This is a genomic window from Kitasatospora sp. NPDC127121 (assembly GCF_042677305.1).
Taxonomy (GTDB): domain Bacteria; phylum Actinomycetota; class Actinomycetes; order Streptomycetales; family Streptomycetaceae; genus Kitasatospora.
The window spans coordinates 1-44,853 of sequence record NZ_JBHXTQ010000074.1 but is presented as its reverse complement, the minus strand read 5'-3'; the positions used below and the strand labels follow the sequence as shown (position 1 = coordinate 44,853).

Annotated in this window: 42 protein-coding genes and 6 tRNA genes; 35 read left to right on the top strand and 13 right to left on the bottom strand. The window is 72.1% G+C overall.

Annotated elements, in window-relative coordinates; genetic code table 11:
• Window positions 1–103: 103 nt before the first annotated feature.
• From ACFVHI_RS29115 to ACFVHI_RS29100, 4 genes are all read right to left on the bottom strand, one after another.
• Window positions 104–175 (bottom strand) — tRNA-Val (locus ACFVHI_RS29115).
• 41 nt (window positions 176–216) lie between these two features.
• Window positions 217–288, bottom strand: a tRNA-Val gene (locus tag ACFVHI_RS29110).
• A 38-nt stretch (window positions 289–326) separates the two neighbouring features.
• Window positions 327–397: transfer RNA gene (locus tag ACFVHI_RS29105), tRNA-Cys, on the bottom strand.
• Window positions 398–437: 40 nt separating this feature from the next.
• Window positions 438–510: transfer RNA gene (locus ACFVHI_RS29100), tRNA-Gly, on the bottom strand.
• Window positions 511–831: 321 nt separating this feature from the next.
• Here ACFVHI_RS29100 and ACFVHI_RS29095 point away from each other — a divergent pair.
• The 3 genes from ACFVHI_RS29095 to ACFVHI_RS29085 are packed head-to-tail and all read left to right on the top strand — an operon-like array spanning window position 832 to window position 3,660.
• Complete coding sequence (locus ACFVHI_RS29095) at window positions 832–1,893, top strand: chorismate-binding protein (RefSeq protein ID WP_380344322.1); 1,062 nt, start codon at window positions 832–834, stop codon at window positions 1,891–1,893.
• Entirely contained in the window at window positions 1,890–2,762 is an 873-nt protein-coding gene (locus ACFVHI_RS29090; protein ID WP_079135467.1) for an aminotransferase class IV, read from the top strand. Before ACFVHI_RS29095 ends, ACFVHI_RS29090 begins: the two co-directional genes overlap by 4 nt.
• Before the next feature lie 55 nt (window positions 2,763–2,817).
• Complete coding sequence (locus ACFVHI_RS29085) at window positions 2,818–3,660, top strand: GNAT family N-acetyltransferase (RefSeq protein WP_380344318.1); 843 nt, start codon at window positions 2,818–2,820, stop codon at window positions 3,658–3,660.
• A gap of 12 nt (window positions 3,661–3,672) precedes the next feature.
• Here ACFVHI_RS29085 and ACFVHI_RS29080 read toward each other — a convergent pair whose 3' ends face one another.
• Window positions 3,673–4,173 (bottom strand): DsbA family protein, encoded by a 501-nt coding sequence (locus ACFVHI_RS29080; protein ID WP_063346824.1) that lies wholly within the window; start codon window positions 4,171–4,173, stop codon window positions 3,673–3,675.
• Between the two features lie 110 nt (window positions 4,174–4,283).
• Here ACFVHI_RS29080 and ACFVHI_RS29075 point away from each other — a divergent pair, with 110 nt between their 5' ends.
• On the top strand, window positions 4,284–4,748 hold the full coding sequence (locus ACFVHI_RS29075; RefSeq protein WP_380344315.1) for a hypothetical protein: 465 nt from the start codon (window positions 4,284–4,286) through the stop codon (window positions 4,746–4,748).
• Window positions 4,749–4,804: 56 nt separating this feature from the next.
• Here the strand turns inward: ACFVHI_RS29075 and ACFVHI_RS29070 are convergent, their stop codons facing one another.
• Window positions 4,805–5,374 carry a CGNR zinc finger domain-containing protein gene (locus ACFVHI_RS29070; protein ID WP_063346822.1) on the bottom strand — a complete coding sequence of 190 codons (570 nt, stop codon included), beginning with the start codon at window positions 5,372–5,374 and terminating at the stop codon, window positions 4,805–4,807.
• A gap of 402 nt (window positions 5,375–5,776) precedes the next feature.
• Window positions 5,777–6,190 (bottom strand): SsgA family sporulation/cell division regulator, encoded by a 414-nt coding sequence (locus ACFVHI_RS29065; protein WP_030056266.1) that lies wholly within the window; start codon window positions 6,188–6,190, stop codon window positions 5,777–5,779.
• Window positions 6,191–6,385: 195 nt separating this feature from the next.
• On the opposite strand from ACFVHI_RS29065, the gene ACFVHI_RS29060 reads away from it, so the two are divergent.
• The 3 genes from ACFVHI_RS29060 (at window position 6,386) to ACFVHI_RS29050 (ending at window position 7,255) form a co-directional block, all read left to right on the top strand.
• Complete coding sequence (locus ACFVHI_RS29060) at window positions 6,386–6,823, top strand: TIGR02611 family protein (RefSeq protein ID WP_380344310.1); 438 nt, start codon at window positions 6,386–6,388, stop codon at window positions 6,821–6,823.
• A gap of 78 nt (window positions 6,824–6,901) precedes the next feature.
• Window positions 6,902–6,973, top strand: a tRNA-Val gene (locus ACFVHI_RS29055).
• Between the two features lie 210 nt (window positions 6,974–7,183).
• Window positions 7,184–7,255, top strand: a tRNA-Val gene (locus ACFVHI_RS29050).
• Between the two features lie 88 nt (window positions 7,256–7,343).
• Here the strand turns inward: ACFVHI_RS29050 and ACFVHI_RS29045 are convergent.
• Window positions 7,344–8,111 carry an exonuclease domain-containing protein gene (locus ACFVHI_RS29045; protein ID WP_063346820.1) on the bottom strand — a complete coding sequence of 256 codons (768 nt, stop codon included), beginning with the start codon at window positions 8,109–8,111 and terminating at the stop codon, window positions 7,344–7,346.
• A gap of 151 nt (window positions 8,112–8,262) precedes the next feature.
• Between ACFVHI_RS29045 and ACFVHI_RS29040 the strand changes: the two genes are divergently transcribed.
• The 4 genes from ACFVHI_RS29040 to ACFVHI_RS29025 all read left to right on the top strand — a co-directional run bounded on the left by ACFVHI_RS29040 (window position 8,263) and on the right by ACFVHI_RS29025 (window position 12,766).
• Complete coding sequence (locus ACFVHI_RS29040) at window positions 8,263–8,817, top strand: DUF4365 domain-containing protein (protein WP_063346819.1); 555 nt, start codon at window positions 8,263–8,265, stop codon at window positions 8,815–8,817.
• A gap of 43 nt (window positions 8,818–8,860) precedes the next feature.
• The gene (locus ACFVHI_RS29035) at window positions 8,861–10,060 is read left to right on the top strand and encodes a hypothetical protein (protein ID WP_380344305.1); all 1,200 of its coding nucleotides are present in this window, start codon (window positions 8,861–8,863) and stop codon (window positions 10,058–10,060) included.
• Window positions 10,061–10,147: 87 nt separating this feature from the next.
• Complete coding sequence (gene thrS, locus ACFVHI_RS29030; RefSeq protein ID WP_380344302.1) at window positions 10,148–12,127, top strand: threonine--tRNA ligase; 1,980 nt, start codon at window positions 10,148–10,150, stop codon at window positions 12,125–12,127.
• A 78-nt stretch (window positions 12,128–12,205) separates the two neighbouring features.
• Entirely contained in the window at window positions 12,206–12,766 is a 561-nt protein-coding gene (locus ACFVHI_RS29025; RefSeq protein WP_063346816.1) for an HIT domain-containing protein, read from the top strand.
• A gap of 69 nt (window positions 12,767–12,835) precedes the next feature.
• Here ACFVHI_RS29025 and ACFVHI_RS29020 read toward each other — a convergent pair whose 3' ends face one another.
• The gene (locus tag ACFVHI_RS29020; RefSeq protein ID WP_380344299.1) at window positions 12,836–14,476 is read right to left on the bottom strand and encodes a hypothetical protein; all 1,641 of its coding nucleotides are present in this window, start codon (window positions 14,474–14,476) and stop codon (window positions 12,836–12,838) included.
• 207 nt (window positions 14,477–14,683) lie between these two features.
• Between ACFVHI_RS29020 and ACFVHI_RS29015 the strand changes: the two genes are divergently transcribed.
• A complete protein-coding gene (locus ACFVHI_RS29015; protein WP_380344297.1) occupies window positions 14,684–15,109 on the top strand; it encodes a thiol-disulfide oxidoreductase DCC family protein in 426 nt (141 codons plus the stop codon).
• Here ACFVHI_RS29015 and ACFVHI_RS29010 read toward each other — a convergent pair.
• Window positions 15,097–17,145, bottom strand: coding sequence for an elongation factor G-like protein EF-G2 (locus ACFVHI_RS29010; protein WP_063346815.1), 2,049 nt, complete (start codon window positions 17,143–17,145; stop codon window positions 15,097–15,099). The genes ACFVHI_RS29015 and ACFVHI_RS29010 overlap by 13 nt on opposite strands.
• A gap of 255 nt (window positions 17,146–17,400) precedes the next feature.
• Here ACFVHI_RS29010 and pgsA point away from each other — a divergent pair, with 255 nt between their 5' ends.
• The 16 genes from pgsA (at window position 17,401) to ACFVHI_RS28930 (ending at window position 33,227) form a co-directional block, all read left to right on the top strand.
• Complete coding sequence (gene pgsA, locus ACFVHI_RS29005; RefSeq protein ID WP_063346814.1) at window positions 17,401–18,048, top strand: phosphatidylinositol phosphate synthase; 648 nt, start codon at window positions 17,401–17,403, stop codon at window positions 18,046–18,048.
• 16 nt (window positions 18,049–18,064) lie between these two features.
• Window positions 18,065–19,051 carry a phosphatidylinositol mannoside acyltransferase gene (locus ACFVHI_RS29000; protein WP_380344292.1) on the top strand — a complete coding sequence of 329 codons (987 nt, stop codon included), beginning with the start codon at window positions 18,065–18,067 and terminating at the stop codon, window positions 19,049–19,051.
• 40 nt (window positions 19,052–19,091) lie between these two features.
• Window positions 19,092–20,276 carry a glycosyltransferase family 4 protein gene (locus tag ACFVHI_RS28995; RefSeq protein WP_063346813.1) on the top strand — a complete coding sequence of 395 codons (1,185 nt, stop codon included), beginning with the start codon at window positions 19,092–19,094 and terminating at the stop codon, window positions 20,274–20,276.
• 96 nt (window positions 20,277–20,372) lie between these two features.
• Window positions 20,373–20,738 carry a 5-carboxymethyl-2-hydroxymuconate Delta-isomerase gene (locus tag ACFVHI_RS28990; protein WP_380344290.1) on the top strand — a complete coding sequence of 122 codons (366 nt, stop codon included), beginning with the start codon at window positions 20,373–20,375 and terminating at the stop codon, window positions 20,736–20,738.
• A 74-nt stretch (window positions 20,739–20,812) separates the two neighbouring features.
• Window positions 20,813–21,313 carry a hypothetical protein gene (locus ACFVHI_RS28985; protein ID WP_063350972.1) on the top strand — a complete coding sequence of 167 codons (501 nt, stop codon included), beginning with the start codon at window positions 20,813–20,815 and terminating at the stop codon, window positions 21,311–21,313.
• A gap of 128 nt (window positions 21,314–21,441) precedes the next feature.
• Complete coding sequence (gene pdxS / locus ACFVHI_RS28980) at window positions 21,442–22,353, top strand: pyridoxal 5'-phosphate synthase lyase subunit PdxS (protein ID WP_063346811.1); 912 nt, start codon at window positions 21,442–21,444, stop codon at window positions 22,351–22,353.
• Between the two features lie 90 nt (window positions 22,354–22,443).
• Window positions 22,444–23,061, top strand: a complete 618-nt coding sequence (gene pdxT / locus ACFVHI_RS28975) for a pyridoxal 5'-phosphate synthase glutaminase subunit PdxT (protein ID WP_063350971.1) — start codon at window positions 22,444–22,446, stop codon at window positions 23,059–23,061.
• Window positions 23,062–23,141: 80 nt separating this feature from the next.
• Entirely contained in the window at window positions 23,142–23,900 is a 759-nt protein-coding gene (locus tag ACFVHI_RS28970) for a YebC/PmpR family DNA-binding transcriptional regulator (protein WP_063346810.1), read from the top strand.
• A 165-nt stretch (window positions 23,901–24,065) separates the two neighbouring features.
• On the top strand, window positions 24,066–24,608 hold the full coding sequence (ruvC, locus tag ACFVHI_RS28965) for a crossover junction endodeoxyribonuclease RuvC (protein ID WP_380344285.1): 543 nt from the start codon (window positions 24,066–24,068) through the stop codon (window positions 24,606–24,608).
• Complete coding sequence (ruvA, locus tag ACFVHI_RS28960) at window positions 24,605–25,216, top strand: Holliday junction branch migration protein RuvA (RefSeq protein ID WP_063346808.1); 612 nt, start codon at window positions 24,605–24,607, stop codon at window positions 25,214–25,216. The genes ruvC and ruvA overlap by 4 nt, the downstream gene beginning before the upstream one ends.
• Window positions 25,217–25,262: 46 nt before the next feature.
• A complete protein-coding gene (ruvB, locus tag ACFVHI_RS28955; protein WP_380344282.1) occupies window positions 25,263–26,339 on the top strand; it encodes a Holliday junction branch migration DNA helicase RuvB in 1,077 nt (358 codons plus the stop codon).
• Between the two features lie 259 nt (window positions 26,340–26,598).
• The gene (gene yajC, locus ACFVHI_RS28950; protein WP_063346806.1) at window positions 26,599–27,006 is read left to right on the top strand and encodes a preprotein translocase subunit YajC; all 408 of its coding nucleotides are present in this window, start codon (window positions 26,599–26,601) and stop codon (window positions 27,004–27,006) included.
• A 146-nt stretch (window positions 27,007–27,152) separates the two neighbouring features.
• Window positions 27,153–28,943: a protein translocase subunit SecD gene (gene secD, locus ACFVHI_RS28945; protein ID WP_063346805.1), complete on the top strand. Its 1,791-nt coding sequence runs from the start codon at window positions 27,153–27,155 to the stop codon at window positions 28,941–28,943.
• 4 nt (window positions 28,944–28,947) lie between these two features.
• Complete coding sequence (secF, locus tag ACFVHI_RS28940; protein ID WP_380344278.1) at window positions 28,948–30,045, top strand: protein translocase subunit SecF; 1,098 nt, start codon at window positions 28,948–28,950, stop codon at window positions 30,043–30,045.
• A 25-nt stretch (window positions 30,046–30,070) separates the two neighbouring features.
• Window positions 30,071–30,622, top strand: a complete 552-nt coding sequence (locus ACFVHI_RS28935; protein ID WP_063346803.1) for an adenine phosphoribosyltransferase — start codon at window positions 30,071–30,073, stop codon at window positions 30,620–30,622.
• A 190-nt stretch (window positions 30,623–30,812) separates the two neighbouring features.
• On the top strand, window positions 30,813–33,227 hold the full coding sequence (locus ACFVHI_RS28930) for a RelA/SpoT family protein (RefSeq protein ID WP_380344325.1): 2,415 nt from the start codon (window positions 30,813–30,815) through the stop codon (window positions 33,225–33,227).
• Between the two features lie 70 nt (window positions 33,228–33,297).
• Here the strand turns inward: ACFVHI_RS28930 and ACFVHI_RS28925 are convergent, their stop codons facing one another.
• Both ACFVHI_RS28925 and ACFVHI_RS28920 read right to left on the bottom strand, forming a co-directional pair.
• Window positions 33,298–34,527 (bottom strand): DUF349 domain-containing protein, encoded by a 1,230-nt coding sequence (locus tag ACFVHI_RS28925; RefSeq protein ID WP_380344275.1) that lies wholly within the window; start codon window positions 34,525–34,527, stop codon window positions 33,298–33,300.
• A gap of 265 nt (window positions 34,528–34,792) precedes the next feature.
• Entirely contained in the window at window positions 34,793–35,635 is an 843-nt protein-coding gene (locus ACFVHI_RS28920; protein WP_380344272.1) for a peptidylprolyl isomerase, read from the bottom strand.
• A gap of 274 nt (window positions 35,636–35,909) precedes the next feature.
• Here ACFVHI_RS28920 and ACFVHI_RS28915 point away from each other — a divergent pair, with 274 nt between their 5' ends.
• From ACFVHI_RS28915 to ACFVHI_RS28900, 4 genes are all read left to right on the top strand, one after another.
• On the top strand, window positions 35,910–36,617 hold the full coding sequence (locus tag ACFVHI_RS28915) for an MBL fold metallo-hydrolase (protein WP_063346799.1): 708 nt from the start codon (window positions 35,910–35,912) through the stop codon (window positions 36,615–36,617).
• A gap of 11 nt (window positions 36,618–36,628) precedes the next feature.
• On the top strand, window positions 36,629–37,891 hold the full coding sequence (gene hisS, locus ACFVHI_RS28910) for a histidine--tRNA ligase (RefSeq protein ID WP_063346798.1): 1,263 nt from the start codon (window positions 36,629–36,631) through the stop codon (window positions 37,889–37,891).
• Window positions 37,888–39,669: an aspartate--tRNA ligase gene (aspS, locus tag ACFVHI_RS28905; protein WP_063346797.1), complete on the top strand. Its 1,782-nt coding sequence runs from the start codon at window positions 37,888–37,890 to the stop codon at window positions 39,667–39,669. The genes hisS and aspS overlap by 4 nt, the downstream gene beginning before the upstream one ends.
• Before the next feature lie 92 nt (window positions 39,670–39,761).
• Complete coding sequence (locus ACFVHI_RS28900) at window positions 39,762–40,271, top strand: GNAT family N-acetyltransferase (RefSeq protein ID WP_063346796.1); 510 nt, start codon at window positions 39,762–39,764, stop codon at window positions 40,269–40,271.
• Window positions 40,272–40,275: 4 nt separating this feature from the next.
• Here the strand turns inward: ACFVHI_RS28900 and ACFVHI_RS28895 are convergent, their stop codons facing one another.
• On the bottom strand, window positions 40,276–41,250 hold the full coding sequence (locus tag ACFVHI_RS28895; RefSeq protein WP_380344267.1) for a LysR family transcriptional regulator: 975 nt from the start codon (window positions 41,248–41,250) through the stop codon (window positions 40,276–40,278).
• A 209-nt stretch (window positions 41,251–41,459) separates the two neighbouring features.
• Here ACFVHI_RS28895 and ppk2 point away from each other — a divergent pair, with 209 nt between their 5' ends.
• The 3 genes from ppk2 to rpsD all read left to right on the top strand — a co-directional run bounded on the left by ppk2 (window position 41,460) and on the right by rpsD (window position 44,640).
• Window positions 41,460–42,293, top strand: a complete 834-nt coding sequence (gene ppk2, locus ACFVHI_RS28890; protein WP_063346794.1) for a polyphosphate kinase 2 — start codon at window positions 41,460–41,462, stop codon at window positions 42,291–42,293.
• A 58-nt stretch (window positions 42,294–42,351) separates the two neighbouring features.
• Complete coding sequence (locus tag ACFVHI_RS28885) at window positions 42,352–43,701, top strand: replication-associated recombination protein A (RefSeq protein ID WP_380344264.1); 1,350 nt, start codon at window positions 42,352–42,354, stop codon at window positions 43,699–43,701.
• Between the two features lie 324 nt (window positions 43,702–44,025).
• Window positions 44,026–44,640, top strand: coding sequence for a 30S ribosomal protein S4 (rpsD, locus tag ACFVHI_RS28880; RefSeq protein ID WP_063346792.1), 615 nt, complete (start codon window positions 44,026–44,028; stop codon window positions 44,638–44,640).
• The last annotated feature ends 213 nt before the right edge of the window (window positions 44,641–44,853 follow it).

The window sequence follows — 44,853 nt, the reverse complement described above, 5'->3', positions numbered from 1 at the left end:
TGGGATTGAACCAGTGACCCCTACCGTGTCAAGGTAGTGCTCTCCCGCTGAGCTAATCGCGCCTGGTGTGGCGGTCCTGCAGCAGACCCCGAAGGGCCCGACGTGCGCGATACTGGGATTGAACCAGTGACCCCTACCGTGTCAAGGTAGTGCTCTCCCGCTGAGCTAATCGCGCCTGGTGTGGCGGTCCTGCAGCAGACCCCGAAGGATCCGACGTGCGCGATACTGGGATTGAACCAGTGACCCCTACCGTGTCAAGGTAGTGCTCTCCCGCTGAGCTAATCGCGCGGGGAGGTCTTCCGGCCGGAACCGGTCGAACCTCTCGGAGGTGGAGACGGGATTTGAACCCGTGTACACGGCTTTGCAGGCCGTTGCCTCGCCTCTCGGCCACTCCACCAGGCAACACACGAAGAACGATCTTACACTGTTCTCCATCGAGCGGACGACGAGATTCGAACTCGCGACCCTCACCTTGGCAAGGTGATGCTCTACCAACTGAGCCACGTCCGCCTGTCTCCCGGGACCTTCACCGCTTTTCTTCGGCTGCGCTCCCTGGCGACGTGTTGAACTCTAGCGGATTCCTGGGCCAGCTAAAAATCCGTTCCCGCAGCGTGCCGATGGGATGCCCGCCGAGCGCCTCCCCGCCGACCCCTCGACCCGGCCACCGGCCGCCACCTGCGGCGCTTCCGGACGATCATCCGCAGGCCACCCGGCGCACACCCGCGCGACGCCGGGCGCTGCTCACGCCCCCGCGCCACACCCCCGCGCCGGGCCCGCACCCCCGACCTACACTTCAGGCACCGCCGCCCAGGACCACCGCGCAGGAGAACCGTGTCCGGCCCCACCGAACCCAGCACCCCGCTCGCCCGCTTCGGCGGCCGCCTGGCCACCGGCCTGCGCGACGTCACCTCGGACCCGGCGGCCCTGGACTCCACCGGCTACTGGGCCGTCGCCTACGACTTCGAGGGTCGGCTGACCTGCGCCCGCTTCGACGACGTCCGCCCCGCCCCCGCGCCGCCCTCGGGCGCCGGCTGGCGCGGACCGGAGGCCGGCGACTGGCACAGCTCCCTGGACCGCTCCGCCTACACCGCGGGCGTACGCCGCATCCGCGAGCACATAGCCGCCGGCGAGGTCTACCAGGCGAACCTCTGCCGCGTGCTGTCCGCACCGCTGCCCGACCCGGCCCGCAGCGACGTCGACGCCCTCACCGGCCTCCTCGCCCACGGCAACCCCGCCCCCTACGCCGGCACCATCCGCCTGCCCGGGCACGGCGTCGAGATCGCCACCGCCTCACCCGAGCTGTACCTGCGCCGCACCGGCCGCACCGTCTCCTCCGGCCCGATCAAGGGCACCGGCCGCACCGAGGACGACCTCCTCGACAAGGACCACGCCGAGAACGTGATGATCGTCGACCTGGTCCGCAACGACCTCGGGCAGGTCTGCGCGACCGGCAGCGTCACCGTCCCCGACCTGTGCGCCGTCGAGAAGCACCCCGGCCTGGTCCACCTGGTGTCCACCGTCGAGGGCACCCTGCGCGAGGGCGCCGGCTGGCCCGAGCTGCTCGCCGCCACCTTCCCGCCCGGCTCCGTCACCGGCGCCCCCAAGTCCAGCGCCCTGCGGATCATCGACGCCCTGGAGACCGCCCCGCGCGGCCCGTACTGCGGCGCCGTCGGCTGGGTCGACGCCGACCGCGGCGAGAGCGAACTCGCCGTCGGCATCCGCACCTTCTGGCTCGACCGGACCGACCCCGAGGCGCCCGTGCTGCGCTTCGGCACCGGCGCCGGCATCACCTGGGGCTCCGACCCCGACCGCGAGTGGGCGGAAACCGAACTGAAGGCCGCCCGCCTGGTCGCGATAGCGTCGGGCAGCGACACCGACCCGACGGGGGCATGAACCGCCCCGCCCCCACCCCGCCCAAGGAGCAGCCCTCGATGCAGAACCCGACCACGAGCTGGGTCAACGGGGCGCTCGTCGACTCCGCCGACGCCGCCGTCTCGGTCCTCGACCACGGACTCACCACCGGTGACGGGGTGTTCGAGACCCTGAAGGCCACCGACGGCCGGGCCTTCGCCGTCACCCGGCACCTCGACCGGCTCACCCGCTCCGCCCGCGGCCTCGGCCTGCCCGACCCGGACCACGACCTGGTCCGCGAGGCCTGCGCCCAGGTCCTCGCCGCCAACCCGGCCCCGCTCGGCCGCCTGCGCGTCACCTACACCGGCGGCACCTCCCCGCTCGGCTCCGAGCGCGGCACCGCCGGCCCCACCCTCGTCGTCGCCCTCGGCGCGATCAACCGCCGCCCCGACGAGACCGCCGCCGCCGTCGTCCCGTGGCGCCGCAACGAGCACAGCGCCGTCGCCGGCCTCAAGACCACCTCGTACGCCGAGAACGTCGTCGCCCTGGCCGCCGCCCACCGCGCCGGCGCCTCGGAGGCCCTGTTCGCCAACACCGTCGGCCTGCTCTGCGAGGGCACCGGCTCCAACGTCTTCGTCGTCCTCGGCGGCCGCCTGCTCACCCCCACCCTCGCCTCCGGCTGCCTGGCCGGCATCACCCGGCAGCTGGTCGTCGACTGGTGCGGCGCCGAGGAGGCCGACCTGCCGCTCAGCGCCCTCCAGGACGCCGACGAGGTCTTCCTGACCTCCACCACCCGTGACGTCCAGGCCGTGACCCGGGTGGACGACCGCGAGCTGCCCGGCATCGGCCCCGTCACCGCCAAGGCCATGGCCGTCTTCGCCGAACGCAGCGGCGACGACCTCGACCCGTGATCCCCGCAACGGCAACCCGGGCATAGGGGCCCGGGCGCGGGGAAGGGACCACCACATGACCACGACGCTGCGCCCCGAGGGCCCGGAGACACCCACCGACGCCGGCGGCCGCACCAGGCGCTGGCAGATCTGCGCCAACGGCCGCCAGGTCGGCGCGCTGCGCACCACCGCCATCCCGCACGGCAGCCAACTCTGGGGCGAGATATCGGAGTTGGAGGTCAGAGAAGGCCGGGGTCGGGGCCGCGGCACGTTCGGCGCGCTGGCCGCGGAGGAGGTGCTGCGCAACTGGGACTGCACCCGGGTGGACGCCAACATCCCCGAGACGGCGCGGATCGCCCGGGGGCTCGCCACCACCCTCGGCTACACCGAGCGGATGCGGAACCTGGCCAAGCGGCTGACCGCCGCCCCCGCCCTGCCCGCCGGCATCACCGCCGACCGGATCGAGCCCCCGGAGTTCCAGGCCTGGCTCGACCGGGCCGCGCGGGGCTACCGCCGCTCGCTCGTGGAGTCCGGGCTCAGCGAGGAGCAGGCCCGCGCCCGATCCCAGCTGGACCACCAGCGCCAGCTCCCGCAGGGCGCCGACAGCCCCGGCGTCGCCCTGCGCCGCCTGCGCGCGGACGGTGAAGCCGAGCCGCTCGGCTCGCTCTGGGTGGACTTCCACCGGCGCGACCTGCCGAACGGCGGGCCGCTCGCCTGGGTGATGACCGTCGAGGTGTCCCCGGCCCACCGGGGCCGGGGACACGGCCGCACGCTGATGCTGCTCGCCGAACGCGAGTGCCTGGCCGCCGGCGTGCGCGACCTCGGCCTCAACGTGTTCGCCGGGAACGAGGTCGCGATCCGCCTCTACGCCTCGCTCGGTTACCGGGTCACCAACCGCATCTACGGAAAGCCGCTGTGACCCGACGTGACGTCAGGAACCCGCCGCCGCCTCGATGGCGGCCACGATGCGGTCCCGCAGGCCGTCCTGGCTCTGCCCGCCGTCCAGCCGCTGCCCGCCGATCACGTACGTCGGCGTGCCGGTGACCCCGATCGCCCGGCCCTCGGCCTGGTCGGCGTCCACGGTGAGCATGTGCCGGCCGTCGATCAGCGCGGTGTCGACCTCCTCGGCGTCCACCCCGACGGCCCGGGCCACCTCCAGCAGCACCTGCTGCCCGCGGGCGTCCAACTCCTCGGTCCGGGCCAGCAGCGCCTCCACGAACGGCCAGCCCAGCCCCTGCGCGAACGCCTCCTCGGCGGCCTCCGCGGCCGCGTAGGCGTGCTTGTGCTTCTCCAGCGGGAAGTGGCGGACCTCGACGGGCAGCGCGTCGCCGTACCGCGCGCGCAGTGCCCGTACGTCGTCCAGCGCGGTGCGGCAGTCCGGACACTGGAGGTCGCACCAGAACTCGAGCCGGGGGAGGGAACCATCGATCATTCCCCCAGTGTTTCACTAGTGGGCGCCCGCTCCGGCCGACGGTGCGCCCCTGCGAAGGCCGACAGGGAGGCAGTGATGACCAGGACGACCGGAAGCGAAGGAGTACTGCCGTGCTGACGGCGGCGATCAGCTTCGCGCTCACGGCGGGCGGGGTGGCCGTGGCCGGCCTGCGGGCCTACCGGCGGCGGTTCCTGTCCGCGACCCGCTGGTTCGCGGTGGCCCTGGTGCCCGCCGGGCTCTACCTGACCGGCCTGTTCCCGGTGGCCCGGACGATCGGCAGCGAGTTCGCCGACTGGGCGACGAGGCTGGTGTTCGACCCCCGGGTCTGGACCGGCATCGTGCTGCTCGGCCTCTCCGCGCTCCTGCTGGTGACGACGCGCTGGGTGGGCCGCCGGGGCGCCGTGGACGCCGCGCCGGACCGCCCGGCGGCCGCCGGTGCCGCGCCCGAGCGCCCGGCGGTGGCCGCCACGCCGCCGAAGAAGCCGGCGACGGGCAAGCCCGCGGGGGGCAAGCGGGACGACGGCCTCGGCGACTTCTCCGACATCGAGGAGATCCTCCGCAAGCGCGGCATCTGAGCGGCATCCGAACGCGGCACTCGAACGCGGCATCCGAACCCCTGCGGGGGTCGGCGTCAGGCGGAGGGCACGGCCTCCGCCGAGCGCTGCCGTGCCCGGTAGGCGGCGACGTGCAGCCGGTTGCCGCAGGTGCGGCTGTCGCAGTAGCGCCGGGAGCGGTTGCGGGAGAGGTCCACGAAGACCCGGGCACAGTCCGGCGCCTCGCAGCGGCGCAACCGCTCCCGCTCGCCCGCCATCAGGATGAAGGCCAGCGCCATGCCCAGCTCGGCGGCGAGGTGGTCGCCGAGCGCGGCGTGCGGCGCGAAGTAGTGGATGTGCCAGTCGTGGTGGTCGTGGTTGGTCAGCCGCGGCGTCGTACCGGCGGCCGCGACGATCCGGTTGACCAGTTCGGCGGCCTCGGCGGTGGACTCCGTCCCGAACACCTCGCGCAGCCGGGTGCGCAGCTCGTGCACCTTGCGCAGGTCGTTCTCGGTCAGCGAGTCGATCTCGCTGATCTCCTGGCCGACCACGAAGGCGTCCAGTGCGGCCACGTCCGGCAGCCGCTCGGTGCCGCACACCTCGGGCGCGGTGTTGAGCAGCTCGACGAGGATGCTCAGTGCGCACTCGGTGTCATGGGTGATCAGCACGTTGGGGACTCCTCGCGCAGGGGACTCCGGAACCCCGCGTCCACGGTTACCCCAGACCATACCGGGCCTTGCGGCGGAAGGGCGGTGGGTTCTTTCGAAGGTGCGTACGGATTCCGTCAGAGTGCCGTGGAGCGGACGGTGTCCGGGCGGCCGGGCCCGCGAAGGACCCCCCGAAATGCCGACGGCGCCCGGCAGCGAGGCCGGCCACCCGTATGGATGGCCGGCCTCGTTGCCGGGCGCCTGCGGTGTCGCGGACCCGCTCCGATGGGATCGGGCCGCCCACCGGCCCCGAGGCCGCGTCGCGCGCGGCTGAGTGCTGCCGTGCCCCCGAGTAGGACGGCAGCGGTGACGGCAGGAGGTACCACCCCGCCGATGGCGGGGCGTGACCGCCTCCGGGCGGGATCAGCTTTCGGCGAGGATGTGGGACAGCTCCCGGTCGAGGTCGAAGTGGCGGTGTTCGGTACCGGGTGGCACCGCGGCGTCCGTCCGCTTGAGAAATGACTCAAGCGCCCGGGCCGGGGCTTCCAGCAGGGCTTCTCCTTCCGGAGAGCTCAGCGCGATGCAGACCACCCCTTGCCCGTGGCTGCGGGACGGCCAGACCCGGACGTCGCCGGTACCGGTCGGTCGGTGCAGCCCCTCCGCGAGGAGATCTCGGGCGAACACCCACTCCACGGTCTCGTCGGCGCCCGTGTGGAACGTGGCGTGCACGGCGTAGGGGTCGGCGGTGTCGTAGCGCAGGCCCGCGGGGACGGGCAGTGAGGACTCGCTGGACACGATGAGGCGCAGGTGCAGCTCGCAGCTGACCGTGGTGTTCATAAGCGCCATGGCCTTTCGCTCAGTGTGCGCTCGGGGAATCGCACGTCGGCGAACGGACCATCCCACCCCCAAGCCCGATGTAAACCCCTCTGTCCCGATTCGGGCGCGAGTCGTACCCCTTACGGCGCATTGCGGAATCATCCCGGAGTGGCCCGGTCGGGCATTACCGGGCCGCTTCTTGGTTAGTTTCCTGGCATGACTGTGCGAAACGACAAGACGGCCAAGAACACGGGATCGGGTGAACCGGTCACGTCGGATGACGCGGCCGGCTCCCGCGCCCCGGCGTTCGTCCGCCGCTCGCGGCCGCTGCACCTCGCCTGGCAGGTGGCGATCTTCCTGGCCGGCCTCGCCGTGGTCGTCCTCGGCGTGATCATGCTGCCGCTGCCCGGCCCCGGCTGGGTGGTGATCTTCCTGGGCATGGGGGTCTGGGCCACCGAGTTCGACTGGGCCCGACTGGTGCTGCGGTGGAGCCGCCGCAAGGTCGCCGAGGCCGCCCGGCGGGCCATGGACCCGCGGGTGCGCCGCCGCAACCTCACCGTCACCGCCATCGGCCTCGCCGCGGTCGTCGGGATCGGCGGCTGGTACTTCGCCCGGTACGGCCTGGACGTCCCCTGGACGGCGGGCGAGAGCTGAGCCGCCCGGGGCCGGGGGCCGCCGTGACCAGGGTGTTCGGACCACCCTCCGGGATGCGGTAATGTTTTCCCTGCACCCGGGCGATTAGCTCAGCGGGAGAGCACTTCGTTCACACCGAAGGGGTCACTGGTTCGATCCCAGTATCGCCCACCGGAATGCATTGTGATACGTGAGGCCCAGCCGATTATCGGCTGGGCCTCACGTGTATTTCCGGAATCCATCCGAAGAACCATCCGGAATGCGGCTGAGGCTCAGTCATCTTCCGCGTGGAGCGCGAGTTCTGCGGATGCGCCAGCAGTACCCGGAAGGGGCGAGTTGTACGACGACCGCCAAATGGTGCTACTGTTCTTCTCGTTGCCCGGGCGATTAGCTCAGCGGGAGAGCACTTCGTTCACACCGAAGGGGTCACTGGTTCGATCCCAGTATCGCCCACCGGACAGCACGCAGGCCCTGACCAGGAAACCGGTCAGGGCCTGTGGCGCGTTCGGGGCCGGCGCTCGCGGGCATCCGTCGGCCGCCGCTACGCCGCCGCCTCGCAGCCGTGTTCGGGCTCCAGCCGGCGGCCGCAGCCGCACCGGGCCGGCCGCAGCGGCCAGGACAGGTCCACCCGCTCCGGCGTCCCCGACCGGTCGAACCAGTTCTGCAGCCCCCGCGCCTGCGCCGCGTGCCAGATCGCCTGCCGCAGGTGCAGCTCCGCCGCCGTCAGCCCGCCCAGCGCCGCCGGGTAGCGGGCGCCTATCCGCCGGGTCAGCGCCAGCGCCGCCGTCGCGTCCGCCGCCGCGTCGTGCGCCCCGGCCAGCTCCACGCCGTAGTGCGCGCACAGGTCGGTCAGCGTCCGACGGCCCTTGCGGTAGCGGTCCACGTGCTTGTCCAGCACCCGCGGATCCAGCACCACCAGCCCGGCCGTGCCCACTCCGTCGGTCAGCGTCAGCCCGTGATGGCGGCGCAGCTCCCGGTCCAGCAGCGTCAGGTCGTACGGCGCGTTCATCACCACCACCGGGCGCCCGGCCCTCGCCTGGTCCGCCAGCGCGCGGGTGACCTCCGCCACCACCGCGCCGACCGGGCGCCCGTGCGTCCGGGCGTGCTCGTCGGTGATGCCGTGCACCGCCCGGGCACCGTCCGGGATCGGGACGCCCGGATCGGCGAGCCAGGTGGTGGTCTGCACCGGCCGACCCGGGGCGAGTTGGACGACCAGGGCGGCCGAGACGATCCGATCGGTCTCGACGTCCACTCCGGTGGTCTCGGTGTCGAAGGAGGCGAGTGGGCCGGTGTACCAGTGCTGCTGCATGACTGCCCCTCAGGCGAGCGTTCCGCGCGCCCGGTTGATACCCGGTTCTGACACCCGTTCAACCGTTTGGCGCAAGCCCGACCGGGGATCCTGCCCGTGGGCCCGTCGTTCCGATCCGGACGGGCCCGGAGCAGGGGGAGGCCACGGGGCGATGGCACTCACGCAGCCGCAGCCCGAGGGAGCGGCGGCCGTTCTACGGGGGAACCTGGCGGTCACCGCCTGCATGGAGACGCTGCAGGTCGGCTACCTGCACGCGGTCGCCGCCGCGGCCGGCTGCTCGCTCTCCCAGCCGTTCCCGGACAACGGGATCGACTGGCAGGTCAGCCACGGCTCCCGGGCGCACGAGGTGGACGACGAGGTCACCATCAAGATCCAGCTGAAGGCCACCCAGCAGATCGCGGCCGATCCGACCGGGCCGTTCTTCAGCTTCACCCTCGACAACGACCACCTGCGCAAGCTCGCCCGGGCGAGGGTCGCCGTGCCGCGCATCCTGGTCGTGATGCTGCTGCCGCGGCGGGTCGACCGCTGGCTGCACGCCCGCCCGGACGCGCTGGAACTGCGGCACTGCTGTTACTGGGTCAACCTGGCCGGCCACCCGGTCACCGGACAGCGGCGCACCAACGTGCGGGTCCCCACCGGCAAGGTCTTCGACGACCGCGCGCTCTGCGACATCATGGCCCGGGTCGGCGCGGGTGGCAGCCCGTGACCGCCCGCCCCGGTCCCGGCCCCGGCAGCGAGGAGCAGCCCCCATGACACCGCCGCACGCACCCGGCGAGCCGGTCCAGGCCCTGCCCGACCCCGCCGCAGTCGACCCGGCGGTGCTCGCCACCCTGCTCGCCCGGCACGGCTGGGTCCGGCGCGGCGGCCCCGCCGCCCGCTACGGCCGCTGGACGCCGCCCGATGACGAGTCCGGCACCAGCGTCCTCGTCCCCGCCGGGGACGGCTTCGACGACGCCGTCGACCTCCTCGCCGACGCCGTCACCGCGCTGTCCCGCTCCTCCACCCCGTCCGCCCGCGCCATCCTGCTCGCACTCGCCGTCCCCGGCGACGAACTGCGCTGGCACCGGGAGCCGGCCGGCCCCGCCGAGGCCGCCACCTGGGACGACGCCGAGCGGCTCCAACGGGCGGCCCGCGCGATGCTCGCCGCCGGGGCCAAGGCCGGCCGGGCCCCGGCCGCCTACTTCGGCGCCCGGCTGGACGCCCACGCCGGGGACTTCCTGGACCGCGTCCTGGTCGTCGAGCAGGGCGCGGCCCTCACCGCCTACACCCCCGCGCCCGAGGGCCGGGCCGCCGTCACCACCCTGGTCCGCGCCCTGGAGGCACTGCGCGACGCCGTCGACTACCGCCGGGTCAGCGGGGGGCCCGAGGCCTTCGAGAACGCCGTCCAGGCCGGAGTCAGCCGGGAACTCGTCCAGTCCGTCGAGGACCTGGTCCGCGGCGCGACGGCGACCAGGCTGACCGTCGCCTGGTCCGCCACCGCCGGGACCCCGGGCGGCTTCGGGGACCGCCGGGTCGTCCTCGACTTCTCGCCCGGCGACCTGCCCGCCCTGACCGAGGCCGCCGAACTGCTCGAACGGATCGAGCCCGCCGTCGCCGTCACCGTCGTCGGCGTGGTCGTCCGGCTCAAGCGCGCCGACCCGGCCGGACCGGGCGCGGTACGGCTGCGCGTCCTCGGCGGCGCCGAAGTCCGCGAACTCAAGCTCCGCCTGCCCGACCCCGACTACCGGCTCGCCGCCGAGGCCCACCTCGCGGGCCTGCCGGTCCGGGTCGCCGGCCGGCTGGAGAGCCGCGGCGGCTTCCGCCGGCTCACCCGGCCGCAGGGCCTGGAACTGTGCGGCTGGGAGGATGCCGACCGCGAGCGGCTGCTGAAGTCCCTCGGGGAGGGACTCGGCGAAGAACTCGGCGAAGAGCTCGACGGAGGCCTCGGGGAAGGGGGGGAGGGGGCGTAGGTGCGCGGCCGGGTCGACGCGCTCGGTACCATCGTCACGCGCAGCGCAGTGTTGCGTCCTCTGAATCCAGCACGTCAGGAGAGACCGGTGACGGACGTCCGGGTAATCATCAACCGCGAACCCGATCGGGAAGAGCGCGTGGTGACCACGGGCACTACGGCCGCCGAGCTCTTCGCCGACGACCGCTCGATCATCGCCGCCCGCGTCGGCGGCCAGCTCAAGGACCTCGCGTACGCCGTCCAGGACGGCGACGAGGTCGAGCCGGTCGCGATCGGCAGCAAGGACGGCCTGGACATCCTGCGCCACTCCACCGCGCACGTCATGGCGCAGGCCGTGCAGCAGCTCTACCCCGAGGCCAAGCTCGGCATCGGCCCGCCGGTCAAGGACGGCTTCTACTACGACTTCGACGTCGAGAAGCCCTTCCACCCCGATGACCTCAAGGCCATCGAGAAGCGGATGCAGGAGATCATCAAGCGCGGGCAGAAGTTCTCCCGCCGCGTGGTCACCGACGAGTCCGCCCGCGAGGAGCTGGCCGCCGAGCCGTACAAGCTGGAGCTGATCGGCCTCAAGGGCTCCGCCGCCACCGCCGGCGAGGGCGCCGACGTCGAGGTCGGCGCCGGCGAGCTCACCATCTACGACAACCTGGACGCCAAGACCGGCGAGCAGTGCTGGGGCGACCTCTGCCGCGGCCCGCACCTGCCCAGCACCCGGTACATCCCGGCGTTCAAGCTGATGCGCAACGCGGCCGCCTACTGGCGCGGCAGCGAGAAGAACCCGATGCTGCAGCGCATCTACGGGACCGCCTGGCCGACCAAGGACGAGCTCAAGGCCCACCTCGACTTCCTGATCGAGGCCGAGAAGCGCGACCACCGCAAGCTCGGCAACGAGCTGGACCTCTTCTCCATCCCCGAGGAGATCGGCTCCGGCCTCGCCGTCTTCCACCCCAAGGGCGGCATCATCCGCCGGGCGATGGAGGACTACTCGCGCAAGCGGCACGAGGAAGAGGGCTACGAGTTCGTCTACACCCCGCACGCCACCAAGGGGAAGCTCTTCGAGAAGAGCGGCCACCTCGACTGGTACGCGGACGGTATGTACCCGCCCATGCAGCTCGACGAGGGCGTGGACTACTACCTCAAGCCGATGAACTGCCCGATGCACAACCTGATCTTCGACGCGCGCGGCCGCTCGTACCGTGAACTGCCGCTGCGCCTCTTCGAGTTCGGGACGGTGTACCGCTACGAGAAGTCCGGCGTCGTGCACGGCCTGACCCGCGCCCGCGGCTTCACGCAGGACGACGCGCACATCTACTGCACCCGCGAGCAGATGGCGGAGGAGCTCGACTCGACGCTGACCTTCGTGCTCAACCTGCTCCGCGACTACGGTCTGACCGACTTCTACCTGGAGCTGTCGACCAAGGACCCGGTCAAGTACGTCGGCTCGGACGAGACCTGGGAGGAGGCCACCGCCGTCCTCGCCAGCGTGGCCGAGAAGCAGGGGCTGCCGCTGGTGCCGGACCCGGGCGGCGCGGCCTTCTACGGCCCGAAGATCTCGGTCCAGGCGCGCGACGCGATCGGCCGGACCTGGCAGATGTCGACGATCCAGCTCGACTTCAACCTCCCCGAACGTTTCGATCTTGAGTACACGGCGGCGGACGGCTCGCGCCAGCGGCCGGTCATGATCCACCGCGCGCTGTTCGGCAGCATCGAGCGGTTCTTCGCGGTGCTGCTGGAGCACTACGCCGGCGCCATGCCGCCGTGGCTGGCCCCGGTCACCGTGACGGGCATCCCGATCACCGACGAGCACGTGCCGTACCTGCTGGAGGTCGCGGCCGAGCTGAAGAAGCAGGGGATCCGGGTCGAGGTGGACACCTCGGACGACCGCATGCAGAAGAAGATCAGGAACGCGCAGAGGTCCAAGACGCCGTTCATGCTCATCGCGGGCAACGACGACGTCGAGGCGGGCGCGGTGTCCTTCCGCTACCGCAACGGCGAGCAGAAGAACGGCGTGCCGGTGGCGGACGCCGTCGCCGAGATCGTGGAAGCGGTGAAGAACCGCATCCAGGTGTGACGCCTTCGGACCACCACGCGCGGGGCGGGCTCTTGATGAGTCCGCCCCGCGCGGCTTTGCAAGCAGCGCTGGGCGAATATGCTGATCAGCATGACGACTGAGCCGGAACTGCAGCGGGGCGTCGGGGAGCCGGACGGCTTCCGCCGCCTGTGGACCCCCCATCGGATGGCGTACATCCAGGGTGAGAACAAGCCCACCGGTCCGGCTCCGGACGACGGTTGTCCGTTCTGCTCGATCCCCTCGCTGAGCGACGAGGACGGGCTGGTCATCGCCCGGGGCGCCGCCGTGTTCGCGGTGCTGAACCTGTACCCGTACAACGGCGGCCACTTGATGGTGGTCCCGTACCGGCACGTCGCGGACTACACCGACCTGGACGAGGCGGAGACGGCCGAGCTGGCCGACTTCACCAAGCGGGCGATGACCGCGCTGCGGGCGGCCTCGGGGGCGCACGGGTTCAACATCGGGATGAACCAGGGCACGGCGGCCGGTGCCGGGATCGCGGCGCACCTGCACCAGCACGTGGTGCCGCGCTGGGGCGGGGACACCAACTTCATGCCGGTGGTCGGCCACACCAAGGTGCTGCCGCAACTGCTGGCGGACACCCGGAAGATGCTGGCCGAGGCCTGGCCGCAGGACTGATCGGGAACGCCGGAGGGGCCCGTCACCGCTGAGTCGGTGGCGGGCCCCTCCGGCGTGCGCGGGCCGGGGTTACTCGAACTGGTCGACCTTGTACGGGCGGGTGCCCTGGGCCTCGGACTTGATGATCGACGCGCGGTTCTTGAAGCGGTCGGTGTCCAGGTCGTGCTCCTCCAGGAACTCCAGGGTGGCGGCGTGCACGGCGCCGAGGACCGGGACGGAGGCGTTGAGCGCGTTGTCGGTCATGAACCGGCTGCCCCACGGCGGGCTCGCCCAGGCGTGCCGGAAGCCGAACGGCTCGGGCAGGCCCAGGCCGCCGCCGAGCCAGGAGAGCAGCCCGGGGGCGCGGGTGAGCGGCGCGCGCAGGGCCTGGCGGACCACCTCGTCGTTGTCGATCAGGGGGAGCTTGACGGTGCGCTCCTCCCAGAACTTGCCGGTCTTCTGGACGGTCTTCTCCTTGGCCGAGGGCTTGTCGGAGAAGACGCCGTTGACCGGGCCGAGCGCGTAGCCGGCGACGGTGACGGTGAGGGTGTTGGCGAGCAGGGTGACGGTGACGGTGAAGGTGATGATCAGCTTGCCGTCGAAGGTGATGAACTGGGTGGCGAGGTAGTGCCGGGGGCCGCCGCCGGCGAAGGTCTGCTTGTCGGCGATGGTCTGGAGGGCGAAGTCGCGCATCCGGTCGCCGTCCATGTCGGCGTTGCCGGGGCGGGAGATCTCGTCGGCGTTCTCGCCGATTTCGAGGACCGCCCACTGCTTGACCGTGATGTTGGTCATCCCGCTGTTGGCGACCTCGCTGACGGCGAGCCCCTTGAGGTGCGAGGAGATCTTCCGGACGAGGTCCCAGGGGTGGAAGGCGCGGAAGTCGGAGTGGCCCGCGGCGGGGCGCATCACGTCGACCAGGCGCCATTCGCCCCAGCGCTTGCCGACGCCGAGGATGCCCTTGGGGCCGGCGTAGTGCTGGACGTTGGTCTCCTGCTCGGCCTCCATGCGGGCGAGCTTGTCGCGCAGGTCGACGGCCTTCTTGTCGAGGTCGTCGCGGGGGACGGCCTTGGAGACGGTGGCGGCGACGGAGCTGCCCTCGGCGAGGGCGAGCCAGCGTTCGCGGAGCTCCTTGGTGGAGCGCAGCACGATGCGCCGGGCGAGGATCCCGCCGATGATCGGCGGGATCATGGCGACGCGCAGGTAGATGCCGAGCGGGCCGTTGACGGGGGGCTTGACGAGGAACAGGACGGAGACCACGGCGGCGGCCAGGAGCGCGAGGGCGCCGTAGAGCTCGTCCTGGAGGGCCTTGCCCTTCATGAGGTAGATGCGCAGGTAGAACGCACCGATCCAGATCAGGGTGCCGGGCAGGGCGAGCAGGCCGAAGAGCAGGGTGACCACGGTGAGCTTGCGGTCCCGTGCGGCCCGCAACTCCTGTGCGGCCAGGCAGTGTTCGACGATCTGGCGGGTGTCGGTGCCGAACGAGGGCACGATCGGCTTGCGCCCGGCACCGACGGTGCGGGAGATGACGGCGGCGCTGAACGCCTCGCCGAGGTTCGCCTCGAAGAGCTTGAACCGGGGCTTCTTGTGGGTCGCGGCGGTGACCTTGCCGACGAAGTCCTCGATCTTGCCGTCGCGGTACGCGACCGAGGAGAGCGCCGGGGTGACTCCGGTTTGCGGCCCGGCGTCGGTGCGGGGTATCTGCGCACCCGGAGTCATGTCGAGTGTGGTCACGGTGGCGTCCCCTCCTCCCCTTGTCAGCGGCAGGTTATCGTGCCGTGGTGTCGCCGCGCGCATGATCGTCTGAAGTGCCGTCACGATCGGGCCGCGCCCGGGCTTGAGAGGCATGATGCCCAGCTTCGGGCTGGTCGATACCCGGTCGGCGGCGGGTCGTCGGGGTGGGGCAGGATGGCCGTGACGGCGAGGAAGGGAGCCCAGGCGATGGATCCGGTGCTGGTGTTCGACGGGGACTGTTCGTTCTGCTCGTCCTGCGTGCGGTGGGCGGAGCGCTACCTGCGGCAGACGCTGGCCTCGGGGGGCTGGGACGCGGTGCCGTTCCAGTTCGAGGACCTGGCGGCGCTGGACGCGCGCGCGGGCGGGCGGGGCGAGGTGACCGCGGAGCGGGCCGAGCACGAGGTGCTGTGGGTGACGCCGGCGGGCCGGGTGTACGGGGGCGCGCAGGCGGTGGCGCGGCTGCTGATGCGTTCGGGCGGCGCGTGGGCGTACCTGGGGGCGGTGCTGGCGTCGGCGCCGGTGCGGCCGGTGGCGGGCCTGGCGTACCGCTGGGTGGCGCGCAACCGGCACCGGATGCCGGGGGGTACGGCGGCGTGTGCGCTGCCTCGGCGCCAGGGCGCTCAGTCGGTGTAGCGGGTGGCCAGGGCGGTCGGCATGGGTTCGTGGCGCAGGTAGGCGCGGGAGAACTCGGCGGTGCCGTGGGTGAGTGAGCGCAGGTCGACCGGGTAGCGGACGAGTTCGAGTTCGGGGACCTCGGCGCGCAGCAGGGTCAGGCCGGGGCCGCCGGTCTCGGTGCCGAGGACGCGGCCGCGGCGGGCGGAGAGGTCGCCGAGGACGGCGCCGAGGTAGTCGTCGGGCAGCAGGACGGTGACGGCGGCGACGGGTTCGAGCAGCCGGATGACGGCGTGTTCGGCGGCGTCGCGCAGGGCGAGGGCGGCGGCGGCCTGGAAGGCCGCGTCGGAGGAGTCCACGGAGTGGGCCTTGCCGTCGGTGAGGGTGACCCGGACGTCGACGAGCGGGTGGCCGGTGGCGACGCCTTTGGCGAGCTGGGCGCGCAGGCCCTTCTCGACGGAGGGGATGAAGTGCTTGGGGACGGCGCCGCCGACGACGTGTTCCTGGAACTCGAAGCCGGAGCCGGCCGGGAGGGGTTCGACCTCCAGGTCGCAGATGGCGTACTGGCCGTGGCCGCCGGACTGCTTGACGAGCCGGCCGTGGCCGGCGGCGGCGGTGCCGAAGGTCTCGCGGAGGGCGACCTGGGGTTCGACGGTGTCGACGTGGACGCCGTGCCGGGTGCGCAGGCGGTCGAGGACGACCTCGGCGTGGGCCTCGCCGGTGCACCAGAGGACGAGCTGGTGGGTGGCGGGGTTCTGTTCGAGGCGTAGGGCCGGGTCCTCGGCGGTGAGGCGGGTGAGGGCCTGGGAGAGCTTGTCGTCGTCGGCCTTGCTGTGGGCTTCGACGGCGATCGGGAGCAGGGGCTCGGGGAGGTTCCAGCCGTCGAGGTCGACGGGGTGGCCGGGGTCGTGGACGGTGTCGCCGGCGCGGGCGGTGGTGAGCTTGGCGATGCAGACGAGGTCGCCGGCGACGGCGTGCGGGACGGGCCGCTGGAGCTTGCCGAAGGGGCTGCTGAGGGCGGTGACGCGTTCGTCGCCGTTCTGGTCGGCGCTGTGGGCGGGGCCGGCGAGGTGGATGCGGGTGTCGGGGCGCAGGGTGCCGGCGTACAGGCGCAGCAGGCTGATCCGGCCGACGTAGGTGTCGCCGGTGACGCGGACGACCTGGGCGGCGAGCGGGGCGTCGGGGTCGCAGTCGGGGGCTGGGCGGGTGCGTTCGCTGGGGTCGGGGAAGGTGTGGACGATCAGGTCGAGGAGTTCGGTGGCGCCGAGGCCGTTCTCGCTGGTGGGGACGGCGGGGTGGAGGGCGCAGCCGAGGACTTCGCGGCGCAGGCCGGCTTCGAGGGCGTCGGTGTCGAGGGTGTCGCCGGAGAGGTAGCGCTCCATGAGGGTGTCGTCCTGGCCGGAGATGGCCTCGACGAGGCTGTCGTGGGCGGGCCCGGTGTCGGGCAGCGGGGTGGCCCGGCCGTAGGTGTCGCCGGTGAGCAGGTCGACGCTGCCGTCGGGGCGGCCGTCGTGGAGGACGGGCAGGAAGAGCGGGCGGAGGGTGTCGGGGCCCAGGTCGAAGGCGTCGTGGCAGGCGGTGAGGATGTCGTCGAAGCCGGTGCGGGCGAGGTCGAGTTTGGCGACGGCGATGGCGCGCGGGATGCCTTCGGCGGCGCACTCGCGCCAGAGTGCGCGGGTGGGGGCGGTGACGGGGTCGGTGGCGGAGACGACGAAGACGGCGGCGTCGGCGGCGTGCAGGGCGGCGCGCAGGTCGGCGGTGAAGTCGGGGTGGCCGGGCGGGTCGATCAGGTTGATCTTGACGCCCTTCCATTCGAGCGGGAGCAGCGAGAGCTGGACGGAGCGCTGCTGGTGGTGCTCGATGTCCTCGTGGTCGGAGACGGTCGTGCCGTCGGTGACGCGACCTGCCCGGCCGGTGGCGCCGGAGGCGAGGGCGAGGGATTCGGCGAGGGTGGTCTTGCCCACACCGCTGGAGCCGATGAGGACGACGTTGCGCAGGTCCCGGGGGGCGGTGACGGCGGGCGCCTGGGCGGCTCGTGCCGTGCTGCGGTCGGGCATCGGGGTCTCCTCCCGTCGCGCCGGGGCTGTCCTTCGAAAGTGTAGGTGCGGGTGCTGCGGCGGCGCGTGTCGTACGGGTGGGCGGTGACCGTCCGTGTGTGGGACGTGGCCGGGGTGTCGTCGGGCGGTGCGTGCGACGGAGCGTGCCTCCGGCCTGGCTACGATGGGTGGGCCGGACGGGCTGATCCGTCCGGCCGTCTGCCGCGCGTGTTGCGCCAGGCGGGTACCAGGGAGATCGGAGCGGTCGGGAAGGCCATGCTCAACAAATACGCGCGTGCCTTCTTCACACGTGTTCTGACCCCGTTCGCCGCGTTCCTGATCCGGCTGGGCGTGAGCCCGGACGCCGTGACGCTGATCGGTACGGCCGGTTCGGTGGCCGGTGCGCTGGTGTTCTTCCCGCGCGGGGAGTTCTTCTGGGGCACCATCACGATCACGCTGTTCATCTTCTCGGACCTGGTGGACGGGAACATGGCCCGCCAGCTGGGCCGGAGCACCAGGTGGGGGGCGTTCCTGGACTCCACGCTGGACCGGGTCGCGGATGCGGCGATCTTCGGTGGTCTGGCGATGTGGTACGCGGGCAAGGGTGACGACAACCTGCTGTGCGCGGTGGCGATCTGCTGCCTGGCGAGCGGGCTGGTGGTGTCGTACACCAAGGCGCGGGCGCAGAGCCAGGGGCTGCCGTGCGACGTGTCGGGGCTGGTGGAGCGGGCCGAGCGGCTGGTGGCCAGCCTGGTGGCGGCCGGGGTCGCGGGTCTGCACAAGTTCGGGGTGCCGTACGTGGAGTGGCTGCTGCCGGTGGCGCTGTGGCTGGTCGCGGTGGGCAGTCTGGTGACGGTGGTCCAGCGCATGCTGACCGTGCGCCGGGAGGCGTTCGAGGCCGACCGAGCGGCGGCCGGGAGCTGATGGGGGGCGTCCTGCGGTGACGGACCGACTGGTGTACTGGGCGTACGCGCTGGGCTGGGCGGTGCTGAAGCACCTGCCGGAGCGGGTGGCGCGGGGCCTGTTCGACCGGCTGGCGGACTACGCCTGGCGCCGGCGGGGCAAGCGGGTGCTCCAGTTGGAGGCGAACCTGCGCCGGGTCCGTCCAGGGCTGGACGAGGCGGGCCTGCGGGCGCTGTCCCGGGCCGGGATGCGCTCGTACCTGCGGTACTGGATGGAGTCGTTCCGGCTGCCGGTCTGGAGCCGGGAGCGGGTGGCCCGGGACGTCCAGTCGGAGGGCCTGGAGAACCTGCGAGAGCACATCGAGGCCGGTCGGGGCGCGGTGATCGCGCTGCCGCACATGGGCAACTGGGACCTGGCGGGCACCTGGGTGGCGCAGCTGGGCTTCCCGTTCACCACGGTCGCGGAGCGGTTGAAGCCGGAGCGGCTGTTCGACCGGTTCGTGGAGTTCCGGGAGGGCCAGGGCATGGAGGTCCTGGCGTTGACCGGGGGCGGGGTGAACGTGATCGGCACGCTGGCTCGACGGCTGCGCGAGGGCCGGCTGGTCTGCCTGGTGGGGGACCGGGACCTCTCGGAGGCGGGTGTGGAGGTGTCGTTCTTCGGGGAGACGACCCGGATGCCGGCCGGTCCGGCGGCGCTGTGCCAGCGCACCGGGGCGGCGCTGCTGCCGGTGACGCTCTGGTACGACGGCCCGGTGATGCGGGCGCGGATCCACCCCGAGGTGCCGGTGCCGCAGGAGGGCGACCGCAAGGAGCGGACGCAGGCGATGACGCAGGCGCTGGCGCAGGTGTGGGAGCAGGCGATCCGCGAGCACCCCGAGGACTGGCACATGCTGCAGCGGTTCTGGCTGGCCGACCTCCCGGTCCGTGAGACGGTGGAGGAGGCGGCCGCGCCGCACTCCGAGGCGGCCCGGGCGGCCGTGCCGGAGCCGGCCGGCGAGCCGGCGGCCGAGGCCTCCGGGTCCTGATCCCGGCCAGCAGGAGTACCCGAAGGAGCATGAGGAACCCGTGAAGATCGGCATCGTCTGCCCGTACGACTGGGACGTCCCCGGTGGGGTGCAGTTCCACATCCGGGACTTGGCCGAGCACCTGATCGGTCTGGGCCACGAGGTCTCGGTGCTGTCGCCGGCCGAGGACGAGGAGGCGCTGCCGCCGTACGTGGTCGGTGCCGGGCGGGCGGTGGCGGTGCCGTACAACGGGTCGGTGGCGCGGCTGAGCTTCGGCGTCCTGTCGGCGGCGCGGACGCGGCGGTGGCTGCACGAGGGCCGGTTCGACATCCTGCACGTGCACGAGCCGGCCGCGCCGAGCGTGTCGATGCTGGCCGCCTGGTCGGCGTCCGGGCCGATGGTGGGGACGTTCCACACCTCCAACCCGCGCTCGCGGGCGATGATCGCGGCCTCGCCGATCCTGCAGCCCGGCCTGGAGAAGATGCGGGCCCGGATCGCGGTGTCGGAGTACGCCCGGCGGACGCTGGTCGAGCACCTGGGCGGCGACGCGGTGGTGATCCCGAACGGCGTGGACGTCGGCTTCTTCGCGGACGCCGAGCCGGACGAGCGCTGGCGCGGCGGCGCGGCGGCGGGGGAGCCGGGCACGATCGGCTTCGTCGGCCGCATCAACGAGCCGCGCAAGGGCCTGCCGACGCTGCTGGCGGCGCTGCCGAAGATCCTGGCCGAGCGGCCGGGCGTGCGGCTGCTGGTGGCGGGCAAGGGGGACGAGGAGGAGGCCGTCGCCGGCCTGGCGCCGGAGGTCCGCCGGCAGGTGGAGTTCCTCGGCATGGTGAGCGACCGCGACAAGGCCCGGCTGCTGCGCAGCGTGGACCTGTACGTGGCGCCGAACACCGGTGGCGAGAGTTTCGGGATCATCCTGGTCGAGGCGATGTCGGCGGGCGCCCCGGTGCTGGCCAGCGACCTGGACGCGTTCAAGCAGGTGCTGGACGGCGGGGACGCGGGCGAGCTGTTCCCGGTGGAGGACGCGGACGCGCTGGCCGCTGCGGCGCTGCGGCTGCTGGGCGATCCGGGGCGGCTGGGGGAGCTGAGCAAGGCCGCTTCGCGGTACGTGCGGCGGTTCGACTGGTCGACGGTCGGCGCGGACATCCTGGCGGTGTACGAGACGGTGGCGGCGGGGGCCGCGGCGGTGGTCGAGGAGGACGTGCGCAGCGGCCGGCGCGGCCGGTTCGGGCTGGCCCGGGACTGAGCCCGGGACCGAGCCCGGCCGGCCCGGGACTTTTCCGGGGTGCCGGCGGCGTTAGGGTCGGTCGACCGTATTCGGGCACGACGCATGGGGGCACCGATGCCGCAGATCTCCGTCGACTACTCGCCGAGCCTGGCCGGCTCCTTCGACCGCCGGGCGCTGGGCGTGGCGATCAACCGGCTCGCGGTGGGGACGATCGACGCGAAGCCGGAGGCGTGCAAGACGCTGTTCCGGCAGAACGACGACTTCGTGGTGGGGGAGGGCGAGGAGGCCGCCGCGCAGGTGTACGTCGAGTTCCAGATCTTCCCGGGCCGTACGCCGGAGGCGAAGGCGGCGCTCAGCGAGGGCGTGCTGGCGCTGCTGGCCGAGCACGTCGCGCCGGCGCCGGGCACCCGGCTGCACACCGCGGTGAACGTCTCCGACATCGACCGCGGGTCCTACCGGAGCGCGAGCGCGGAGGGCTGAGCCGGTGACACCCGGTAGCGTTGCGCCCCGTGACTACCTGGATCTGGGCCGGCGTGGCCGTGGTGCTGTTCGGCATGTACCTGAGTTGGACGGCCGGTCGGTTGGACCGGCTGCACGCCAGGATCGACGCCGCGCGGGCGGCGCTGGACGCGCAGCTGGTCCGTCGGGCCTCGGTGGCGATGGAGCTGGCCACGTCCTCGCTGCTGGACCCGGCGGCCTCGCTGCTGCTGCTGGACGCGGCGCACGCGGCCCGGCAGGCCGAGGACGACCAGCGTGAGGTGGCGGAGAGCCAGCTGAGCCTGGCGCTGCGGGCGGTGTTCGCCGAGCCGGAGCAGGTGGCGGCGCTGGTGGCGGAGCCGGGCGGCGAGGACGCGGTGCGCGACCTGACGGCGGCGGTGCGCCGGGCGCCGATGGCGCGCCGGTTCCACAACGACGCGGTGCGGGCGGCCCGGGCGGTGCGCGAGCACCGTCTGGTGCGGTACTTCCGGCTGGCGGGGAAGGCCCCGTTCCCGCTGGCGTTCGAGATGGACGATGCTCCGCCGCCCGCGCTCACGCCCGAAGGGGCACCCGCCTAGGCTGTGCTCGGATACGGCCCGTTTGTCGCATCCCGTCGTCCGGGCTGGACTTGGTGGCGCATGGTTGCGTCACCCGTTCCGCCTACCATAGGGCGATAGCACTGGTTCATCTTCGAGTGAGGTCTCACGTGTCCACCACCCCCACCACCGCAGACCAGCCGCAGATCGGTACCGCCCGGGTGAAGCGCGGCATGGCCGAGCAGCTCAAGGGCGGTGTGATCATGGACGTGGTCAACGCCGAGCAGGCCAAGATCGCTGAAGACGCCGGCGCGGTGGCCGTCATGGCGCTGGAGCGGGTTCCGGCCGACATCCGCAAGGACGGCGGCGTGGCCCGGATGTCCGACCCGAACATGATCGAGGAGATCATCGAGGCGGTCTCCATCCCGGTGATGGCCAAGTCGCGGATCGGCCACTTCGTCGAGGCCCAGGTCCTCCAGTCGCTCGGCGTCGACTACATCGACGAGTCCGAGGTGCTGACCCCGGCCGACGAGGTCAACCACTCCGACAAGTGGGCCTTCACCACCCCCTTCGTCTGTGGCGCCACCAACCTGGGCGAGGCCCTGCGCCGCATCGCCGAGGGCGCGGCCATGATCCGCTCGAAGGGCGAGGCCGGTACCGGCAACGTCGTCGAGGCGGTCCGCCACCTGCGCCAGATCAAGAACGAGATCGCCAAGCTGCGCGGCTTCGACAACAACGAGCTGTACGCCGCCGCCAAGGAGCTGCGCGCCCCGTACGAGCTCGTCAAGGAGGTCGCCGAGCTCGGCAAGCTGCCGGTCGTGCTGTTCTCCGCCGGTGGCGTGGCCACCCCGGCCGACGCCGCGCTGATGCGCCAGCTCGGTGCCGAGGGCGTCTTCGTCGGCTCGGGCATCTTCAAGTCGGGCGACCCGGCCAAGCGCGCCGCCGCCATCGTGAAGGCCACCACCTTCTTCGACGACCCGAAGATCATCGCGGACGCCTCCCGCAACCTCGGCGAGGCCATGGTCGGCATCAACTGCGACACCCTGCCGGAGACCGAGCGCTACGCCAACCGCGGCTGGTAGTCGCCCCCTGTGCCGGCCCGTCGCAGCGCCTTGGCGCGCGGCGGGCCGCGTCACGTACATCCGTAGAACGATCGAACGAGGTTGAAGACCGTGAGCACTCCAGTCATCGGCGTCCTCGCCCTCCAGGGTGACGTCCGCGAGCACCTGGTCGCGCTGGCCGAGGCCGACGCGCTCGCCCGCCCGGTGCGCCGTGCCGAGGAGCTGGCCGAGGTCGACGCGCTGGTGATCCCCGGCGGGGAGTCCACCACCATGTCCAAGCTGGCGCTGCTGTTCGGCGTGATGGACCCGCTGCGCGAGCGGGTCGCCGCCGGGATGCCGGTGTACGGCACCTGCGCGGGCATGATCATGCTGGCCGACAAGATCCTGGACGGCCGGGACGACCAGGAGACCGTCGGCGGCATCGACATGACCGTGCGCCGCAACGCCTTCGGCCGCCAGAACGAGTCCTTCGAGTCCGGTGTCGCCTTCGAGGGCCTGGGCGACGCGCCGGTGCACGGCGTCTTCATCCGGGCCCCCTGGGTCGAGGGCGTCGGCGCGGGTGTCGAGGTGCTGGCCGAGCTGCCCGCCGCGGACGGTCCGGAGAGCCGGATCGTGGCCGTGCGCCAGGGCAACCTGCTGGCGACCTCCTTCCACCCGGAGCTCACCGGCGACCACCGGGTGCACGCCTACTTCGTCGCGATGGTCGAGGAGCACCTGGGACGGCGCTGACCGTGTGCGCCTTTCCGGTGACGACACCGGTAAGATCTCATCTGTTTCATTTCCCTTTGGCGACGTAAAGGAGCTGGCGAATGTCCGGCCACTCTAAGTGGGCTACCACCAAGCACAAGAAGGCCGTGATCGACGCCAAGCGCGGCAAGCTCTTCGCCAAGATGATCAAGAACATCGAGGTGGCGGCGCGCACCGGCGGTTCCGACCCGGCCGGCAACCCGACCCTCTACGACGCCATCCAGAAGGCGAAGAAGAGCTCGGTCCCGATCGACAACATCAACCGCGCCGTCAAGCGCGGTGGCGGTCTGGAGGCCGGCGGCGCCGACTACCAGACGATCATGTACGAGGGCTACGGCCCGAACGGCGTCGCCGTCCTGATCGAGTGCCTCACCGACAACCGCAACCGCGCCGCCTCCGACGTGCGCGTCGCGATGACCCGCAACGGCGGCTCGATGGCCGACCCGGGCTCGGTGTCGTACCTGTTCACCCGCAAGGGCGTCGTGATCGTCCCCAAGGCTGACGGCGTGGACGAGGACAAGCTCTTCGAGGTCGTCCTCGACCAGGAGCCCGAGGAGATCAACGACCTCGGCGACGCGTTCGAGATCGTCTCCGAGGCCACCAAGATGGTCGCCGTGCGCACCGCGCTGGTGGACGCCGGTGTCGACTACGACTCGGCCGAGGCCAACTTCCTCCCGAGCATGCAGGTCGAGCTGGACGTCGACGGCGCCCGCAAGATCCTGAAGCTGATCGACGTGCTGGAGGACAGCGACGACGTGCAGAACGTCTTCGCCAACTTCGACATCTCCGACGAGGTCGGTGCGCAGCTCGACGCCGAGTGATCGTTCTCACTCCCCGGCCCGGCGGTCTCCCGACCGCCGGGCCGGTGTCTTTGCGGGCGCTGTCGGACCCGGACGGTAGCCTTCGCAGGTCGCCCGCCGTGGGCCGGAGGGCCTGCCCGGGCCGGAGCGCCCGGAGGCGAGCGGCGATCAACGAGAGGCGGGGCTGTGGTACGGGTACTGGGCGTCGACCCGGGGCTGACCAGGTGCGGGATCGGCGTGGTCGAGGGTGCGCCGGGGCGGCCGCTGCGGATGGTCGGGGTCGGCGTGGTGCGCACCCCCGCCGAGGAGGAGATCGGGCGGCGGCTGCTGCTGGTCGAGCAGGGCATAGAGGCCTGGCTCGACGAGCACGAGCCGGAGCTGGTCGCCGTCGAGCGGGTGTTCGCCCAGCACAACGTCCGGACGGTGATGGGCACCGCCCAGGCCAGCGCGGTCGCGATGCTCTGCGCCACCCGGCGCGGCATCCCGGTCACCCTGCACACCCCGAGCGAGGTCAAGGCCGCCGTCACCGGCTCCGGCCGGGCCGACAAGGCGCAGGTCACGGCCATGGTGCAGCGCCTGCTGCGGCTGGACGCCCCGCCCAAGCCCGCCGACGCCGCCGACGCGCTGGCGCTGGCCATCTGCCACATCTGGCGCGGCGGGGCGGTCAACCGCCTGGAAGCCGCGGTACGGGCGGCCCGCGCCACCCCCCTGAAAGGAAGCAGCCGGTGATCGCCTTCGTGCAAGGGCCCGTGGCGGCCATCTCCTCCGGACTCGCCGTGGTCGAGGTCGGCGGGGTCGGCATGGCCGTGCAGTGCACGCCGAACACACTGGCCGGGCTCCGGCTGGGTGAGCCCGCCCGGCTCGCGACCTCGCTGGTGGTCCGGGAGGACTCGCTGACCCTGTTCGGCTTCGCGGACGACGACGAGCGCGCCGTCTTCGAGATCCTCCAGGCCGCGCCGGGCGTCGGCCCGAAGCTGGCGCAGGCGATCCTCGGGGTGCACAGCCCCGACGCGCTGCGGGCCGCGGTGGCCGGCGGCGACGAGAAGGCGCTGGTGGCCGTGCCCGGCATCGGGAAGGCGAAGGCCGCCAAGCTGCTGCTGGAGTACAAGGACAAGCTGGGTGCCCCGCACGGCGCGGTGCCGGCGCAGAAGCCGATCGCGAGCGGTCCGGCCCCCTGGAGCGAGCAGCTGCACTCGGCGCTGACCGGTCTCGGCTACGCTCCGCGCGAGGCGGACGAGGCGGTCGTGGCCGTCACCCCCGAGGCGGAGGCCCAGCAGACGCCGGACGTCGGCGCACTGCTCCGGCTCGCCCTGCGCGGCCTCAACCGATCCCGCTAAAGCCATCTGGCGATCTGTCCTCTTGTCGACTTTGGAGCATGTGCTGATGAGTCCGTACGACTCGGACCCGGGCGACCGGCTGGTGACGGCCGCCGCCGACGGGGAGGACCAGGCGGTCGAGGCGGCGCTGCGCCCCAAGCTGCTGGACGAGTTCATCGGTCAGGAGCGGGTGCGCGAGCAGCTGTCCCTGGTGCTCCAGGCGGCCCGCAAGCGCGGCAGCGCGCCCGACCACGTGCTGCTCAGCGGGCCGCCCGGGCTGGGCAAGACCACCCTGTCCATGATCATCGCCGCCGAGCTGGGCGCCCCGATCCGGATCACCTCCGGCCCGGCGATCCAGCACGCGGGGGACCTCGCGGCGATCCTCTCCTCGCTCGCCGAGGGCGAGGTGCTCTTCCTCGACGAGATCCACCGGATGTCCCGTCCGGCCGAGGAGATGCTCTACATGGCGATGGAGGACTTCCGGGTCGACGTGATCGTCGGCAAGGGCCCGGGCGCCACCGCCATCCCGCTGGAACTGCCGCCCTTCACCCTGGTCGGCGCCACCACCCGGGCCGGCCTGCTGCCGCCCCCGCTGCGCGACCGCTTCGGCTTCACCGGGCACATGGAGTTCTACGCCCCGGCCGAGCTCGAACGGGTGGTGCGCCGCTCGGCCACCCTGCTGGACGTGGAGATCGACCCGGCCGGCGCCGCCGAGATCGCCGGCCGCTCGCGGGGGACGCCGCGCATCGCCAACCGGCTGCTGCGCCGGGTCCGCGACTTCGCGCAGGTGCGGCACGACGGCCAGGTCACCGTCGAGATCGCCGCCCGGGCGCTGGACGTCTACGAGGTGGACGCCCGCGGTCTGGACCGGCTGGACCGCGCGGTGCTGACCGCGCTGCTGCGGCTGTTCGGCGGCGGACCGGTCGGTTTGTCGACTCTTGCGGTCGCGGTGGGGGAGGAGTCCGAGACGGTCGAGGAGGTGGCGGAGCCCTTCCTGGTCCGCGAGGGCCTGCTCGCCCGGACCCCGCGCGGCCGAATCGCCACCGCGGCGGCCTGGCAGCACCTCGGGCTGACCCCGCCGATCCAGACCGCCCGGGGCGCCGTGCCCGCGCAATCCGAACTCTTCCGGGCCGACGAGGGCTGAACGGGTGATCGCCGCCCGACGGTTCCCGGGAGGCGTCCGATGCACCGCCCCGGTGAGTGGCCCGGGTGCGAGCCGGGGGCGAAGTCCGGGGAAACTGTGCAGGCGGAGGGTCGCCACTTTCGGCGGCAGGATGCGATGCTTGGCGTTGTCCGATCAGTTCGGGGTCGCCTAGACTCCGCCGGACCGCCCCGCTCACCTGACGGGCCGACCAATACCACACAGGCCGCCGGTCGGCGGCCCGTAAAGGACCCTGGCTGCAGTGAACTTCATCATCCTTCTCCTCCCGATCATCGCGATCGTGCTCATGTTCCGGTCGCAGAAGAAGCGCCAGTCGCAGATGCAGCAGATGCAGACCTCGCTGGAGCCAGGGGCGGGGGTGCGCACCATCGGTGGCCTGTACGCCACGGTGAAGGCGATCAACGAGGAGACCATCGAGCTGGAGATCGCGCCCGGCGTGGTCACCCACTTCACCAAGAGCGCGATCGCCGCTGTCCTGGAGCCCCAGGAGTACGACGCGATCATCAACGGTCGCCCCGCCGATGACGAGCTGGCCGAGCCGGAGGCCGAGGACACCGACGCCGAGCCGGTCGAGGACAAGCCGCTGACGCTCACCAAGGACGGCGGCGCCAAGGGCGACGTCGAGGGCGGGGCTCCCGCGAGCAAGTAGTACGGTCGGGCACCAGCCCGGCCGCGCGGCCCAGTGCCGCGAGCCCACAGGACCTCAGGGCCGCAGAACCGCCATGCCCCCGTCCCGCCACAAGCCGGACGGGGGTCCGGTTGGGGGAGTGGCATGGACAGGGAGAAACGAGCAAGGTGGCAACACCCAAGTCGCGCCCGCGCGACGGCTACCCAGGGCGGGCGCTGGCCCTCATCCTGGTCGTCACCGTCGGACTGGTCGCCCTCATGTTCGGGACGGGCCACACCAAGCCCCGGCTCGGAATCGACCTCGCCGGTGGCACCAGTATCACGCTGACCGCGAAGTCGACCGACCCCAAGGCGATCACCAAGTCCAACATGGACATCGCCACCGGGATCATCGAGCGCCGCGTCAACGGCATGGGTGTCTCCGAGGCGGAGGTGCAGACCCAGGGCGACAACACGATCATCGTGAACATCCCCAAGGGCGGCAACCAGCAGAACGCGGCGGACCAGGTGGGTACCACCGCCAAGCTGTTCTTCCGCCCGGTCCTCGCGGTGGCGCCCAGCGGCTTCACGCCGCCGGCGCCCACCGGCTCCCCCTCGGCCACCGGCACCCCGAGCGCGGCCCCGTCCGCCGGCTCCACCGCCTCGGCCGGCGCGAGTGCCACCGGAACGCCCAGCGCGAGCGGCACCAAGCAGGGCCGCCCGGCCGGTGAGGCGCTGGCCGCCGACGCCAGCCCGAGCGCCGCCGCCACGGGCGCGAGCACCGCCCCGAGCGCCGCCGCCACGCCGTCCGCGCCCGCCACCCCGCCCAGCGCCGCGGACGTCAGCGCCGCGATGACCCAGGGCACCGTGCCGCCGGAGCTGGCCGCGGCCTTCACCGCCCTCGACTGCACCAAGCCGGAGGTCCGCGCGGCCCAGACCGGCCCCGAGGACAAGGCCGTCGTCGCCTGTTCGCAGAAGCCCGAGAACGGCTACTACGAGAAGCTCGCCCTCGGCCCCGTCGCCGTGAAGGGCTCGGACGTCTCCAAGGCCCAGCCGAGCCTCGACACCCAGACGGGTGCCGGCTGGCAGGTCCAGCTGCAGTTCAACGGCGCCGGCACCGACGCCTTCACCAAGGTCACCGGCCAGCTCGCCACCCAGACCCCGCCGAACAACCAGTTCGCGATCGTCCTGGACAACCAGGTCGTCTCGCACCCCGAGGTCAAGAACGTGATCCCCGGCGGCAGCGCCGTGATCACCGGCCGCTTCAGCCAGGCCGAGGCGCAGGACCTGTCCAACGTGCTGGGCTACGGCGCCCTGCCGCTGGAATTCAGCAAGAGCGACATCACCACCGTCTCCCCGGCGCTCGGCAGCGACCAGCTCAAGGCCGGTCTGGTCGCCGGCGCGATCGGCATGCTGCTGGTGGTGCTCTACTCGCTGGTCTACTACCGCGGCCTCGGCCTGGTCTCGATCGCCGGTCTGCTCGTCTCGGCGGCCCTGACCTACTCGATCATGAGCCTGCTCGGCGCCGGGATCGGCTTCGCGCTGAACCTGCCCGCGGTCTGCGGTGCGATCGTCGCGATCGGCATCACCGCCGACTCCTTCATCGTCTACTTCGAGCGCATCCGCGACGAGGTCCGCGAGGGCGCCCCGCTGCGCCCGGCGGTCCAGCGGGCCTGGCCGCGCGCCCGGCGCACCATCCTGGTGTCGGACTTCGTGTCCTTCCTCTGTGCCGCCGTGCTCTACGTGGTCTCGGTCGGCAAGGTCCAGGGCTTCGCGTTCACCCTGGGGCTGACCACCGCGCTGGACGTCGTGGTGATCTTCCTCTTCACCAAGCCGGTGATCACGCTGCTGGCCCGGCGCAAGTTCTTCGCCAACGGTCACCCGTGGTCCGGCCTGGACCCGAAGCGGCTGGGCGCCCGCCCGCCGCTGCGCAGCAGCCGTCGTCGTAGCCCCTCCTCTGCCGCCGTGAAGGAGGCCTGACACCGTGTCACGCTTCTCCAATCTGGGACACCGGCTCTACCAGGGCGAGGTCAGCTTCGACTTCGTCGGGCGCCGTAAGCTCTGGTACTCCATCTCCGGCGTGATCGTGCTGATCGCGGCGATCGGTCTGTCGATGGGCCTGCACCTGGGCATCGAGTTCAAGGGCGGCTCGGTCTACACCGTGGCCAAGCCGGGGCTGACCGTCTCGCAGGCGCAGGAGACGTCCAACCAGATCGTCTCCTCGCACCCGCTGGTGCAGTCGACCGACAACGGCAAGATCCGCATCCAGGTCAGCACCGAGGAGCCGAAGAGCTCGGACGAGATCCGCGCTCAGCTCTCCGAGAAGCTGGCCGTGCCGCTGGACACCGTCGAGGCCCAGGTGATCGGCCCCAGCTGGGGCAAGCAGATCTCCTCGAAGGCGCTCACCGGCCTGATCATCTTCATGGTCCTGGTGACGGTCTACCTGGCGATCGCCTTCGAGTGGCGGATGGCGGTGGCGGCCCTGGTCGCCCTCATCCACGACCTCCTGATCACCATCGGTGTGTACGCCCTGGTGGGCTTCGAGGTCACCCCCGGTACGGTGATCGGCTTCCTGACCATCCTCGGGTACTCGCTCTACGACACGGTCGTCGTCTTCGACACCGTGAAGGAGAACACCAAGGACCTCACCAAGCAGAACAAGCTCACCTACAGCGAGGCGGCCAACGCGGGCCTCAACCAGACCCTGGTGCGTTCGCTCAACACCACCGTGGTCGCCCTGCTCCCGGTCGCCGCGCTGCTGTTCATCGGTGGCGGCCTCCTGGGCGCCGGCACGCTGAACGACATCTCGCTGGCGCTGTTCATCGGCCTCGCGGCCGGTGCCTACTCGTCGATCTGCGTTGCCACCCCGCTGCTGGCGCAGCTCAAGGAGGAGCAGCCGGAGATGAAGGCGCTGCGCAAGCGGGTCCTGCAGCACCGGGCCGCGGCCGCTGCCAAGGCCGCGGGCGAGGTGCCGGCGGACGAGGAGATCGCGGACGAGGACCTGCCTGCGGGTATGGTCGGTCAGCGCGGCCGGGCGGCCGGCACCACGCGTGCCAAGGGCCGTCCGTCCACCAAGCGCTGAACCGACCCGACCGTAAGGACACGCCGTGACCACCGCCGACACCGCACTGGCCGAGCTGTTGAACAGCCGGATCCGGGACGTCCCGGACTACCCGAAGCCGGGTGTGCTGTTCAAGGACATCGCGCCGCTGCTGGCCGACGCCGAGGCCTTCGGCGCCCTCACCAGGGCGCTGGCGGACCGGGCGCGGGAGCTCGGGGCGACCAAGGTGGTGGGACTGGAGGCGCGCGGCTTCGTGCTGGCGGCTCCGGCGGCCTTCGCGGCCGGGCTCGGCTTCGTGCCGATCCGCAAGCAGGGCAAGCTGCCCGGCGAGGTGTTCCGGCGCTCGTACGAGCTGGAGTACGGCTCGGCGACGCTGGAGGTGCAGTGCGACGCCTTCGCGCCCGGTGAGCGGGTGCTGGTGGTGGACGACGTGCTGGCCACCGGTGGCACCATCGGCGCCTCGCTGGACCTGGTGAAGGAGGCCGGCGCCGAGCTGGTGGGCGTCGTGGTGCTGATGGAGCTGGGCTTCCTGGACGGCCGGGAACGGCTGGCCGGGCACCTGAACGGCGCTCCGCTGGAGACGCTGGTCACGGTCTGAGGGACCTGAGTGAAGGGCGGCGGTCGGATCATCCGACCGCCGCCCTTCCGTTTCCGGCCCGGGTGGATGAACGCCGCGGCGCCCGGCTCGGTACCATGAAGATTCACCCCCTCCCGGTTGCGTCCGACCGTACGGGCCGCGGCAGGGGTCGGCCCCGGTGCCCCGAGGAGAGTCCTTGCCCGACGAGGTTGTGCCCACGGCCGAAGCGGCCGCCCCCGACAACCGTCCCACGCCCTCGGGGGCCACCCCGGCACGCCCGGCGCCGACCTCCTCGCGACCGACCGCCCCTACCGGGCGCGGCTCCTCCTCGGGTGGCATGCGCGCCCGCCTGGCCCGCCTCGGCGGCCAGCGCTCCAGCGTGCTCAACCCCGTGCTGGAGCCGCTGTTCCGGTCGATCCGGGCGAACGACCCGAAGGCCGACCCGGCGCTGCTGCGGGACATCGAGCGGGCCTACGCCGTCGCCGAGAAGTGGCACCGCGGGCAGAAGCGCAAGAGCGGCGACCCGTACATCACCCACCCGCTGGCGGTGGCCACCATCCTGGCCGAGCTGGGGATGGACGCCGCGACCCTGATGGCCGGGCTGCTGCACGACACCGTCGAGGACACCGACTACGGCCTGGAGACCCTGCGCAAGGACTTCGGCGACTCGGTGGCGCTGCTGGTGGACGGCGTCACCAAGCTGGACCGGGTCAAGTTCGGCGAGGCCGCGCAGGCCGAGACCGTCCGCAAGATGGTCGTCGCGATGGCCAAGGACCCGCGGGTCCTGGTGATCAAGCTTGCCGACCGCCTGCACAACATGCGCACGATGCGCTACCTCAAGCGGGAGAAGCAGGAGAAGAAGGCCCGCGAGACGCTGGAGATCTACGCCCCGCTGGCGCACCGGCTGGGCATGAACACCATCAAGTGGGAGCTGGAGGACCTCGCCTTCGCGATCCTCTACCCCAAGATGTACGACGAGATCGTCCGGCTGGTCGCCGAGCGCGCCCCCAAGCGGGACGAGTACCTGGCGACCGTCATCGACCAGGTCCAGGGGGACCTGCGCGGCGCCCGGATCACCGCCTCCGTCACCGGCCGGCCCAAGCACTACTACTCGGTCTACCAGAAGATGATCGTCCGGGGCCGGGACTTCGCCGAGATCTACGACCTGGTGGGCATCCGGGTCCTGGTCGACACCGTCCGCGACTGCTACGCGGCGCTGGGCACCATCCACGCGCGGTGGAACCCGGTGCCGGGGCGGTTCAAGGACTACATCGCGATGCCCAAGTTCAACATGTACCAGTCGCTGCACACGACGGTGATCGGCCCCGGCGGCAAGCCCGTCGAACTCCAGATCCGCACCTTCGACATGCACCGCCGGGCCGAGTACGGCATCGCCGCGCACTGGAAGTACAAGCAGCGCGCGGTGGCCGGCGCGTCCAAGGTCCGCACCGACACCCCGACCCAGGTCCGCAAGGACGACAAGGCCGGCGCCGTCAACGAGATGGCCTGGCTGCGGCAGCTGCTGGACTGGCAGAAGGAGACCGCCGACCCGAGCGAGTTCCTGGAGTCGCTGCGCTTCGACCTGGCCAGCAACGAGGTCTTCGTCTTCACGCCCAAGGGCGACGTGATAGCCCTGCCGGCCGGTGCGACCCCGGTCGACTTCGCCTTCGCGGTGCACACCGAGGTGGGCTACCGGACGATAGGGGCCCGGGTCAACGGGCGGCTGGTGCCGCTGGAGTCGACGCTGGAGAACGGCGACGCCGTCGAGGTGTTCACCTCCAAGGCGGAGAACGCCGGCCCGTCCCGGGACTGGCTGGGCTTCGTCAAGTCGCCGCGCGCCCGCAACAAGATCCGCGCCTGGTTCTCCAAGGAGCGCCGCGAGGAGGCGATCGAGCACGGCAAGGAGGCGATCGTCCGGGCGATGCGCAAGCAGGGCCTGCCGATCCAGCGGATCCTGACCGGCGACTCGCTGGTCACCCTGGCCCACGAGATGCGCTACCCCGACATCTCCTCGCTCTACGCCGCGATCGGCGAGGGCCACGTCACCGCGCAGAACATCGTGCAGAAGCTGGTCCAGGCGCTCGGCGGCGAGGAGGGCGCCACCGAGGACCTCGCCGAGACCGCGACCCCGACGCACGACCGCCGGGCGGTGCGCCGCCGGGCCAAGGGCGACCCGGGCGTGATCGTCAAGGGCGTCGAGGACGTCTGGGTCAAGCTGTCCCGCTGCTGCACCCCGGTGCCGGGCGACCCGATCGTCGGCTTCGTGACCCGCGGCAACGGCGTCTCGGTGCACCGCGCCGACTGCGTCAACGTCGAGTCGCTGAGCCAGCAGCCCGAGCGGATGATCGACGTCGAGTGGGCCGCCACCCAGTCCTCGGTGTTCCTGGTGGCCATCCAGGTCGAGGCGCTGGACCGCTCCCGGCTGCTCTCGGACGTCACCCGGGTGCTCTCCGACCAGCACGTCAACATCCTGTCGGCGGCGGTGCAGACCTCCCGCGACCGGGTCGCGATGAGCCGCTTCACCTTCGAGATGGGCGACCCGAAGCACCTCGGCCACGTGCTCAAGGCCGTGCGCGGCGTCGAGGGCGTCTACGACGTCTACCGCGTCACCTCGGCCCGCAAGTAGCGCCCCGAGCACGAGAGCACGAGAGAGGGCCCCGGGAGATCCCGGGGCCCTCTCTCGTGCGTTCGGCGGATCAGCCGCTGAACTCCTCCTGGCTCCGGTGCGCCTGCTCCAGCAGGGTCTGCACGCCGGCCAGCTCGTTCTCCAGCTTGGCGATCCGGCCGGCGTTCCCGGCGGCGCGGGCCTTGTCCAGATCGGCCCGGATCTTGTCGGCCTTCGCCTCGAACAGGCCGACCATGCCGGCGGCGCGCGCCTTGGCCTCCGGGTTGGAGCGCTTCCATTCGGTGTCCTCGGCCTCGCGGATGGCCCGCTCGACCGTGTTCAGCCGGCCGTCCAGCTTCGGACGGGCGTCGCGCGGCACGTGCCCGATCGCCTCCCAGCGCTCGTTGACCTCGCGCAGCGCCGCCTTGGCGGCCTTCAGGTCGGTGATCGGCAGGATCGCCTCGGCCTCGACGGCCAGCGCCTCCTTGAGCTTCTGGTTGGCCACCTGCTCGGCGTCCCGCTCGCTGAACACCGCGGAACGGGCCTGGAAGAAGACGTCCTGCGCGCCGCGGAAGCGCGCCCACAGCTCGTCCTCGATGTCCCGCTGGGCCCGGCCGGCGGACTTCCAGCGCGCCATCAGGTCGCGGTAGGCGGCCGCGGTGTCGCCCCACTCGGTGGACGAGGACAGCGCCTCGGCCTCGGCGACCAGCGCCTCCTTGGTCTGCCGGGCCTGCTCGCGCTCGGCGTCCAGGGTCGCGAAGTGCGCCTTGCGGTGCTTGGAGAAGACCGAGCGGGCGTGCGAGAAGCGGTGCCACAGCTCGTCGTCGCTCTTGCGGTCCAGCCGGGGCAGGCCCTTCCAGGTGTCCACCAGGGCGCGCAGCCGGTCCCCGGCCTCCCGCCACTGGGTGGACTCGGCGAGCTGCTCGGCCTCGGAGACCAGCGCCTCCTTGGCGGTGCGGGTCTCGTCCTGGGCCTTGGCACGAGCGGCCTTGCGCTCCTCGCGCCGGCTCTCGATCTCGCCGGCGAGCGTGTCCAGCCGCTTGGCCAGGGCGGCCAGGTCGCCGACCGCGTGCCCCTCGGTCACCTGGGCGCGCAGGTGGTCCAGCGCGGCCTGGGCGTCCTTGGCGGCCAGGTCGGTGGTGCGCACCCGCTTCTCCAGCAGGCCGATCTCCACCTCGATGCCCTGGTACTTGCGCTCGAAGTAGGCGAGGGCCTCCTCGGGCGAGCCGGCCTGCCAGGAACCTACGACGCGTTCGCCGTCGGCCGTCCTGACGTAGACCGTGCCCTGCTCGTCGACACGGCCCCACGGGTCGCTGCTCATAGCGCGTCCTCCACATGACGTCGCGCCCGCGCCGGGGCGGCGCGCGTCCGTCGTCCACAGTTGATGTGCGGCGGACCGATGAGTCCGCCGTCCCCGTCCGCCGTGACTTGCTGCCGAGGGTGACGGCCAGGCGGGTACGGGCACCCTGATACAACGCCAACATAGGCGACCGGCCCCGGTGCTGTCCGCATCCGGGCCGGGCGATTTCGGGCCGGGGCCGCGCCGAGGCGCTTCGGGCGCCCCTTGTGGGCGGCCCCGGGAGATGTCAACTCTTTGTCGTGGTCACCGAGTTGAAGGTGACGTCGGCCATCGGGTGGCCGTCCGGGGCGCCCTCCAGGGTGCCCGCGGCGGCGATCTTCTGCACCGCGTCCAGGCCCCCGGTGATCTTGCCGAAGGGGGTGTAGTTCGGGGGCAGCTGGGTGTCCTTGTAGACCAGGAAGAACTGGCTCCCGTTCGTCCCGGGGCCGGAGTTGGCCATCGCCACGGTGCCCGCCGGGTAGGTCGCGCCGGTCAGGTTCTCGTCCGCGAACTTGTACCCGGGGCCGCCGGTGCCGCCCGGGACGGTCGCGCTGGCGGTCGGGTCGCCGCACTGGAGCACGAAGATGCCGTCGGTGGTGAGGCGGTGGCACTTGGTGTGGTCGAAGTACTTCTCCCCGGCCAGGAAGACGAAGGAGTTCACCGTGTGCGGGGCCTTGGCCGCGTCGAGCGCGAGCGTCACCTTGCCGCAGTTGGTGTCCAGCGTCGCGGTGTACGAGCCGCCCGCGTCGAGCGCCATGGCCGGCTCGGCCTGCCACTGCTTGCCGTTCGGCGCGCCCGGCGCCGGATCGGCGCAGCCCTCGACCGGCTTGCGGGTCGGGGTGGTCGGCTCGGCGCTCTGGCTCGGCGCGGCCTTGGCGGAGGAGGCGGCCGAAGCCGACTTGTCCTTGTCCGAGCTGAACGCCCCGGTGCCGACCAGCGCACCGCCGCCGGCCAGCACCACGACGGCGAGCGCGGAGCCCAGGATCGTGTTGCGGCGCCTGCGCGCGGACCGCGCGGCGACCCGCCGCTCCATCTGGCGCTCGTACTTCTCTCGGGCGAGCTGCCGCCGCCGCTGTTCGCTGCTGACCACCGGCCGTGTCTCCTACGGATGTGCTGGGAAAGTGGATGGGTACCGAAGCGGATCATCGCATCCATCGGCGGCCAAGTGTAGGGACCGGGCCTGTAAGAACGCGGTGAACCTGTCAGTGCGAACCGCGCGCGCCACCCCTATCTGGTTCGCAACCGCACCCGCACCGCCGGTAGGCTGCCTTTACCTCACTGGTTTGCTGCATGACTGGTGGCTGCATCCGACCCGGCAGCCGCGACCGTAGCCGCCACTGCCGACCGCATCACGAAGGACGCGCGTGTTCATCGCCGGATTCCCCGCTGGAGCCTGGGGCACCAACTGCTACCTGGTCGCCCCGGCGGCGGGCGAGGAGTGCGTCATCGTCGATCCCGGCCACCAGGCGGCGCGCGGTGTCGAGGAGATGGTCCGCGAGCACGGGCTCAAGCCCGTCGCCGTGGTGCTCACGCACGGCCACATCGACCACGTGGCCTCGGTGGTCCCGGTCTGCGGCGCCCGCGGCGTCCCGGCCTGGATCCACCCCGAGGACCGGTACATGATGTCCGACCCGGAGAAGGCCCTCGGCCGCGCCCTGGGCACCCAGCTGATGGGCGAGCTCACCGTCGGCGAGCCCGACGACGTGCGCGAGCTCACCGACGGCGCCGTGCTGGAGCTCGCCGGCCTGCAGCTCACCGTGGACCACGCCCCGGGCCATACCGGGGGGTCGGTGACCTTCCGGACGCCCGGTGCCGAGGACCTCCCCCCGGTGCTGTTCTCGGGCGACCTGCTGTTCGCCGGCTCCATCGGGCGTACCGACCTCCCGGGCGGGGACAGCGAGGCGATCATGCGGTCGCTGGCCCGGGTGTGCCTGCCCCTCGACGACACCACCGTGGTCCTCTCCGGCCACGGCGGACAGACCACCATCGGCCACGAGCGCGCCACCAACCCCTACCTCCGACAGGCAGCAGGGGCGGCCGGCGCCCAGGCTTTCCCGCGACGAGGAATGTGACGGAAGAGAAGTTGAGCACCTTCACCGCCCCCAAGGGCACCTACGACCTGCTGCCCCCCAGCTCCGCGACCTTCCTGGCGATCCGCGAGCGCATCGCCGCGCCCGCCCGCCGGGCCGGCTACGGCTACGTCGAGACTCCGGTCTTCGAGGACGTGAAGCTCTTCTCCCGCGGCGTCGGCGAGTCCACCGACATCGTCAGCAAGGAGATGTACAACCTCACCACCCGCGGCGGCGACGAGCTCGCGCTGCGCCCGGAGGGCACCGCCTCGGTGCTGCGCGCCGCCCTCCAGGCCAACCTGCACAAGCAGGGCAACCTGCCGGTCAAGCTCTGGTACTCCGGCTCGTACTACCGCTACGAGCGCGCCCAGAAGGGCCGCTACCGCCAGTTCTCCCAGGTCGGCGCCGAGGCGATCGGGGCCGAGGACCCGGCCCTGGACGCCGAGCTGATCATCCTCGCCGACGACGCCTTCCGCTCGCTGGGCGTGCGCGACTACTCGCTGCTGCTCAACAGCCTCGGCGACAAGCAGTGCCGCCCGGTCTACCGCGCCGCCCTGGTCGAGTTCCTCGCCGGCCTGGACCTGGACGAGGACACCCGCCGCCGCGCCGACATCAACCCGCTGCGCGTCCTGGACGACAAGCGCGAGTCGGTGCAGGCCCAGCTGGTCGACGCGCCCAAGCTGCGCGACTACCTGTGCGAGGAGTGCAAGGCGTACGACGAGAAGGTCCGCGAGCTGCTCACCGCGAACGGCGTGGCCTTCGTCGACGACCCGAAGCTGGTCCGCGGCCTGGACTACTACACCCGCACCACCTTCGAGTTCGTGCACAACGGCCTCGGCGCCCAGTCCGCGATCGGCGGCGGCGGCCGCTACGACGGCCTGTCCGAAATGATCGGCGGCCCGGCGCTGCCGTCCGTCGGCTGGGCCCTCGGCGTGGACCGCACCTTCCTGGCGATGGAGGCCGAGGGCATCGTCCTCGACCTGCCCGCCGCGACCTCCGTGTACGCCGTCGCGCTCGGCGAGGAGGCCAAGAACGTCCTGTTCGCCAAGGTGGTCGAGCTGCGCCGGGCCGGCGTCGCCACCGACCTCGCCTTCGGCGTCAAGAGCATCAAGAACGCCATGAAGTCCGCCGACCGGTCCGGCGCCCGCTTCGCCCTCGTGGCCGGGGACCGGGACCTCGCCGACGGCGTCGTCCAGCTCAAGGACCTGACCACCGGCGAGCAGAACCCCGTCGCCCTCGACGCACTCGTCACCACCCTGAAGGAGAAGCAGCTGTGATCCGCACGCACGACGCGGGCACGCTCCGCCCGGAGCACGCAGGCACCACCGTCACCCTGGCCGGCTGGGTCGCCCGCCGCCGCGACCACGGCGGTGTCGCCTTCATCGATCTGCGCGACGCCTCCGGCACCGTGCAGATCGTGGTCCGCGACCTCGACTCGGTGCACGGCCTTCGCGCCGAGTACTGCGTCAAGGTCGTCGGCGACGTCCGGGTGCGCCCCGACGGCAACGAGAACCCGGACATCCCGACCGGCGCGGTCGAGGTTGTCGTCAGCGAGATCGAGGTCCTCTCCGAGGCCGCCCCGCTGCCCTTCCCGGTCGCCGAGTACGAGCCGGGCACGGTCAACGAGGAGGTCCGGCTGCGCTACCGCTACCTGGACCTGCGCCGCGAGGGCCCGGCCAAGGGCCTGCGGCTGCGCTCCAAGGTGAGCAACATCATCCGCCGGGTGATGGAGGAGAACGACTACCTCGACATCGAGACGCCGTACCTCACCCGCTCCACCCCCGAGGGTGCCCGCGACTTCCTCGTCCCGGTCCGCCTGCAGCCCGGCCACTGGTACGCGCTGCCGCAGTCGCCCCAGCTGTTCAAGCAGCTGCTGATGGTGGCCGGCATGGAGCGCTACTACCAGATCGCCCGCTGCTTCCGCGACGAGGACTTCCGCGCCGACCGGCAGCCGGAGTTCACCCAGCTCGACATCGAGGCCTCGTTCGTCGACCAGGAGGACATCCTGGCCCTCGGCGAGAAGATCGTCGGCTCGATCTGGCGCGAGGTGCACGGCTACGAGCTCCCCAACCCGCTGCCCCGGATGACCTACGCGGACGCCATGGCCCGCTACGGCTCCGACAAGCCGGACGTCCGCTTCGGACAGGAACTCACCGACCTCACCGAGTACTTCAAGGGCACCGCGTTCCGCGTCTTCCAGGCCCCGTACGTCGGCGCCGTGGTGATGCCCGGCGGTGCCTCGCAGCCCCGCAAGGCGCTCGACGCCTGGCAGGACTGGGCCAAGGCGCGCGGCGCCCGCGGCCTGGCCTACGTCGTCATCGACGCCGAGACCGGCGAGCTGCGCGGCCCGGTCGCCAAGAACCTGTCCGAGGAGCACCTGGCCGGCCTGGCCGCCGCCGCGGGCGCCAAGAACGGCGACGCGATCTTCTTCGCGGCCGGCAAGCAGCGCCCCTCGCAGGAGCTGCTGGGCGCCGCCCGCCTGGAGATCGGCCGCCGCTGCGAGCTGATCGACGCGTCGCAGTGGGCCTTCCTCTGGGTCGTCGACTTCCCGATGTTCGAGCCGATCGAGGACGACAAGGGCGAGTTCCAGGGCTGGCACGCGGTGCACCACCCGTTCACCGCCCCGACCGCCGAGTCGCTCGCCACCTTCGACACCGACCCGGGCTCGGCGCTGTCCAACGCCTACGACCTGGTCCTCAACGGCTCGGAGCTGGGCGGCGGTTCGATCCGTATCCACCAGCGCGACGTGCAGAAGCGGGCGTTCGACGCGATCGGCCTCTCCGAGGAGGAGGCGGCCTCGCAGTTCGGCTTCCTGCTGGACGCCTTCAACTACGGCCCGCCGCCGCACGGTGGCGTCGCCTTCGGCCTCGACCGCATCGTCACCCTGCTCGGCGGGTACGACACCATCCGCGACGTCATCGCCTTCCCGAAGACGTCCACCGGCGGTGACCCGCTGACCGGCGCCCCGACCCCGATCACCCCGGCCCAGCGCCGGGAGGCCGGCGTGGACGCCAAGCCGAAGCTGCGCGAGGACGCCGCGAAGTCCGACGCCTGACACCGGATCCGCTAACCTTCAACGGCCCCGGACGGTCCACCCACCGTCCGGGGCCGGTCCACAATGACGTGTGACACAAGGAGGGTTGACTCATGCAGGTGATCACAAGGGTCGAGTGTCCGGATGACGTCCCGGCGACCAGACGCGTCCACATGGCCGCGTTCCCCGGCCCGGACGAGGCGGACCTGGTCGACGCGCTGCGCCGCGATCCGGCCTGGCTGCCCGAGCTGTCGCTGGTCGCGGTCGACGAGGCCGGGCTGGTGATCGGGCACGCGCTGCTGACCCGGCTGCGGGTCGGCGAGGACGGCGCGGGCCTCGCGCTCGCGCCGGTCGCCGTCGCGCCGGAGTGGCAGCGCAAGGGCGTCGGCGAACTCGTCGTCCGGGCCGCGCTGTCGGCGGCCGAGAAGGCGGGGGAGAAGCTCGTGGTCGTCCTCGGCGACCCGGAGTACTACGGGCGGTTCGGCTTCAGCGCGGCCGGACGGCACGAGATCAGCGGGCCGTTCGAGGTGCCGGACGCCTACTTCCAGGCGCTGCCGCTGCCCGCGTACGACGGCGCTCCGCGCGGGCTCTGCCGCTACCCCGAGGCCTTCGTGGCGGTGTAGACCGTCAGTTCGGTTCCACCGACCGCGTTCCCACCCGGGGCTCCGTTTTCACCAGGGGCTCCGTCCCACCCGACCTTCCCAGCCGGCCGAAGGGGACCGTGACCCGGCAGCTGCGCACGAACGCGGCCATCGCCGGCGTGAGTTCGCGGTCCTTCGGCCAGTACAGCCCGACCCTGCTCGGGCTGAGCCCCCGTACCGGCCGGTACGCGACGTCATCCCGTACGGCCAGCCGGCTCATCGTCTCCGGTGCGAAGCCGACGCCCTGACCGCACACCACCGCGGCCAGCCACTCGTCGGTGTTGTGCGCCACCGCGCCGATCCGCACCGGACGCCCGCCCCGCTCCCGGCCCGCCAGCCAGTACTCGCGCCAGTGCCCGGCCTCGTGCGGTATCGCCACGAACGGCTCGTCCAGCAGGTCCTCGACGGACAGCTCGGCCCGGTCCGCCAGCCGGTGCCCGGCCGGCAGCGCCACGACCCGCGCCTCCTCGCCGAGCACGGCGACGTTGTAGTGCTCGACCAGCCACGCCGGGCCGTGCCAGAGCGTCAGGTCGATCTCGCCGGTGGCCAGGCCCGAGGTCGGGTCGAACCAGTTGTTCTGCCGCAACTCGACCTGCCAGCCGGGCATCCGCCGGGCGAAGTCGGCGACGGTGCTGCGGGTCATCAGATTGATGATGCCGCCCTCGAACCCCACGCGCAGCACCGAGCCCTGCTCGGCGGCGGCCGCCCGGGTGGCCCGCAGCGCGTCCTCCCAGCCGGCCAGCATCGCCCCGGCGTAGTCCGCCAGCGCCCGCCCGGCCGGGGTGGGCGCCATGCCGCGCCGCGACCGCTCGAACAGCTCGACCCCGAGCAGCGACTCCAGCTGGCGGATCTGCTTGGTGAGCGTCGGCTGGGAGACGAACAGCCGGGCCGCGGCAGCGGTCAGCTGCCCCTCCTCGCAGACCGCGGCGAAGCTGCGCAGCAGGCGGGTGTCGACATCCATGCCCCAAGGTTATGGAACCGGATATTGGACCCGTCCGGCAGGTGTGGGCCAAGGTTGATCGTTCGGCGTTCGCGCCGACCGGACGGGGGAGCGCGGCAGCGGCGGTTCAGGGGGCCGCCGCTGCCGCCCATCCGTCCGCCGACCTGCGGAGGCGGCCTCCAGCGCCTACGGTGAGTGCTCATCAGCAGCAGCCGGACGGAGGACCCCAGGTGGCCGAGGAGCAGCGGACCGCGAAGCCGGAACGACTCGCGAGGAAGCCGTACGAGCGGGAACTGCTGCGGCTCCAGCAGGAACTGGTGAAGCTGCAGGAGTGGGTGCGGGTCGAGGGCGCCCGGCTGGTGGTGGTCTTCGAGGGGCGCGACGCCGCCGGCAAGGGCGGCGCGATCAAGCGGGTGACGGAGTACCTGAACCCGCGCATCGCCCGGGTCGCGGCGCTGCCGACCCCGACCGAGCGGCAGAAGACCCAGTGGTACTTCCAGCGGTACGTCGAGCAGCTGCCGGCCGCCGGGGAGATCGTGCTGTTCGACCGCAGCTGGTACAACCGGGCCGGTGTCGAGCGGGTCATGGGCTTCTGCACGGACGAGCAGTACTGGCAGTTCCTGCACCAGTGCCCGACCTTCGAGCGGATGCTGATCGAGTCGGGCATCCTGCTGCGCAAGTACTGGTTCTCGGTGAGCGACACCGAGCAGGAACGGCGCTTCCGGGACCGGCTGGAGGATCCGATGAAGCGCTGGAAGCTCTCCCCGATGGACGTCGAGTCGATCACCCGGTGGGAGGACTACTCGCGGGCCAAGGACGAGATGTTCGTCTACACCGACACCCCTGACTCGCCCTGGCACGTGGTGGAGAGCGACGACAAGCGGCGGGCCCGGATCAACATGATCGCCCACCTGCTCTCCACCGTGCCGTACCGCGAGATCACCGCCCCGCAGATCGACCTGCCGCCCCGCCCGGCCCCGCGCGGCTACCAGCGGCCCCCGCGCGACCTGCAGAAGTACGTCCCGGACCACGCGGCCCGCCTCGATCGGCGGGACAGGGCGTAGGCGCGATGGGGCCGGCTGCTCCGGCGGGTGTGTCGGCGGCCTCGCATAGGCTTCCGGTGTGGACGAACCGGACCTCTTCACCGCCGCCGCCGAGGAACGCCAGAGCAGGGAGCCCGGCCGGGCGCCGCTGGCCGTACGGATGCGCCCGCGCACCCTGGACGAGGTGGCCGGGCAGCGGCAGCTGCTGAAGCCCGGGTCGCCGCTGCGGCGGCTGGTCTCGGGCTCGCGCGGGCCGGCGGCGACCAGCTCGGTGATCCTCTGGGGCCCGCCCGGCACCGGCAAGACCACCCTGGCGCACGTGATCAGCCAGGCCGTGGAAGGCCGCTTCGTCGAGCTGTCCGCGATCACCGCCGGGGTCAAGGAGGTCCGGGCGGTGATCGACGGCGCCCGGCGGGCGGTCGGCATGTCCGGCCGGGAGACGGTGCTGTTCCTGGACGAGATCCACCGCTTCTCCAAGGCCCAGCAGGACTCGCTGCTGCCGGCCGTGGAGAACCGCTGGGTCACCCTGATCGCGGCGACCACCGAGAACCCGTACTTCTCGGTGATCTCCCCGCTGCTGTCCCGCTCGCTGCTGCTCACCCTGGAGTCGCTGACCGACGAGGACGTCCGCGCCCTGCTGCGCCGCGCGGTGGCCGACGAGCGCGGCCTGGGGGGCGCGCTGGAGCTGACGGCGGAGTCCGAGGACCACCTGGTGCGCCTCGCCGGCGGTGACGCCCGGCGGGCGCTCACCACGCTGGAGGCGGCGGCCGGGGCGGCGCTGGAGAAGGGCGAGGCGAGCATCACGCTGGCCACCACGGAGACGGCCGTCAACCAGGCGGCGGTGCGCTACGACAAGGACGGCGACCAGCACTACGACGTGGCGAGCGCGCTGATCAAGTCGATCCGGGGCAGCGACGTGGACGCCACCCTGCACTACCTGGCCCGGATGATCGAGGCGGGAGAGGACCCGCGGTTCATCGCCCGCCGGCTGATGATCTCGGCCAGCGAGGATGTCGGCCTGGCCGACCCGACGGCGCTCCAGACGGCGGTCGCGGCGGCCCAGGCGGTGGCCCTGATCGGCTTCCCGGAGGCGCGGATCATCCTCTCCCAGGCGGCGATCGCGCTGGCCCTGGCGCCCAAGTCCAACGCGGCCTACCTGGCGATCGACGCGGCGCTGGCGGACGTCCGGCAGGGGCTCGCGGGCGCGGTGCCGCCGCACCTGCGGGACGCGCACTACGGCGGCGCGGGCAAGCTCGGCCACGGCCAGGGCTACCAGTACCCGCACGACCTGCCGGAGGGCATCGCGGCCCAGCAGTACGCGCCGGACGCGGTGCACGGCAAGGACTACTACCAGCCGACCCGGCGCGGCGGCGAGGCCCGGTACGCGGACGTCGTGGAGTGGACGCGGGGCCGGCTCAGGGGTGAGTGAGAAGGGGCGCTCGACCACCCGGTACAATCGGTCGAAGTGCCATGCCCCGGGACGGCGGCGGAGGAGACTCCACCGACCGGCCGCACCAGCGGGGCATCGGCCGTAGGTCTCCTCCGGGAGGCCCGCACCAGGAGCGTCGCGCACCGTTTCGGTGTCGCGGACGGCCCGGATTTCCGGGCTGTTCCGTGTGACCAGCACTTTTGTGCCCGGCTCCGGAGAGCGGCTGACCGCATCGCCTCGGCGATGGGTTGTCTCCGGGTCGCGAGATGCGACCTCCGTCAACACCTGGTGAAGCCGTATTCGTAAGCAAGGAAGGTTTGGTTCATGGCGAACCAGAAGCGTCCCAAGGTCAAGATCGCGCGTGCGCTCGGCGTGCCGCTGACCCCGAAGTCCGTCAAGTACTTCGAGGCCCGCCCGTACCCGCCCGGCCAGCACGGCCGTGGTCGCAAGCAGAACTCGGACTACAAGGTCCGTCTGCTCGAGAAGCAGCGTCTGCGCGCCCAGTACGACCTGAGCGAGAAGCAGATGGCGCGCGCGTTCGACCGCGCGAAGAAGGCCGAGGGCAAGACCGGTGAGGCGCTCGTCGCCGAGCTGGAGACCCGTCTGGACTCGCTGGTGCTGCGTTCGGGCATTGCCCGCACCATCTACCAGGCCCGCCAGATGGTCGTCCACGGCCACATCGAGGTCAACGGTGGCAAGGTCAACAAGCCGTCGTACCAGATGAAGCCGGGCTTCGTGGTGACCGTCCGCGAGCGCAGCAAGGAGAAGGTCCCGTTCCAGGTCGCCCGTGAGGGTGGCTACGCGGGTGAGGGCCAGACCCCGAAGTACCTCGAGGTCAACCTGAAGGCCCTGGCCTTCCGCCTGGACCGTGCGCCGCAGCGCAAGGAGGTCCCGGTGATCTGTGACGAGCAGCTGGTGGTCGAGTACTACTCGCGCTGACCCGCGGCGGTTCCGCATCTGCGGTACCTCAGCGAGCCCCCGTCGCCTTTCGAGGCGGCGGGGGCTCGCCCCTTTTCCGGTGGTGCCTGCCGGTGCCGGCCGGACAGGACCTAGGGGCTCTCTTTCGGATCACGCCGCGCGCCCGGCGTGATCCGTAAGAGAGCCCCTAGCGGTTGTCGGCGGTCATAGCCGCGGCCCGCCGCGGGGGCGGGC

Coding starts and splice junctions, on each gene's coding strand:
- ACFVHI_RS28925 (WP_380344275.1), bottom strand. CDS start 34,527: ATGAGCAGCGACCCGTGGGGCCGTGTCGACGAGCAGGGCACGGTCTAC.
- ACFVHI_RS29090 (WP_079135467.1), top strand. CDS start 1,890: ATGAACCGCCCCGCCCCCACCCCGCCCAAGGAGCAGCCCTCGATGCAG.
- ACFVHI_RS28970 (WP_063346810.1), top strand. CDS start 23,142: ATGTCCGGCCACTCTAAGTGGGCTACCACCAAGCACAAGAAGGCCGTG.
- ACFVHI_RS28895 (WP_380344267.1), bottom strand. CDS start 41,250: ATGGATGTCGACACCCGCCTGCTGCGCAGCTTCGCCGCGGTCTGCGAG.
- ACFVHI_RS28900 (WP_063346796.1), top strand. CDS start 39,762: ATGCAGGTGATCACAAGGGTCGAGTGTCCGGATGACGTCCCGGCGACC.
- rpsD (WP_063346792.1), top strand. CDS start 44,026: ATGGCGAACCAGAAGCGTCCCAAGGTCAAGATCGCGCGTGCGCTCGGC.
- ACFVHI_RS28990 (WP_380344290.1), top strand. CDS start 20,373: ATGCCGCAGATCTCCGTCGACTACTCGCCGAGCCTGGCCGGCTCCTTC.
- ACFVHI_RS29085 (WP_380344318.1), top strand. CDS start 2,818: ATGACCACGACGCTGCGCCCCGAGGGCCCGGAGACACCCACCGACGCC.
- ACFVHI_RS29080 (WP_063346824.1), bottom strand. CDS start 4,173: ATGATCGATGGTTCCCTCCCCCGGCTCGAGTTCTGGTGCGACCTCCAG.
- ACFVHI_RS29045 (WP_063346820.1), bottom strand. CDS start 8,111: ATGCAGCAGCACTGGTACACCGGCCCACTCGCCTCCTTCGACACCGAG.
- ACFVHI_RS29010 (WP_063346815.1), bottom strand. CDS start 17,145: ATGCCCGACCGCAGCACGGCACGAGCCGCCCAGGCGCCCGCCGTCACC.
- pgsA (WP_063346814.1), top strand. CDS start 17,401: ATGCTCAACAAATACGCGCGTGCCTTCTTCACACGTGTTCTGACCCCG.
- ACFVHI_RS29035 (WP_380344305.1), top strand. CDS start 8,861: ATGACACCGCCGCACGCACCCGGCGAGCCGGTCCAGGCCCTGCCCGAC.
- ACFVHI_RS28985 (WP_063350972.1), top strand. CDS start 20,813: ATGTACCTGAGTTGGACGGCCGGTCGGTTGGACCGGCTGCACGCCAGG.
- ACFVHI_RS29025 (WP_063346816.1), top strand. CDS start 12,206: ATGCTGATCAGCATGACGACTGAGCCGGAACTGCAGCGGGGCGTCGGG.
- ACFVHI_RS29040 (WP_063346819.1), top strand. CDS start 8,263: ATGGCACTCACGCAGCCGCAGCCCGAGGGAGCGGCGGCCGTTCTACGG.
- ACFVHI_RS29060 (WP_380344310.1), top strand. CDS start 6,386: ATGACTGTGCGAAACGACAAGACGGCCAAGAACACGGGATCGGGTGAA.
- ACFVHI_RS29065 (WP_030056266.1), bottom strand. CDS start 6,190: ATGAACACCACGGTCAGCTGCGAGCTGCACCTGCGCCTCATCGTGTCC.
- ruvB (WP_380344282.1), top strand. CDS start 25,263: ATGAGTCCGTACGACTCGGACCCGGGCGACCGGCTGGTGACGGCCGCC.
- ACFVHI_RS29015 (WP_380344297.1), top strand. CDS start 14,684: ATGGATCCGGTGCTGGTGTTCGACGGGGACTGTTCGTTCTGCTCGTCC.